We start from the raw sequence: 57,671 nt of genomic DNA on the forward strand, positions 1-57,671 counted from the left end.
CTGAAGACCCCCTTTTTAGGGGCTGGGATGTCCGTGGGATCGATCGGACCCGGAACCTGGCGGGCGAGGGTCCTGGCCACCTGCCGCCTCAAAACCCAGCTCGACACAGGAGAGGGAGGATATCCGACCTTCTACCTCCTCGATGCCAAATGGAATCCCCTCGACCTTTCCGATGAGCAGGTCATCCTCCTGGGAAGGGTGATGGAGGAGCGGAAACTGATCACGGTCGAGGAACTGATCCGGCGCTGCCTGAGGAAGGGGGCCATCTTCCCGGAATACGAGGAGATCGCAGAGATCTTGAAGCAATATCCTCCTTCCATGCCCGTCCAATATGTGCCGATCGTCACCCCTGCAGAGGAACCCTTCGTCTCGACCCAGCTCAAGACCGGGCTCTTCGGGGTCACCAAAGAGACCATCCGCCGGGCCAGGCGGGTCGTCATCACCTACAGTCAGGGCGCCAAACAGGGCGTAGGGGGCCATCTCCTCGGACGGAAGGTCTTCGGCCTGGTCTCGAGGCTCCGGGGCGTGCCCGAAGGGGTGAGCCTCATCTCCCCCTTCCCTTTCCACAATTGCTACTCGATCGAGGATGTCAAGGCCTTTATCGATGCAGTGAGGATGATCAACCCCAGGGCCAGCATCTGCATCAAGGTCTCCCCTTCTCCGGACATCGAGTTCATCTTCTCCGGCCTTGCGAGGATCGCCAAGGACAACCGGATGACGATCGAGATCTGGCTCGACGGCCCACGGGGCGGAACGGGCGCGGCCCCGGACATCATCAAGGGTCAGATGGGGATGCACATGGAGTATGCGATCCCCCTCTGTCACGAGAAATTGATGGACTCTGGCCTCAGGGAATATGTGGTCTTCATGGGAAGCGGTGGCATGCGCACCTGGGCGGATATCGTCAAAGGGATCGCCCTCGGCCTCGACGGGGTCGTCCTCGGGACGGCCGATCTGGTGGCGATCGGCTGTGTCCGAGACCGCAACTGCGAATCGGGCTGCCGAAGCGGCATCTCGACGGTCAATCCCAAGATGCAGCTGCTTCGCAACGTCGAGCTCAATACCCAGCAGATCATCAACTTCAGGGCCATCTTGCAGGCCCAGGTGATCCGGGCGATCGCTGCCCTGGGCATGAAAGACATCCGACAACTCCGGGGTCGTTACGATACGATCCGGTGGCCCCTCCTTGAGGAGAGGGTGGAGAGGCGGCGCCAGGCTCGGACGGCCCCTCTTCCCCCAGAGGTCCAGGTCGCCCCCCCGACCCAGGAACGTCCTCCCTTTAAACCCGTGGAGGCAGGCTCCTCTCCTCCCTCCGATTGCGGGGTCGCGGCCATTGTTTCGAACCGAATCATCCCGAGTCACGTGATGGACCTGATGCTCGATCGGATGGCCAACCGGGGGATGGATGGCGTGGGGATCTGGAAGGGAGGATGTTATCCCCATCATCTCGATCACTATGCCCTCCATGTCCTGGTCAAAGGCACCCCTCAAGACGAAATCGAAGTCCGTCTCCTCTCCCAAAACCCTGGTCTCAGCTTAGGAAAGATCCGGCAGAGGGCAAGGGAAGAGGTCCTCGCCAGACGCCAGCGGATCATCGAAGAGATCTGCCGGAGATATTTCGGGGACCTCGAGGGGGTGGATCCCGACGGCGACTTGGGGAAATGCCGTATCCCGTACCGGCTCGACCCTGAGGGCAAGGAGCAGGACTTCCGATCTTTCGGGGAGAGGGATCCGGGGGATCTCTACCGCTTCTTCGTTCGGGTCCGCCGCCAAGCCCTCTTTCGGTTCATCGAAGAGGAGCTCCTCCGGGATGAGATCTGGCCTCCCCTGAAGTTGCGGTACGCCCATCTGACCCTTGAAAATTACCATGAGAACGAGGCCTTCCTCCGAGAGGCTGAAGACGAATATATCTATCGTCTGGCCCGGAGGATCACGAGGGAGAACTACGTCGAAGCGCCCACCAAAAGGCGGCCATCCTCTCCTGCGGAAAGAACTCGGGTTGCTGGAAGAGCGATGGCCGCTATATCCCCTGGCAGCTTCCCGATGCCCCGGTCAACATCATCCACCGCAGGCTGGCCACGGGGTCCGTCGTCGATCAGCTGAACTCCCATCCCTTCTCAGAACTCCACACCGCCCTGACCCATAACGGCGAGACGACCAATTATCGAACGATGCTCAATCGCGTCACCCAATTCAATCTCACCCCCCTTGCCCAGACCGATACGGCGGTCGCCTCCCTGAAACTCCACCTGCTCAGCCAGTACTTTCAATATCCCTTCGATGCCCTCGTGGAATCCTTCTCCCCGACCACGGGCTGGACATTGACCCAGTTGCCTCCGGAGGCGAAAGAACGCTTCGAACGGATCCAAGAGGTCGAACTTGAAAGTGCCCCCGATGGCCCTTACCAGTACCTCTGCGGCCGGATCGATCCCTACCGGAGGGTGATCGAGCGCCTCGACATCATCGACCCCTCCCTCTTGCGGCCCAACGTGGCGATGCTCTACGATGACGGAGAGAATTTCGTGAGCATCATCTGTTCCGAAAAGCAGGGATGCGATGCGGGGATGGAGGAACTCCATCGGTTGGGCTTGACCAAAAGTCCCCTGGCCCCCCTGATTTTCACGGTCAACCCTGGGATGTTGAGCAGGGTCTTTTATGACGAGGCCGGCCGGATCACGGGGCACGAGGTCCTCGACAAATTCGGCCGCCGCATCGAGATCCCGAGAGGGACCTTTCCCTCGGTTCAAATCCAAACCCTTCGACCGCCGGAGACAACCACATTCGATGGCCCTTCCCATCCTCCCGCCTTTTCCCGAAAAGAGGACTATGGAATCTGGGTCCGGGATCAAATCAAAGGTTGGAGTTTTCAGGAGTTCGAGGCCGCTCTGGATCGAATCACACAAAAGCTTCCTCCCCTTTCGGCCTTCGAAGAGCTGACCGCTCTCTATGACCGATTGCCGGGGATGGAGATCGGTGAAAAAGACCGGGCAGCCCTCCTCCACAGGGCTCGAGAAAGGATCTATCAATTCCTCGACCGGTTGAACGGGGAGGAAGGGATGATCAAAGTCGGCCTTGAAACGGCGGGGAAATTAAAAAAACCCGGGAAGAGAGAGGAGGTCCTGGTAGTCGATGCCAGGGGATTCCTCCCGGAAGGCACCGACCCCCTCAGAGTCCTCGGCCCCTTCCTCGACCATGCCCACCGGATGGGATGGCGGAGGTTCGTCGTCTACCGGGCCGAGGGTCAGAGAGGGATCGGGATGGGTATCGGTTCAAAGGATACCTCCGATACGGTCATCGACATCTTCGGAAGCCCGGGCGAATATTGTGGGGCCTTCAATATGGGTGCCCTCCTCCGAATCCACGGCCACGCCCAGAACTTTACGGGGATGGTGATGCATTCGGGGACCCTCACCGTTCATGGCGATGCGGGAAAGGTGACCGGATATGCCGCCAAAGGCGGGACCTTCAACATCCTCGGAAATGTCGTCGATCGGGGCTGGGTCTGCGCGGTAAGCGACCCGAGGGGGCCCGGGCTGGAGGTCAACATTGTGGGCACCGGCCATGAACACCTCTGCCAGGCCCTCATGGGAGGGTCGGTCCTCATGCTCGGTCTGTGCCGGGGATACGATGGGCTCCTTCGAAGGCTCGAGACCCCCTACAGAGGGGCGAAAATCCTTGCCGGCGCCTCCGCGGGGGAGGTGATCTTCTACGACCCCGAAGGAAAGATCCAAGAGGCCCAGCACCGAGGCTGTCTCACCCGACCCCTCGATCCCCAGAAATGGTCCGAGATCGAGCGCCGCCTCTTAAAATTGGAGGAAATCTTTGCCCTCGGGATCAAGGGAAAGAACGGGCAACTCACCCTCCAGGTCGAGGGAAGATCGGAGCCGCTCGGACCCGAGGCCTTCAAGTGGATCCTCCCCAAAGGGGAATTGGAAGGATATCATTAAAAAATCCCGAGGGCCCCTTTCCCCTCATTTTTCTGTTGAAAATTGGTCGAAAGATTGGTAGGATGAGGAAAAATGATGGAGGAGGTGGGGCCAATGGCAGTGCGGATCATCATCGATCGGAAGGTGAAGAAGGGCAAGGAAGCGGAATTTGCCAAATTGCTTCGAGACCTGAGAACCAAGGCGGTCTCTTCGAAGGGCTACATCTCAGGCGAGACGCTTCGTTCGCTGGAGGACCATCAAAATTACATCGTGATCACCACTTGGCAGAGCATCGATGATTGGAAGGCCTGGGAGAAGGACCGGGAGCGGAAGAAGATCCAGGCCAAAATCGAAAAGCTTCTCTCCAAACCCTCCAAGACCAAGGTCTATGTCTATGCCTGAGATGAAAGGGTCTTGACATCTCTCGCCGGACGGGTTAATTAAGGAGAAAATTTTTGTAGGGTTATGGCCAAACGTGTAGAAGCGGATAAACCGACCCTCGACCCCTGAATAGGGATCGGGGGTCTTTTTTTATGGGATGAAGGATGAAATCGGTTCAGAAAGCCCTACTGGCCCTCGAGGATGGAACCGTCTTTGAAGGGAGGTCCTTCGGATTTCCCGGAGAGAAGGCGGGCGAACTCGTCTTCAACACGAGCATGACCGGCTATCAGGAGATCCTGACCGATCCCTCTTACGCCGGACAGATCGTCATCATGACCTATCCTCTCATCGGCAATTACGGAATCAATGAGAAGGATGTCGAATCGAAGGGCCCAAAGGTGGAGGGGTTCATCATCAAGGAGAACAGCGCCCTCTTCAGCAACTGGCGGGCCGAGCGCTCCCTGACCGATTATCTCATCAGCCATCGGATCATGGGCGTGGAAGGGATGGACACTCGGGCCCTCACCAAACATATTCGGGAGCGAGGGGCGATGAAGGCCATCCTCTCCACCGAGGATCTCGACGCCTCCCGCCTGATCGAGAAGGCGAAGGCCTCGCCCGGTCTGATCGGAAGGGATCTGGTCCGGGGGGTCACCTGCGAACGTCCCTATGTATGGACGGAATCGAACGACACCCAATTTTTGCGGCCTTCCGTGAAGGCCCGCTTTCGACCGAAGGTGGTGGTGATCGACTATGGCGTCAAGTTCAACATCCTCCGTTCCCTCAGGGACTGGGGATGTGAGGTGACGGTCGTTCCGGCCTCTTCGAGCGCGGAAACGGTTCTCTCTTACGGTCCCGACGGCATCCTCCTTTCCAATGGGCCCGGAGACCCGGAGGGAATCCCCTATGCCATCGAAACGGTCAAACAGCTGATCGGGAAGAAACCGATCTTCGGGATCTGCTTGGGTCACCAACTCCTCGGGTTGGCCTTAGGAGGAAGGACCTTCAAACTGAAGTTCGGCCACCGGGGGGCCAACCAGCCCGTGAAGAACCTCCACACCGGCAAGGTCCACATCACCTCCCAGAACCATGGATTTGCAGTGGATCCCGATTCCCTCAACCCGAAAGAGGTGGAACTGACCGAGATCAACCTCAATGACCGAACCCTGGAGGGCCTCCGACACAAGCGGTTTCCGATCTTCTCGGTTCAGTATCATCCTGAGGCCTCTCCAGGCCCCCAGGATACCCTGGACCTCTTCGGCGAGTTTGTGAAGATGATGGAAAAGGACAAGGGATAGCTGAAAATAGAGACCGACCTTTCGGAGAAGCACCGTAACGAGGTATGCCCAAACGAACCGACATTAAGAAGATCCTCATCATCGGCTCTGGCCCGATCGTCATCGGCCAGGCCTGCGAATTCGATTACTCCGGCACTCAGGCCTGCAAGGCCCTGAAAGAGGAAGGCTACGAGGTGGTGCTCGTCAATTCGAATCCCGCCACCATCATGACCGATCCCGAGATGGCCGACCGGATTTACATCGAGCCGATCACCCCGGAGGTCGTCGAGAAGATCATCGAACGGGAGCGACCCGATGCCCTGCTTCCGACTTTGGGAGGACAGACCGGCCTCAACGTCTCCGTCTCCCTCTATGAGGCAGGGGTGCTCGAAAAATACGGCGTCGAGATGATCGGAGCGAAGTATGAGGCCATCAAGAAGGGAGAGGACCGAAAACTCTTTAAAGAGGCGATGAAGAGGATCGGCCTCGATTTGCCTCGAAGCGGGCTGGCCTACTCCTTGGCAGAGGCCCTGGAGGTCGCCAAGGAGATCGGATTCCCCTTGATCATCCGGCCCAGCTTCACCCTGGGAGGCACCGGGGGCGGGGTGGCTTACAACATCCAGGAGTTCGAGGAGATGGCCGCCCGGGGCCTCGAATGGTCGATGATCAACGAGATCCTGATCGAGGAATCGGTCCTGGGATGGAAGGAGTTCGAGCTGGAGGTGATGAGGGACTTAAAGGACAACGTCGTCATCATCTGCACCATCGAGAACTTCGACCCGATGGGGATCCACACAGGCGATAGCATCACGGTTGCCCCGGCCCAGACGCTCTCGGACAAGGAGTACCAGAGGATGCGAAATGCGGCCATCCAGGTGATCCGGGAGATCGGCGTGGAGACAGGAGGCTCCAACATCCAATTTGCCGTCCATCCGAAGACGGGCCGGATGGTCGTCATCGAAATGAACCCCCGCGTCTCCCGTTCTTCGGCCCTGGCCTCGAAGGCGACCGGATTTCCCATCGCCAAGATCGCGGCCAAGCTGGCGATCGGGTATACCCTGGATGAAATTCCCAACGACATCACGAAGAAGACGCCCGCCTCCTTCGAGCCCACCATCGACTATTGCGTCGTCAAAATTCCCCGTTTCACCTTCGAAAAGTTCCCCGATGCCGATCCCACCCTGACGGTCTCGATGAAATCGGTGGGAGAGGTCATGGCCATCGGTCGGACCTTCAAAGAGGCCCTCCAGAAGGCGATCCGATCCCTCGAGATCGGCCGTTACGGCCTGGGGGCGGATGGGAGAGACAAGATCCTCTGGGACGGCTCCTCCAGGGAGTGGGACCGAGGCCAGATGCTCGATCAGGTGAGAAAGAAACTCCTCACCCCGAATGCGGAAAGGCTCTTCTACCTCCGCTATGCCTTCCTCCTCGGGATGAAGATGGAGGAAATCTACGAGCTGACTCACATCGATCCCTGGTTCCTCTCCAACATTCGCCAGCTCGTCGAGCTCGAAGGAGAGCTTCGCGCCTACGGGGCGGCCTTGAGAGATCTCACCCCCTCCCAGAGACTCCAGTCCCCTGCCTCCCTCCCCCTGCCCGATTCTCTTCTCAGACGGGCCAAGGAATGGGGATTCTCCGATGTCCAGCTCGGGTACCTCCTGGGCCTCGATCAAGAGACGATCCGTCAAATCCGAAAGGAGAGGCAGATCCTTCCTGTCTATAAACTGGTCGATACCTGTGGGGCAGAATTCGAGGCCTTCACCCCCTATTACTACTCCACCTATGAAAGGGAGAACGAGGCCACCCCATCCTCGGGAAGGAAGAAGATCATGATCCTGGGCGGGGGGCCAAACCGGATCGGCCAGGGCGTGGAGTTCGACTACTGCTGTGTCCACGCGGCCTATGCCTTGAAGGAGCTCGGATACGAGACGATCATGGTCAACTCCAACCCGGAGACCGTCTCGACCGATTACGACACGTCGGACAAGCTCTATTTTGAACCCCTCACCCTCGAGGACGTCCTCCACATCGTCGAGATGGAGAAACCCGACGGGATCATCGTGCAGTTTGGGGGTCAGACCCCCCTCAACCTTGCGGTCCCCCTCGAAAAGGCGGGGGCCAAGATCATCGGCACGACCCCTGACAATATCGACCGGGCCGAAGACCGAAAGCGGTTTCAGGAACTCCTCCGGAAACTCCGTCTCGTCCAGCCCCCCAACGGGACCGCCACCTCATTTGAGGAGGCGAAGCGGGTGGCCAAAGAGATCGGTTATCCGGTCATCGTCAGGCCCTCTTATGTCCTGGGTGGAAGGGCGATGGAGATCGTTTACGATGAGCTCTCCCTGGAGCAATTCGTCCAGAAAGCCGTGGAGGCCTCCTCCGAACATCCCCTCTTGATCGACAAGTTTCTCGAGGACGCCATCGAGATCGATGTCGATGCCATCTCGGATGGGGCCACCTGCCTCATCGCCGGGATCATGGAGCATATCGAGGCCGCCGGGATCCATTCCGGGGACAGCGCCTGCGTCACCCCCCCTTACTCCTTGAGCGATGAATTGATCGACCAGTTGAAACAGAACACCTATGCCCTGGCCCGGGAGCTGCAGGTCGTGGGCCTGATGAACATCCAGTATGCCATCAAAAACGACGTGGTCTATGTCCTCGAAGTCAATCCGAGGGCCTCGAGGACCATCCCCTTCATCAGCAAGGCCACGGGGGTCCCTTGGGCCAAGGTGGCCGCCAAGGTGATGGTCGGAAAGACCCTTCAGGAACTCGGCATCCTGAAAGAGGTCGATCTCCCCCACATCGCGGTCAAGGAATCGGTCTTCCCCTTCAAACGTTTCTACGGGGTGGACACGATCCTCGGCCCGGAGATGAAATCGACCGGTGAGGTGATGGGGATCGATACCGACTTCGGCGTGGCCTTTGCCAAATCCCAGATCTCTGCAGGCACGCTCATCCCCCTGAAGGGAAGGGTCTTCATCAGCGTCATGAACAAAGATAAACGGGCCATCGTCTTCATCGCCAAGAAGCTGGCCGATCTGGGGTTCGACATCGTGGCGACCCGGGGGACGGCCAAGGTCCTGACGAGCAACGGCATCCCGGTCCAGACCGTTTTCAAAGTAGGGGAGGGGAGGCCCGATGTCGTCGACCGGATGAAAAACGGGGAGATCCACCTCGTCATCAACACCCCGAGCGGAAAGAAACCCAAAGCGGATGAGGTGGCGATCCGGAGCCAAGCGGTGGCCCACAGCATCCCCATCATCACCACCCTCTCCGGCGCCGAAGCAGTGGTCAATGGGATCGAATCCCTTCTCAAAAAGGGCCTTTCGGTCCGTTCGATCCAGGAATATCATGCCGACCTCCGTCAAACCTCCTTTAAGTAACCTCCCCATGTTCGCCACTCTGCTCCTCTTGTCCCTCTTCTTCCCTTGGAGGGTCCTCGCTCAGGAGGTGATCCTTTTTGAGGCCGCAGGCATCCACATGGAATCCGCTGGGGGATGGGTGGCGATCGAGAAGGGATTCTTTGGGAGGGTGAAGGTCCTTCCGGGGGGCTCGGGCACCTCACCGGTTCAAAAGGTCGCTGACTCCGTGAGGGCCGGCCAAATCGCCTTCGGACTGGACCTCCCCGAAAATATCCTCCGGGCAAGGGAGAGGGAGGGGATCGATCTGGTGGCGGTGAGCGTCGACTTTCAGATAAGCCCGATGAGGATCATCAGCTGGCATCCGGTCAAATCGAAGAGGGACCTTAAAGGCGACATCGCCATCTGGCCCGGGTACGAGGCCAAGGCGAAATGTGCCGTGGGAAAGGGCTGGGAGAAGCAGTTGAGGATTCAGAATCAGGGCGGGGACCTAAAACCCTGGCTCCAGGGGACCTGGCCCATGGCCTCGGCCATGACCTATCATGAACTGATCACGGCCCAGCGCGAGGTGAAGAAGATGGGGAAAAAATTCTACACCATCGATTACCCGTCCCTGGGCATAGACTGGGCGGAGAACGTCCTCTTCACCACCGGGGAGATCGTCAGGACATATCCTGAGATCGTCCAGTCTCTCGTAACGGGAAGATACAGGGGATTTCAATGGGCCTTCGATCACCCCCGGGAGACCTTCGAGATCTTGAAAAGGCTCGACGAGAGGGTCGAATTTGTCCGCGAAATGGATGCACTGGCCCCTCTCAAGGCCCTCATGGTCACCGTCGATACCAAACGACAGGGGTTCGGATACCTCCATCCAAAGAAATGGGAGAATATCGCCAGAGATATGTTCCGGGCAGGGCTCATCGACCGGATGCCCGATGTGAAAAAAGCCTATACCGAACGCTTTCCGAGTGGCGTCATGCCGAGGTAACCCCCGGCCTTCAGGGTTGGATCCTCCTCTCACTCCTCTCCCCCTCTCCCATCGATAGAATGCGATAGGTCCCATTTCCAGCAGCCCCTTGCCATGACCGCCGGTATTGATTTGGAGGTTGGAATTTGGTTAATGGTTATTCCATCTTCCCTCAGCCCAGCGGGAGACCGCTTCGGAGGCCTTGGAGGATTTTATGGCAGAGCGAATCTTTCTTGAAGATATCGGGAAACCCTACGCCACCACTCCGGTGGGCCATGCCCGGGTATGGGAGGTCCGGGATCTCTTCAACGATCCCACCCTGCCCCGTTTGATCTATGTGGTGGAGAGCCGGATCGGCGAGACCTTTCTTTTGGGAAGGGGCCTCAGCGGCAGGCCCAAGTTCAACTTGATCCGATACATCGCTAACACGATGGTCGAACTCTTCATCGAAACGTTGAAGACAAAGGATTGTTACCAATACCTCATCCTAAGAGGGGCCTATCCCTTCGACCTCCAGCACGCCTTTGCCAATGTCCCGACCTACCATCACCTCCTCCTGCCCACCGGGTTCACGAAGCTCCAGAGGGTCCTCAACCGCGACCGGACGGACTGGGAGGTCCAGACCTTGGGCTTCATCGGAGAGTATGGAGGAGAGACCTGGCTGATCCCGGATACCGTCATCGCCTCCGGGTCCACGATCGCCGCCTTCCTTCGAAGCGGGTTCGACCACCATCGTCCCAGGGAGGTCTTTCTCTTTACCGCCTGCGGAAGCCTCCAGGGGTTACAACGGATCTATCAAGAGTGTCTGAAAAAAGGGGTCGACCTCGTCCCCATCTACTCCCAGTGCCTCTTCGAGGTCTCAAAGGAAGGGAACTTCCCCGATCTCCCCCTCACCGACCTTCCGGTGACCAATCCCGGGACCATCACCACGAAAAACTTTTATGAAAAGGCCTATCGACGCTATCAGGGGAGGCGGATGTGTTGTGTGGGGGATGTGGGAGAAAGTCTTGACCACCCCCTTCAGTACACCCTCCACACCTTATGGGAGATGCAGAGGCTGGGGATGGATCCCGCTAAGGAGGATTGGAGCCTCTGGTCGGTCAGGGTTCGCGAAGAGGGTTTCAGAGAGAAGGTTGAAGCCTTTAAGCCAGACCTGGTGGACTACTTCAAGGATCTGTGGACTTAGGGGTCAGTGTCTCTTCCTCCTCGGCCTCCGGAAGAACCAGACCCCGAAGGCGCAGAGGATCGCGATCCCTAAAAATCCTGTTAAGAGGTATGGCCAAGGAGGGAGCAAACGCTTCTCAACGTCCGAAGCCGCATAGAGGCCGATCTCTTTGAGGGTCCTTCCTTCTTTCTGGACTAATAGTTTCCCGAGGACCTGCCCCTTCTGGATAGGAGCCGAAACAAACTCCGGCAACTGAGGAAGGACCGCCGCGAGGCTCTCCTTTCCCTTGGGAACCGTCACCCAGGCACTCTCCGAGGCGAGCAGGCCAAGTTGATCCACCTTTCCCCTTTTCACCCTGATCGGCCCGAAGGGAGCGTCCTTCTTCACCACCTCTATCGTTGAAAAATTCCTAAATCCATACTCGAGCAATTTTTGGGCCTCCGGCGCCCGTTTCTTCACCTTATCGCACCCCATCACCACCGCGATCATCCTCTGGCCATCTCGCTTCGCCGTGGCTACGAGATGGTACCCCGATTCCCGGATGTATCCGGTCTTGAGGCCATCCACCCCGATGTTCTTGTAGAGGAGGAGATTCCGGTTGCCCTGGCGAATCCCGTTGTATTCGAACTCTGTCGTGGAATGGACGGCAAGGGCCTCGGGGTGATCTTCAATATACCGCTTGGCCAGGATGGCCATATCCATGGCCGTCACGTACTGCCCCTCCGCAGGCAGGCCATGGGAGTTTTTAAACTGCGAATCCTGCATGCCGATGGCCTTCGCCTTCTCGTTCATCTTCGCCACGAAGGCCTCTTCCGAGCCGGCCAGATGTTCGGCCAGGGCAATGCAGGCGTCGTTTCCGGAGGCGATGGCCGCTCCCTTGATCAGATCCTCGATCTTCACCCGCTCGCCCACCTTGATGTACATGGCGGAGCCATCGGTCTTGTAGGCCGCTCTCCAGGCCTTCTCACTGACCGTCACCACATCGTCCATCTTCAGCTGTCCGGCCTTGAGGGCATCGAAGACGAGGTAGAGGGTGAGGACCTTAACGAAGCTGGCAGGGGGGATCCTCTGGTGCGGATTCTGGGCGAAGAGGACCTCGCCGGTCAACCCGTCCATCAGGAGGGCCGATTGGGCATCGCATTGGAGCCCTTCCTGGCTTGTGGGAGCGGTGGGCTTTGGGGAGGGATCGGTCCGCTCCTGAATCGAACGGCCCTGGGTGGCCTTCCCTCGGCCTTTTGGGGAGGTCTTGGCCGAGACCTCGACCATGGGCAGCAGAACCAATCCCAAAATCAAAGGAAGGGCCACGATGAAATTTCTTTTATCTCTCAAGAGGGTCATCCGTTCCTCCAAAAAAATTTTTTCTGTTTTCATAACCGATTCACCCCTCTTTTTCAATTTGGCATTGAAAAGGGCCGCGTTCTCGATTAAGATGGGCAGGGAGAATGAGACAGGCTCCATCCCTTCTGCGGGAGTTCGAAAGAATCGCCACCCTCGGCGTCCCCGAGCGGGTTTCCCTTTCGCCCGAGCAGGCCGTTCCGATCGGTTATTTCTGTCCCTACGTACCCGAAGAACTCCTCCATGCCGCAGGGGCCCTTCCCTATCGGCTCCTCGGAGACACGATCAACCCGACCCATGCTTCAACCCATCTCCCCCCCAACTGCTGCCATCTCGTAAAGTCCTCCCTCGAAAGGCTGCTCACGGGTGAGCTCGACTTTCTGAAGGGGGTTATCTTTTCTCATACCTGCGATACGATGCAGGGGCTTTCCGACATCTGGGCCTTTCAGAAGCGCCTTCCCCTCCACTTCGACTTCCTGATGCCCTCCAACCTCGCCTCCGAACGGGCCCGTCCCTATCTGAGGGCAGAGATCGAGAGGCTGAAAGCCTTTCTCGAAAAGCATCTCCAGCCCATCCCAGAGGATCGTCTCGGGGAGTCCATCCACCTCTTCAACCAGATCCGGGAGAAGATCCGAACCCTCTACCGGCTCCGAAGGAGAGCGCCTCGATCTCTTACCGGGGTTGCTCTGGCCCACATCCTTCGGGCAGGTTTCGTGATGGATCGATCGCTCTATCTGGAACGGCTGACCGAACTGCTCCGGGACTTGAATGATATGGAGGAAGCGAGGTGGGATGCCGTTCCGATCTATCTTACGGGAAATATGGTCCACCCGCCGGGCCTTATCGCCACGATCGAGGAGGCGGGGGCCTTGGTCGTCCACGACCGTCTCTGCAGCGGTGCAAGGTTCCTTCATCTGGTGACCCGAGAAGATCTCGACCCCCTCAATGCCCTCGCCGAGAGATACTTCTCCTCCTTCCTCTGCCCGACCAAACATTCGGGTCCGGAGGCCCATGTTGAGACCTTGACCAAAGAAGTGGAGGAGACCGGGGCCAGAGGCGTGGTCTTTCTCCTGTATAAATACTGCGAGCCCCATTTTTTCGACTATCCCGATCTCAGAAAGGCCCTGGAGGCGAAAGGGATTCCTACTCTCCTTCTCGAGGTAGATGATCCGACCACCTCCCATGGACAGATGAAGACCCGGGTCCAGGCCTTCGTGGAGATGCTCTCCTCGCTTTGAAGGAGAGGGGCTTGGGCCAAGACCCGTCATCTTTTGGAAGGAAGGACGAGAAAGGAGGGAAAAGACCGTGACCGAACCTCTCGAGAAGCGGACCGAGGTCCAAGAGGTCCTTTCAGCGGCAGAAGAGCGTTTCGAAAGGGGGCGCAAGACGATCGGGTTGTTCCTGGGCCCCCTCGCCGGATTGGTGATCTACCTTCTCCCCATGCCGAATCTGACCCCCGCCGCCCATCTCCTCTCAGCGATTCTCACCTGGATCGTCATCTGGTGGATCTGCGAACCCGTCCCGATTCCGGTCAGCGCCCTCTTGGGCACCTCCCTCTGTGTGGTCACAGGGGTGGCCAATGCAAAAGTGGCCTTTGCTCCCTTTGCCGATCCCATCATCTTTCTCTTCCTGGGTAGCTTTTTATTGGCGGAGGCCATGGCCCATCATGGTCTGGATAAACGCTTCGCCTATGCGATCATGTCGTTCAAATTCGTGGGAAACAGCACGGCCCGCATCCTTTTGGCCTATGGGTTCATCTGCACCTTCCTCTCCATGTGGATCAGCAATACCGCGACCACGGCGATGATGTTCCCCATCGGCCTCGGCATCGTCTCCGCCATGGGAGGCATCCTCTCCGAACAGACGGGAAAGGAGATCGCGCCGACGAGGCTCCGGTTCGGAACCGCCATGATGCTGATGGCCGCCTACGCCGCCTCCACGGGAGGGATCGGCACGCCCGTAGGCTCGCCGCCCAACTTGATCGGGATCGCCATGATCGAAAACTACTGCAAAGTGAGGATCCCTTTCTTCCAGTGGATGCTGATCTGCGTCCCCCTCCTGATCCTCCTGTTCGGCCTCCTCTTCTTCCTTCTCTATTTCTTGCACAAGCCGGAGCTGGCGACCCTCCGAGGGGGTCAGGAATATGTCCAACGGGAGAGGAAAAGATTGGGCCCTTGGACCCGTGGAGAGAAGAACACCCTTCTCGCCTTCTGCCTCACGGTCGCCCTGTGGATCGCCCCTGGTATTTTGGCCCTCCTTTACGGAAGCGAGGCGACGATCTCGAAAGAATACGCCAAGTACTTGCCGGAAGGCGTGGCCGCCCTGATCGGGGCAGGCCTCCTCTTTTTGCTTCCGGTGAATTGGAGGGAGAGGCGATTCACCCTTACTTGGAAGGAGGCCGTGAAAATCGACTGGGGCACCTTACTTCTGTTCGGCGGTGGCATCACCCTGGGCAATCTCATGTTCAGCACCAAACTGGCCGAGGTGATCGGCAAGGGACTGCTCGAGCTCAGCGGCGCCACATCTCTCTGGGGCATCACCTTTGGCGCCATCCTCATCGCGATCCTGGTGAGCGAAACCTCCTCGAATACGGCCTCCGCCAACATGGTGGTGCCGGTCATGATCGCCCTGGCCATGGCCGCGAAGGTCAATCCCATCCCTCCGGCGATCGGGGCCACCTTGGGAGCCAGTTGGGGATTCATGTTGCCCGTCTCCACCCCGCCGAACGCGATCGTCTATGGTTCGGGCATGGTCCCCATCACGAAGATGATCCGGGCAGGGGTGTTTTACGACGTTTTGGGAAGCCTCGTCATCTGGATCGGTCTGAGGATCATCCTTCCGATCCTCGGTCTGGCCTAAACCATAGAGAAGGATGGAGAGGATTGGGAAACGGACGAAAGGGTGCCGGGAAAAAGATGGGAGATGTCCGGCGATGATCAAAAGGAGGGCTCGAAATGAAGCCATTTTTGTCCTCGATGATGGTCGTATGTGTCCTTTCTCTCATTTCGTTTCCGGTCAGCGGAGCCCAGGTCCGATCCGGCACGCCGAAGGAGGTGATCCTCCTCGATCAGGACGAGATCTCCGACCTCAAACGTGAGGTGAAGGTCAAACCGGGTTGGCCTAAGGAATTGACGATAGGTTCGGCTCCGGTGGGTGGGACCTACTATATGTGGGGCGGTGGATTCGCAAAATTACTGGAGGAGAAGGTAGGCGTCCCGGGTTATATGGTCATCACGGGCGGACCCCTCCCCAACACCCGGTTGGTGGACGGGAAAAGATTGGATCTCGGAATGGTCACGTCGAGTCCGCTGTGGGAAGGATGGCACGGAGAGGGCTGGGCCAAGGGGAAAAAATATCGGAACATAAGGATCATCTTTCCCATGTATGCCTCTTATTTCCAAATCTACGTCAAGAAGACCTCGGGCATCAAAAGCCTCTACGACCTCAACGGAAAGAATATCGGGGTGGGCCCCTCCGGTGGCACGGCCGCCACCTACTGGCCTAAACTCCTTGAAATGGCAGGCATAAAAACAGCCAGAATGGTGAGAGGGGACTCAGCGAGGCTCAACCAACAATTCAAGGAAGGGGCCCTCGATGCCAATGCCCAGGCCGTCGGACTTCCCTGGATGCTCGTCCAAGAGATGGAAACGACCCAAGAGATCCACCTCCTTTCGATCCCCAGGGCGGAAGCAGAGAAGTTCATTCAAAAATACCCCCATTTCGCCTTAGGGACCATTCCCAAAGGATATTATAAGTGCAATGCCGAGAATGAGGTGGAGACGATCACGGTCTGGAACTTTATGATCGTCCACAAAGACGCGCCGGAGGACCTGGTCTATGAGGTGGTGAAACGGACTTTCGAAAATGTGGACCTGTTGATCTCGGCCCACCCTGCGGCCAAGGAGACGAGGCCGGAGCATATCGTCCACAGCCCCGTTCCCCTCCACCCAGGGGCGGCCAGATATTACAAGGAGAAGAATATTCCGATCCCGCAACGGATCCTGGTGTATTGAGATGGCCCCTTTTGCCACCTCTTCGAATCTTTTTTGGGGAAGGCGCGGAGGCCGGGAACAGGATATTGGATAGGCCTTAGACTTGCGAAGAATGACCCTTAAGATGGGCCAAAATAGATTCCAGGACAACCCCTACCGAAAGCTCCGCTCCACGGGCGCTTATCGTCGTCTGATGATGGCTTACTATTTTATGGTGAAGCACCCTGCCTGGTTCGGCAAGAAGGTGGCCTGGATCACGAGCGGCGCCCCTGTCGAGCCCCTCTATGCCATGGGCATCCTGCCCTTTTATCCGGAAAACTATGGGGCCATGTGCGGCGCCTCGAGAATGTCTCCTTCACTCTGCGAGGCGGCCGAGCAGCAAGGATACTCCCCTGACCTCTGTTCCTATGCCCTCACCGATATCGGCTCCTCCCTGACGGGAAGGGGGCCNCTTGGGCGCCTTCCCAGGCCTGACTTTCTCATCTGTGCGAACAACATCTGCGGTACCGTGATCAAGTGGTACGAGATCCAGGCCCGTGCCCTCAAGGTCCCGCTCTTCCTTCTCGATACCCCTTTCATCCATGACGACCTCTCCCCCCACACCCTTCGGTATGTCGAGAAGCAGATGGAGGACTACGTCGCCTTTCTCGAAAATCGGATGAACCGGCCCTTCCCGGAAAGGCGGTTTCAGAGGGTCGTCTCCCGTTCTTTCGAAACGATCACCCTCTGGAGGGAGATCCTCGACCTTTCGCGGTTTCACCCTGCGCCCTTTGCCGCCTTCGATGCCTTCATCCACATGGCCCCGATCGTGACGCTTCGAGGAACCCGCTGGGCCCTTCGATATTACAAAAAGCTGAAGAGGGAACTGGAGGAGAGAGTTGAGACCAAGACAGGCGCCTTTGCCCGGGAGGAGATCCGCTTGGTCTGGGACAACATCCCCATCTGGTACGATATCCGGAATCTATCGAAAATTCTTTCATCCAACGGAGCCGTGCTCGTGGCAGATACCTATACCTCCGCCTGGGCGATGGAAGAGCCCAACCTGACCTATTCTCTCGAGGCCATGGCCCGGGCCTATGCGACCATCCACCTCAATCGAAGCCTCTCGTATAAAATTGAGAAGATGGCAAAACTGGTGGAAAAGTACGAAGCTCACGGGTTCATCATGCACTCCAACCGGAGCTGTAAGCCTTACTCTCTTGGACAATACGATATGAGGCGGGAGGTGACAAGGCTTACCGGAAGGCCGGGCTTGATCCTCGAGGCAGACCACACGGACTCCCGGGCCTACGCTTCCCAGGAGGTGGAGGAGCAGATCCTCATCTTCCTCGATATTCTCAAGGGAAAACGAGAGGCTCAAACAACAAACCGCATCACCTCTTCGACAGGCCTCCTCTCTTTCTGAGGGGATTCGTCCGGGTAGCCGACCGCGATCAGGCAGACGAGACCCATCTCGGAAGGAACCTGCAAGATCCGTTCGATCTCCTCCTTGGCCATGAGGGGGGAGGCCAGCCAGACCGCCCCCAACCCCATCTGGTGGAAGGCCAGAAGCATGAGGGTGGCCGCGGATGCGGCGCTCTGGATGGCCGTCGGCGCCGTCCTTCGAAAACCCATGATCCGCCGGGCCACCGGGTCATGGGCCTCCCTCTCAATCAAAACCTTATCCATGACGCTTCGGTACTCCCGGACGAAGAGGCCCACCACCGCAGGTGCGTCCCTGAAAAAGGAGGCATTTGCACGGTACCGTCTCACCTCCTCGTCCCACGATCGGGCCTCGGGCCAGGAGGCCACCGTATCGACAGCCGATTGCACCGCATCGGCCATGGCCCGGATGACCGCCCTATTCTTGACGATCACGAAATACCACCCCTGGTAATTGCCCCCGTTGGGAGCCCAGGTGGCCAGTTCCACGGCCTTTCTCAGAAGTTCATCCGGTACTTCTTCGGCTCTCCATCTCCTTACCGAACGCCTGGCCTTGAGGAGTCTTTCCAGGGATTCGAGGTTCATCGGAGCCTCCCTTTCTTCTTACGGGTTTTAGGGTCGGGCAGGGGGAAGGTCCTCGTATCCCGGTACGGTCAAACCGGGAAGGACCATCATCGTCGAGGTTCCGTGAGCGATCAGCTTCCCCTCCTCGTTTCTCACGAAGGCCTCGCCCAAGGCAAGGGTCTTCCCTATCTTGAGGCACAGGCCCTCTGCGAGGAGCCTTCCCTTCTGGGCCGGGGCCAGGTAGTTGACCTTGATCTCCACCGTGGTCAATCCATGGCCCTTCTCCACCTGGGGGAAGGTCGCCCAGAAGGTGGCCGCATCGACGAGGGAGGCGATGGCCCCTCCGTGGACGTTGCCAAAGGGTTGGAGATGTTTCTCGGCCAGCTCTACCTCCAGAAAGGACCTCCCCCACCTCAACTCCTTGACGGCCATCGAGAGGAGGGAAAAATAGGGAGACCGATTGACCACTTTTGCAACGGCCTCCTTATAGGCGGGATTCAATTGGTCATCGTTCATCGAAGACCTCCTGATCCAAAACGGCCTCCCACGCCATGACAGGCTCTCCCATCTCCTTTCTCCCCCTTTTAGGCCAATCCCATGGTTTAAAATCGCTGGGAGTAACGATGGGCCAGCGCAAAATATTTCTCCGCCCGATTTCGCACCCCTTCTCTCTCCCCCTCTGGGAGATGGGGATCGTCGAGACGAAAGCTTTCGACCTTGCCCCGGACATAGGCGCGGTAACATTTATAAAAGTCGAGAAGAGCGGCCAATCCCGTGTCTCCGGATCGCATCGTATAGGAACGGATCAGGTGGCCGCTCAGGTCCTCCCTCCCATGGTAGTCCAGGTCCATCGCCAGAAAGGCGAGGTCAGCGGCCACATCGGTATAGCGGAACCTCTCGTTAAATTCGATGCAGTCGATGATGGCGATCTCCGGCCCCCAGAAGATATGCTCGAGCCGAAGGTCTCCGTGGCAGTCTCGGATCCGTCCCTCGCGGATCCTCTGGTAAAAAAGTCCTTCTCGGGTCTGAAAAAATTGGTCGGTCTTCTCCTTGATCTCCGAATAGACCTCTTGGGTGATCGTGTGGCCGATATATCGCTCCGTCTGCTCGAAGTTTTCGTCCGTATCTTGTTTGACACGCTCCGGTCTGGCAAAGCTCTGGATCCGATCGTCGGTCGCCGCCTCCGAATAGAATCTCGCCAAGATCTCCGCCACGGCCTCCATCATGGGAGGGTGAAGCTCCCCTCGCTTCAGCCACCGATCCAACAAAAAATCCTCCGGGACCTGCCTCATCTTCACCGCAAACTCCACCGGATGGCCCTCTCCCTCCAAAGAGATCCGACCGTCTTTTTCGGTGATGGGCACGACCCCCAGGTAGAGGCTCGGGGCAAGCCGCCGATTCAGGACCACCTCTTGTCCGCAGTAATGCCTCCTCTTTTCAAGGGTGGTGAAATCGAGAAAACCGAAGTTGACCGGCTTCTTCACCTTGTAGGCAAACTCTCCTGTGAGAAAGACGAGGGAGATATGGGTTTCGACGAACCGGATCTCCCCTGGGGGTTCCGGGTAGGCAGCAGGATCCTGGAGGGCCTTTTTCAAAAGCGCGAGATCCATCTCATCTTTGATCGATCTTGGTGATGATCCAGTCCGGGGCCTCGTTCGATTCGGTATTGACCGTGAGATGGAGGAGCAAGAGGCCTCCGAGCCTCCTCTTCAGGGCCTCGAGGTCGATGGGCTCGAAGATGGCCTTGTTGTTGAGGTAGGCCTCCCGGGTCAGGGCATTGGACTCGTAATTCTCCTTGGTCCTTTTGAGGATCCTCTCGATCGACTTCTCCTCGGAGCAGACGCATTCCACGATCACAAAGGGCCGGCCAGCCTCCCGGGCGATCCCGGCTGCCTCCACCCTCAGATCCTGTTTGACAAAGGTGGCATCCAAGATGAGGCCCTCTCCTGAGGTCTTCAAAAATTCCCTTGCCCTTCGAAACATCTCCTCGTAAACCCTCATCCGTCGGCCGGGATCGGAGGCGATCCTGTTGTCGAAGATGTCCTCCCCCTTCAGGACCTCGAGCCGGATCATATCCGACCGGAGGATCTGAAATCCCTTCCTCCTCGAGATCTCTTCGGTCACCGGGCTCTTCCAGCTTCCCGGAAGCCCGACCGAGATGAGCACCGAATTGTTCGGCACCTCGGAATCGATCACCTCAACGAACGGCCTTTCCATCGCATGAACCTCCTTATGTCAGGGTGAAGACCCCCATCGATCCTCCCTGGGTAAGGGATCTGAATAGCGATGCCTCCCCTCCGATCAACCCCTCAAGACCTCTAACACTCTCTCGTGCAACACCCCGTTGCTCACCAGGACCCCGCGATTCCTCTCGAGACGGATCCCGAGGGAGAAGTCGAGGGGATTGCCGTGGAAGTCGGTCACCCTCCCTCCCGCCTCCTCGGCGATGATCGCCCCTGCCGCGTGGTCCCAGATCTTCTCCCTGTAGTCTGGTTCTGATGGCGAGGGGGCCCTGAGGTATAGGGTAGCCTCCCCCCTTGCCACCAGCCCGTATTTGGCCTGGCTGTCCATCTTAATCGGAGGTCGGGACATCCCTAACTGTTGGGCGATCCTCAAATGGGTCAGGTGGTCGGCATGATCTGGTTCAACGCTCTCAACCCATGTGCCATCCTCCGGGTTCGTCATTCGTGAGACCGAGATGGGCCTCCGTCTCCCGTTCCCCATATCGATCTGAAAGGCCCCGCCTCCTCGAAGGCCGAGAAAGAAGCACCCCCTCTCTTCACCTCCTCCTCCGATCTCCGTGGGGAGGTTGGGGCAGGCCATCAGGCCCAGTTGAACCTGCCCATTGACGATTAAGGCCAGGGCAATGGCGTACTGGGCCCCCCTCAAAAAGCCTTTCGTTCCGTCGATGGGATCGAGCGTCCAGAATCGCCCTGTAACCGAATGGGTTCCGAGATCGATCCAGGAGCAGACCTCTTCCGCCGAGGCCTTCGGGAAGAATGCCCTCACATGGTGCACCACCTGGCCGAGCGTCTGATGGTGATCGGGCCTTCTCAGCTCGGTCGAATCCTCTTCGGCCACGAATCCATCTTCGGGAAAGGCTGTCCGGATCGTCCGACAGATGATCGCCTGAGAGCCAAAGTCGGCGACGGTGACAGGCGTACGATCCTGTTTCTGTATCGCCCTCCCTCCGGCAAGATCCTTCCACACGTTCTGGCATAGCTTCGAGGCCATCCGCAGGGCTTGGAGGCCAACCGAGATCTCAGAGGAATCCTCGATCATCTCTTAGAATCTCCAAAGTGCATCTTCCGAACCCTAAAACCGACCTTTGTTCAGAGAGGAGACCTTTGAATCTTGCGGCCTCGATGATTGGACCTTGGGAATGAAAAAAGAGGAGGGGCTTTCACCTCTCCTCTTTTTTATTCGTTGGTGCCGAAGGGGGGATTTGAACCCCCACGGGGTTGGCCCACCACCCCCTCAAGATGGCGTGTCTACCAATTCCACCACTTCGGCATTGATTCCGAACCTATCCTTCACCCTATTTCTTCGGCTCAGGCGTTGGCGCCTGAGGTGGGAGTTGGCCCTTCTGTGGCTCCACCGGAGCCGTCTGGACCGGCCTCTCCTTGATGACCGTTGGGCTTCGCCTGGTCGAGGAGTAGGTCAGCAGAAGGGAGGTGATCATGAAGATCACCGCGGCCACGGTCGTCAGTTTGCTCAAAAAACCCATCGAGCCCGCGCTTCCGAAGAGGGTCTGGCTGGCGCCGCCGAAGGCCGCTCCGATCTCCGCTCCCTTTCCTGCTTGGAGCAGGACGATCAGGATGAGGGCGAAACAGACCAAAACATGCAAAATCACGATAATCGCCATAACCTAATGTCTTTTTGGGATCTCTAAGGGATCCCAAAAACGAAGCGCACAGCCTGACCTCGAGCTCGAAGGCTTCGGATTTTCGGTCTATTATATATCACATTTCTTTGAATCTGACAATCCTCGAAAAACTCTCTGCCTTCAGGCTCGCCCCGCCGACCAGGGCCCCGTCGATGTCGGCTTGGGCCATCAGGCCTTTAATATTCTCTGGGGTCACGCTCCCCCCATACTGGATCCTCACCGCCTCGGAAAGCCTTTTCGAGTAGAGTTTTTCCAACCTCTGGCGGATGAAACCGTGAACCTCCTCGGCCTGCTCGGGTGTGGCGGTCTTTCCCGTTCCGATGGCCCAGACCGGTTCATAGGCGATGACGATCTCTTCGACCACCTTCTCCTCTAACCCCTTTAATCCCCCCTCCAACTGTCTTCCCACGATCTGGAAGGTTGTCCCCTTTTCTCTCTCCTCGAGGGTCTCTCCGAGACAGAAGATCGGCTTCAATCCATTTTGGAAGGCCGCTTTGATCCTCCGGTTGACGGTCTCGTCCGTCTCACCGAAGTACTGCCTCCTCTCCGAATGGCCGAGGATCACATACTGGCAACCGACCTCTTTCAACATCACCGGTGAGATCTCTCCAGTAAAGGCCCCTTTTTCTTCCCAGAAGAGATTCTGGCCGGCCAGGTGGATCGCAGAACCTTTCAATTCCTGGGCCACGGGGAAGAGGGCGGTGTAGGGGGGGGCGATGGCCACCTCGACCCCCTCCACGCCTTTTAGGGCGACCTTCAACTCCCGGACCAGTTCGAGGGCCTCCCCGACCGTCTTGTTCATCTTCCAGTTGCCCGCGATGAAGGGAAGTCGTCCCATCGTCTCTCCCCGGTTTTAACGTCTCAAGGCCTCGAGGCCTGGAAGTTTCTTCCCCTCGATAAATTCGAGGGAGGCCCCTCCTCCCGTTGAAATGTGCCCGATCCGATCGCTAACGCCTGCCTGGTTGACCGCGGCCACCGAATCCCCTCCGCCCACGATGCTGAAGGCCCCGGAATCGGCCACAGCCTTTGCAATAGCAAACGTTCCGTTCCGAAAGGGCTCCAACTCGAAGACGCCCATCGGTCCGTTCCAGAAGATCGTCTTGGCCTGCCGGATCTCTTCCGTAAATCTCCGAACCGTCTCCGGCCCGATATCGAGGCAGAGCCAGTCCTGAGGGATCCGGTCGTTGGTCACGATCTCCCATCGGGTTTGGGCCTCCATCCTTTCGGCGGCCACATGATCGGAAGGGAGAAGGAACCTGATCTTCCCCTCGGCTTTCTGAAGGAGGTCGAGGGAAAGAGCGATCTGATCCGCTTCGACGAGAGACCTTCCGACCTCCACACCCTTCGCCTTGAGAAAGGTGTAGGCCATGCCTCCTCCGATGAGAAGGGCATCGACCCGATTTAAGAGGTTCTGGATGACCCCGATCTTATCGGAGACCTTGGCCCCGCCTAAAAGGGCGACATAAGGCCTCTGGGGATTCACCAGCGCCCTCTCGAGGCCTTCGATCTCTTTCATCATCAGAAACCCAGCAGCCACGGTCTCGACATGTCGGGTCATCCCTTCGGTCGAGGCATGGGCTCGGTGGGCCGTGCCGAAGGCATCGTTGATATAAACATCGCAGAGCGAAGCCAGCTCTTTCGAGAAGGCCTCGTCGTTCTTCTCCTCTTCGGAATGGAACCGGAGGTTTTCGAGGAGGAGGACTTCTCCTTCTCCCATCTTGCGGACCTCCTCCCGTACCCCTTCTCCAACGCAATCAGGGGCAAGCCTCACGGTCTTCCCCAGCAGCTTCGATAGCCTCTCGGCCACAGGGGCCAGGCTGTATTTCGGATCAGGCTTCCCCTTGGGCCTCCCGAGATGGGAGGCCAAGATCACCTTTCCTCCCCTTTCGGAGACCCATCGGATCGTGGGGAGGGAGGATACGATCCGGGTGTCATCGGCGACCTCCCGCCGCTCATCGAGGGGGACATTGAAATCGACCCGGATGAAGACCCTCTTCCCCTTGACCTCGATCTGATCGACCCTTCGGATGGCCATGGTGCCTCCCTCATCTCTTGCCGAACAGGAAGAGGAAAAGTTCGACCATCCTGTTCGAAAAACCCCACTCGTTATCGTACCAGGAGATGATCTTGGCCAGCTTTCCGCCGATCACCTTGGTGGACGTCCCGTCCACGATGGAGGAATGGGGATTGCCGTTAAAATCGATGGAGACGAGGGGCTCCTCGCAGTAGCTCAAGATGCCCTTCAACTTCCCTTCGGCGTAGGACTTGAACACCTGGTTCAACCCTTCTGTGGTCGTCTCCTTTTTCAGGCCCACGACCAGATCGACGACCGAGACATTGGGCGTTGGCACCCGGATCGCCATCCCGTCCATCTTTCCTTTCAATTCCGGGATGACGAGGGAGAGGGCCACGGCTGCCCCTGTCGTCGTGGGGATCATCGACATCCCGGCGGCCCGGGCCCTCCGGAGGTCCTTGTGGGGAAAGTCGAGGATCACCTGGTCGTTCGTGTAGGCATGGATGGTGGTCATCAAGCCGTATTCGACCCCGAATTCATCGACCAGGATCTTGGCGATGGGGGCCAGGCAGTTCGTCGTGCACGACCCCATGGAGAGGATGTGGTGTTTTGCGGGGTCGTAATCTTTCTCGTTCACGCCGAGGACGATCGAGACATCGGGGTCTTTGGCCGGGGCCGAGATGACGACCTTCTTCGCGCCCGCCTCCAAGTGTTTGGTCCCGCCCGCCCGGTCCGTGAACTTTCCCGTGCTTTCGAGGACCACATCGACCCCGAGGTCCTTCCAGGGAAGCTGAGCCGGGTCTTTGAGGGCGAAGACCTTCACCTCCTTACCGTCGATCACCATCGCGTCCTTCTTCGCTTCGACCAGAGCACCGAATCGACCATGGACGGAGTCGTACTTGAGAAGATGGGCAAGCGTCTTCGCATCGGTGAGATCGTTGACCGCCACAAACTCCAGCTGGGGATTATGGAGGCCCGCCCGGAGCACGTTCCGACCGATGCGGCCAAACCCGTTGATTCCAACCCTGATCGCCATATCGCGCCCTCCTTTTTTGAATGACTACCCATTTATACCCTTTTTAACCCTTTTCCGTCAATACGACCCGCAAAGCCCCTTCCTGGAGAAGGGGGTGGAAAGGATTGGAAAATTCTGCCGGCGGTCAAGGAGCGTATCTTCACAAGAGGCGAGAAACCTGCTAAGATTCTTCCGGAGAAAGAGAAATGGAGAGACCGAGAGATATTAAGAAGGAAGGGAATCTGCTCGAACTTGTCCGAGGCCTCCTGAACTGCCAGGCGATGTTTCAGGAGATCTTCAAAAAGTACAAACAGGGCCGACTTCGGTTCAAGGATATTCAGGGCTGGGTGGATGACCGGGGTGGGAGTCCCCTTTACACCCTGAAAGAACAGTCCCATGCCCTATTTCGGAACAGAGAGAAGGACCTCTGGAGGAAGAAGGAGTGGCTCCTCGACCTGGTCATCGGCTCCATCTTCCACGAGGCGATGAAATTGAGGGAAAATGTCTACCAACTCGAATTCTATCGCCCCAAATATAGGAACTATCAACGCCATATCGGGAAATCGGCCTACGAGAAGGGTTATTTCCAGGAATTTGAACGGATCATCTCGAAAGCAGGCCATGCCGTGCTTCTCGGCATGGCCGAAATCCGATCGCTCTTCTCAGACGCCATGGACCAGTTGATCGATCTCTTCAAAGTCAAGCGTCACAACCCCTACCTCGTCCGTTTTTTGGTGGAAAACCAACCCCTCCTTCATAAGGTTTACGGCCCCCGAAAGGGAAGGAAGCTCTTTGACCTCGTCTTCGAGGGAGGGCCGGCAGAGGCGTACGAAAGGGCTGGCCGAAGCTACCAATTGGGCGAACATCATGACCTCGCCTCGAACTATTTTGCAAGGGCCTTGAAGCTCAAATCCCACGACCACGAACTCCTCTTTCACTTCTATTTTAGCAAAGGGATGGATGCCTATTTCAGGAATCTCTATCCCAAGACGATCTCGATCTGGAAAAAGCTGATGGCCGATCCCTTCCGGCCCTACCTGAAAAAACCCTTTCTCAGGCAGATGGAGGAGGTGTGCCGGAGGATGGCCTCGGAATGGCAAGAGGACGGAAAGCCCAAACTGGCTCAGGAGGCGCTCTCCCTTGCCGAACAGATCAAAAAGATGTTAGGATGAAAGAAAAGGAGAGATCTGGCGATGCCCATCTACGAATACCGATGCGAAAAATGCGAACATGAGTTTGAAAAGTTAGTCTTCAATTCCTCCACCGAGATCGTCTGCCCCAAGTGCCAGAGCAAGAAGGTGAGCCGGATGATGTCCGCCTTCGCCTTTTCGAGCGGAGGGAAATTCAAGAGCACGGCAAGCTCCTCCTGCTCAGGCTGTTCCGCCTCAAGCTGCTCCACCTGCGGCTCCTGATCCTTTAATTCTTCCTCTCCGCTTGAATCAATTCTTTGCTCCTTCGCCAAAGGAACGGCGTCAAGGACTCCTTGAACCCATCGTCGATGAGGGGGTCCTTTAGGCTGGGAGATCCAGGCAAGGCCCTTACCCCTTCTTCCCTGAGGGATGGACCTCCAGATCTCTTGAGGCGGACCGAAGGTGGGAAAAGGGAGGCCTTTCTTTTCGAGGTGGATGGAAGACGAAGGTAAAGGGTTTCGAACGTTTCAGAGGTTGGTGAGGTGGCGTCGGGCCTCAAGCTCCTCCCTCAGCTCCTCGTCCTCCTGAAGCCCCTTCAGGACCCGATCGATCACCCGGATCATCTCCTCCTTGGCCTCGGGCAATTTCCCGTGGAGGGGGACGAGGTTGGAGATGTGGTCGCTCAGGAACTGGGAGGTGACCTGAAGCTCCTTCAAGAGAAGCCTCGTCTCCTTCAGGATGGTCTCGGGAGAGGCGGAACGGAAGCGGCCTTCCATCATGTCCTCGAAAAGTTGGGAGTTGGGTTGGGGGATCAAGGTCCGAACCCGGATGAAGTGAGGGTCGATCTGATTCAGAACCTCTGCCGTCCCCCTGGCGTGTTGCTCCCATCGCTCCTCTCCGCCGATCCCCAAAAGCACATACAGGGAATATTCGAACCCGGCCTCTTTCGCCTTTCTCCCCGCCTCGACCATCTCTTCAGGCGTGGCTCCCTTGTCGATCTCCGCCAGAAGCTCCCGATCTCCTGTCTCGAGACCGACGTGGAGGCGATTCAATCCTGCCTCGAAGATCTTTTTCAACTCCTCCATGGGTTTCTTGGCGATCGTCTTGGCCCGGGCATAGCTGGTCACCCTCTCGATGTGCGGAAACGAATCGTATAAGGCCTTTAAAATGTGAACGAGCTCGTCGGCCTTGAGAACGAGGCTATTCGAATCGCCGATGAAGACCGTCCGGACCTGGTCGCTGTACAGCTCCCTCGCCATGGAGATGTCCTCGAGGACCTCCTCGATGGGCCTCTTTTCGAATTTCATCCCTTTATACATGGAGCAGAAGGTGCAGCGGTTCCAAGGGCATCCCCGGGTCACCCTGAGCAAGAGGCTATTGGCCTCGCTCGGGGGACGGAAAGGAGGAAAATCATACTGCCGTCTCCTTAAACCGAATCTCCCGATCGTCATGCTCTCCCCCATCCTGTGAATTTCTAAAAGAGGACGCTCACCCCGATCCCTCTCTTTTCGAAACCCTCCTTTAAAGCCACCCCCACTAATTTAAAATAATCATCCGTCAAGTAGGTGTCCAGCCCGTTCCTCTCGTAAAGCCTTTTCACCTTTTGCATATAATTCATCCGGTCGATCCACACCTCCTCCACCCTCCCCACGAGCATCTTAACCACCGCCTCCGGTTTCAAGGGAAGGATCGGGCCGATGAAGGCATAGGTCTTCACCCCATTCTGCCTCAAGACCTCCAAGGCCCTCAACCGTTCGGAGATGGGAGGGGATCGAGGTTCGAAGATCTTCCTCATCTGGTCGTCATCCGTGGTGATGGAAAGCCCCACCTCGATATGTTCGAACCCTTTAAAAAGATCGACATCCCTCAGACAGAGAGGCGATCGGGTCAAGACATGAACGGGAAACCCCCTTTCCAGGAGCGCTTCTAAACATCCGCGGGTCACCCCATATCTCCTTTCAAGGGGTTGGTAGGGGTCCGTGACCGTGCCGAGGGCCACGACTCCTCTCCTCGCCCTCTTCAGCTGTTCCTTCAACCGAAAGACCGCATTCACCTTCACATCGACGAACTCCCCCCAAGGTTCCCGATGGCCGGTGAATCGCTTCATAAAGCTGGCATAACAATACCGGCACCCATGACCGCAACCCACGTAAGGGTTCAGGCAGTAATCGAAACCCGAGATGGCCGTCCGGGTGAGAACGGTCTTTACCAGGACCTCTTTAATCTTCACCCAATCATTATGGATCGTAGGGGGTCAGGATTCAAGGTGGGGCCGGGGGGGTCATTGGGGAAGCAGAGGGGACACCCCCTTCTGAGTATAGAGCCTATTGAAAAACCCGAAGATATCGACCTCCCCTCTTTTCGACTTTTGCCAGAGGTCATAGAGGTGGTGAGCCGTGAGGAAGCTGACATTATATCGAACCAACAGCTCGACGAGATCTTTCGTGATGTGGCCCTTCCCCCCTCGCTTCGCCATAGGGAGGTGAACATGGGTGCTCGCAATGATCAGGGATTTTTCGTCCTCCCTCTTCTCCCGTTCGAACTGGAGGATTCGACTCATCTTCGGGTGGGACGAATTGGCCTCGCCTTTGAACATCATCACCTGGACCCCGAAGGACTTCTGGGTGTTGGGGATCTTTAGAATCCTATCGACGGATTGGTATTGAATGCCGGGGGAGATGGAAAACCCAAGGTCTTTGAAAATCGCATGGACCGCATCCAGCAGGAGGAGTTCATTTTTGGGCCAGAGGAGGGTTTCGATGGTGAAGAAATTCTGTTCCTTCAGGGCCGGGCCATCCTTCTGGGAGAGCCTCTCGATTTCCGATTTCAAAAAGGCCTTGCGGGCCTTTTCGCTATCGGTCCTCACCTTCTCGATGCGCCCCACGACGAACATCCCGATGAGGCAGAAGAGGGGCACGAGCAGCCTCACCTCCTCCTCGAAGGTGAGGGCGGCGTAGATGGCGAATAAGGCGAGTAGGAGTTGAAGGAGGGCCAGCATCGTTTCCACGCTCAACCGCTCGAGACCCTCTCTTTTGAGATATGGATCCCGTATTCGAACCCATCGACCAGGGCGAGAAAGGAGGCCTTGCAGATATTCTCGGAGAAGGCCTTGACCTTCCAGGCATCCTTTCCGTTGCTGAAGAGGATCTCCACCTCCACGCCGGCTGCCGTGCCCGCGCCGGGATCGAAGATCCTCGATGAGAAGTCGATCAACTTCACCTGGTCTACCTCCGGGAAGATCGACTTCAGAGATTTTTTGAGCACTTTGGCGAGGGCATCCACCGGCCCCACGCCGGTATCGGCCTCGTGCATCTCCATTCCGTTTGCCCGGAGCATGATGGTCGCCTCCGGGCAGACCCCATCGTCGATGAGCCTGTAATTCCCGATGATCTCGAAGTGGGGTCGATAATCTGACATCGACCTCAGGAGATTCAAATACTTGGTGGCGTCTTTGATCCTCTCTTCGACCAAGGTGACCCCCTCCTTCGGAATTGCCTTACATTTCACTCACATTTTAAGGAAAATGTCAAGAAGTTATTTCATCGGGCCCTCGGGGATGGAAAAATTGGAAGACGGCCTCCGCGGCCTTCGTCGTCATTTTAGGCACCCTCTTTAGCTCTTCGAGGGGGGCCTCCTTCAGCCTCTCGAGGCTCCCAAAATATCTCAACAGTTCCCTCTGCCGGGTCCTGCCAATGCCCGAAATCCCTTCGAGGCTCGATCGAAGGGCCTCTTTCTTCCTCACCCGTTTATGATGGCCGAGGGCGAACCGGTGCGCCTCGTCCCGGATCTGGTCGAGGAACCGAAGAAGGGGGGAGTGTTTGCCGAGGAGGATCGGCTCCCGGAACCTGGGATGGAAGACCTTCTCGCCCGAACCCCTCCCATCGCTCCCCTCCCTCTCCTTGGCCAGGCTGAGAAGGTCGATCCCATCGATTCCCAGTTCTTTAAAGACCTGCCTGGCCACGTTCAGTTGCCCCCGCCCCCCATCCAGCAGGACCAGATCGGGCAGGTCATGCTCTTCGAGGGCCCGTCTGTATCTCCGGAAGAGAACCTCATACATCATTCCATAATCGTCCACTCCTGCCACCGTCTTGATCCTGAAATGGCGGTATCGGCTCCGGTTGGGCTCTCCTTCTTCGAAGGTGACCATGGCCCCGACGGCCTGGGAACCCTGGAGGTTTGAAAGGTCGAAGGCCTCTATCCTACGGGGGACCCTTTCAAGATGGAGACGTGCCTTGAGGGTCGAAAGCAAGGTCTCTTTCTCCATCCTCTGAGCCATCTCTCTTCGGAGAAACTTCATGGCATTCTCAGAGGCCATCTCGACGAGCCTTCTCTTCTCACCCCTCTGGGGGATGAGGATGGATACGGGATGACCCTTTAACTCTGCCAATCTGCTTTCCAAGAGCCCCTTGTCCGGGATCTCCTTGGAGAGGAGGATCTCCTTCGGAATGAACCGATCTTCCCGGTAATACTGCCCGATAAACGAGGAGAGGACCTCCTCTTCCGGAAGGCCCGTGGCGGAAAGGGTGAATCCCTTTCCGCCCAAGAGGGTGCCCGATCGGATGAAGAGGAGATAAAGGCCGAGCCGATCCTCCTGTCGGAAGAGGCCGATCACGTCCCGGTCGATAAAATCGTGGGAGACGACGACCTGTTTCTCGATCACCTTCTCGAGATGGGCGATCTGATCGCGAATCTTAGCCGCCTTCTCGAAATTAAGCTTTTCCGCCTCTTCCTCCATCTCGCTTCTCAACCTGGCCAAAAGCTCTCTGTCCCTTCCCTCTAAAAACATCCTCACCCGGTGAACCAATTCGCCATACGTCTTCCGATCGACCCTCTGGGAACAGGGTCCCAGGCAATGCTCCATCTCGTATTGGATACAGGGCCGGGTCCGATGGGAGAACTTGGAGTCCCGACAAATCCGGATGGGGAAGAGCCGACGGATCAATTTCAGGGTCTCCTTGAGGGAGGTGGCGGATGGAAAGGGGCCGAAGTACAGGGCCCCATCCCTTTTCACCCGTCTCACGATGCGAAGGGTGGGATAGTCCTCCTCCAAGGAGAGCCGAAGGCAGGGGTAACGTTTGTCGTCCCTCAACTTGATGTTGTATCGGGGATGGTGGGTTTTGATGAGGGTGTCTTCGAGGAGGAGGGCTTCTTTCTCCGTCTCGGTGACGATCGTCTCGACGTCCGCAACCTTCTCCAGGAGGAGGAGCGTTTTGGGGTCCTTCTCTTCGATCCTCTTAAAGTAAGAGGCCACCCGGTGCCTCAGGTTCCCAGCCTTTCCCACATAGAGGATCGTCCCCTTCTTGTCCTTGAAAAGATAGACCCCCGGGTTGTCGGGCAATCCCTCGACCTGGGGTAAAAAGGGGGCCTTCTTTTCCGGTTCTACCCCCATTTCAACGCCATCTCCTGAAGCCGTTTGATCCTATCCCGGAGCTTGGCCGCATCCTCGAACGCTAACCGCCGGGCCGCTTCCTTCATCTGTTGGGTCAGGGCCTCGATCGCCTTCGGAATCTCTTTGATGGAAAGGTATTCTTCTTCTGGATCCGAGGTCGCTGGAACGGTAAAATAGTCCGCTTCATAGATCGAAGCGAGGACATCTTTGACCGATTTCTTCACGCTTTCCGGGGTGATCCCATGGGTGCGGTTGTACTCTTCCTGGATCCTTCTTCTCCGGTTCGTCTCCAGGATGGCCTGGTCCATGGCGGCGGTGACCTTGTCGGCATAGAGGATGACCTTGCCGTGGATATTTCTCGCCGCCCGGCCAAAGGTCTGGATCAGGGCCTTCTCGGATCGGAGGAACCCTTCCTTATCGGCATCGAGGATGGCCACCAAGGAGACCTCTGGAAGGTCGAGGCCTTCCCGTAAGAGATTGATGCCGATGAGGACATCGAACCTGCCCAGCCGGAGATCCCGGATGATCTCGACCCGCTCCAGGGTATCGATGTCGGAGTGGAGGTACTTCACCCGGATGCCCAAATCGGCATAATATTCAGTCAGGTCCTCGGCCATTCGCTTGGTCAGGGTCGTCACCAACACCCTCTCCTTCTGCTTCACCCTTTGCCGGATCTCCTCCAAAAGATCCTCGACCTGATGTCTCGCGGGCTTCACCTCGAGTTGAGGATCGGTCAAGCCAGTGGGCCGGATGATCTGTTCGACTATCCTTCCTTCACTTCTCCTGAGCTCGTAATCCCCTGGAGTGGCCGAGACATAAATGACCTGGTGAAGACGGGCTTCAAACTCTTCAAACGTGAGGGGCCGGTTATCGAGGGCCGAGGGGAGTCGAAATCCATACTCCACCAGGGTCTCCTTCCTTGACCGATCTCCTCTGTACATCCCCACGAGCTGGGGGACGGTCACGTGGCTCTCATCGATAAACAGGAGGAAATCCCTCGGGAAATAGTCGAGCAACACCGGAGGGGGTTCACCCGGCGCCCTGCCGGTGAGGTGGCGGGAATAGTTCTCGATCCCCTGGCAATAGCCCAGTTCTTGAAGCATCTCGAGGTCGAAGTTCGTCCTCTGCTCCAGCCTCTGGGCCTCTACGTGCTTGTTCTGCGATCTGAACCAGGCCACCCGCTCCTTCAGCTCCTGACGGATGTTCTGAATGGCAATCTGAAGCTGTTCGGGGGGGGCCACATAGTGGCTTCCCGGATAGATGGGGACCTTCTCCAGGGGCTGCAACACCTTCCCCCTCAACGGATCGATCTCCGAGATCCTCTCCACTTCGTCCCCGAAGAGCTCGATCCGGATCGCCCGGCTCTCTTCATGGGCGGGGAAGACGTCGACCACATCGCCCCGGACCCTGAAGGTCCCCCGATGGAAGTCGAGATCGTTGCGTTCATACTGGATCTCCACCAACTTCGAGAGGATCTCCTCTCGGGAGATCCTCATCCCCTTCTCCAGATAGAGGAGCATCCCGTGATAGGCCTCCGGAGACCCCAGGCCGTAGATGCAGGAGACGCTGGCCACGATGATCACATCGTTCCGCTCCAGGAGGGAGCGGGTGGCCGAATGCCTCAGTTTGTCGATCTCTTCGTTGACCTGGGTATCCTTTTCGATGTAGGTATCCGTCGAGGGGATGTAGGCCTCGGGTTGATAGTAGTCGTAGTAGCTGACGAAGAACTCCACCGCGTTCTCGGGGAAGAGCTCCTTGAATTCGCCGTAGAGCTGGGCCGCCAGGGTCTTGTTGTGAGAGATGACCAGGGTGGGCTTCTGAACCCTCTCGATCACGTTGGCCATCGTAAAGGTCTTCCCGGAGCCGGTCACCCCGAGCAGGACCTGATGGCGGACCCCCTCGAGAACCGCCCGGCTCAGTGCCTCGATCGCCCGGGGTTGATCCCCCCGGGGTTTAAATTCCGAGACGAGTTTAAACCGGCCCATCGAGGTTATTTTAAAACAAAACCAAGGGAGGGAGAAAGCGGAAGGCAGGCTCTCAGGAGTTGGCGTTCTCGGGTTTCAGCTTCTTCTGGAGGCCGGAGGAGTATACCACGATGGCCGATTCTCCATCGACGGGACACTTATTTTCGCAGATCCCGCAGCCCGTGCACCTCTCCTCCTTCACGATCGGCCGCTTCTTCTCGTCGCCCACGATGGCGTGATAGGAGCACTGCTCGTTGCAGACCAGGCAGATCTTATCCGTATCCCAGGCGATGCATCGGGTCTTGTCGATGTGGGCCACGCCGACCTGGGTGAGCCTCTTCTCCTCGATCGTCAGGGGTCGGATGGCCTCGGTGGGGCAGACCCTTCCGCAGAAGTTGCAGAACTCTTCGCAGTACCCTATCCGGGGGACCAGCCTCGGGGTGTAAAGCCCGGCAAGGCCTGCCTCCAAGAAGGTCGATTGGAGGGCATTGTTGGGACAGACCTTCAAACACTCGCCACACCCCGTGCAGACAGCGACGAAGGCCTCCTCCGGGAGGGCCCCTGGAGGTCGGATCAGGCGGTTATTCCTTATCCCGCTCTCCGTCTGGAGGGGATTGGTCTTGATCATCAGGGCGGTGGTCAGGCCAAAGGCGAAGGATCCCAGGACGTAGCGCCTTGAGAGATCGACCCCTTCCACGCTCTTCCATTTTGGGAGGCGAATATGGAAGGAGACCGCTTTGGGAGGGCAGTCGAGACAGTTAAGACAGGTGATACAATCCGGGTGGCGATAGGTTCTGGGCGCCTTCGCCGGGATGACCCCTACGGGACATTCCCGGACGCATTTCTGACACTGGGTACAACCCTCCGTCACGGTCCGTTTGAGGATCCGGAGCCTTGAGGTGATCGAGAAAAGGGTCCCCAAGGGACAGAGATAACGGCACCAGAATCGCTTTCGGATCATGCCGAGGCCGAGGAGGGTGACGAAGAAGAGGAAGATGAAGAGGTTGACCTTGAAGATGGGCAGGGGAATCGTCGAGGCGAGGAGGGAATTCCTCGGCAGAAGTTGCTGAATCTGAGGGAGGAGTTGATTGTAGAGGTAGACGGCCGGAGGGTAAAAGGAGATGATCAGGGTCCGGGTGATGAGGCTGATGGGGTCGACGAGGTACATCACCTGAAAGGCCATCCATCCGGCAACGATGGAGAAGATGAACACGCCGTATCGCAACCTGCGGAGCATCCCGTCCTCGAAGGGTTGGGTCCGTTTCCTCTCCCTGAAGAGGACCCGATCGAAGAAGTCGATCACCGCGCCCATGGGGCAGAACCACCCGCAGAAGAAGTTTCCGACGACCGCCATGAGGAGAAGGACCCCGAAAGCCGGAATCATCCTTTCGATGACCCCCTTGTGGCTCAGGGTTGAGATGAGGGCGATGAAGGGGTCGAGGCGAAGGTAGAGGTCGACCGGGATCCCAATCTCCAGGGGAAAGGCCGTCTTGAGGACAAGATAGAGGAGAAAGAGGAAGGAGAGGGCTTGAACCGACCTCCTCGCCAGGGCGATCCAACGGTTCATGTGGCGCTGACCCTTTTCACCCGGACTTTCGAGAGATCGATCTCGCCCAGTCCCGCTTCGTAGCCCAACTTGATGAACTTGATCTCCCCGGGTGTAAAGGGTTTTCCGGTTTTGGGATTTTTAAAATAGGCCGCGGCGTAGGCATCGGCCGCCACCATGTCGGTGGCTGCGACCACCTCGTTAGGATCCTCCGTCTTCCCTGGCCCCTTGGGTCCGTTGGTGGTCAAAATCCGGATGGCATCGACGATGGTCAGGTCGGGCTTCCGAACGGTGCTGATATCGGCAATGCACTGGTGAAGATCGATCTTGTGCATGATCTCCATGTCCCAGGCGATCCCCATCAAGTTCTTCATGCCGAGGGTGACTTCCGTGGCAAAGTGATGTTTGGGAATGGGGAAGTTGATAAAGACGTCGGCTTCAAGGACGTCGATCAAGACCTCGGCCGTCTTCAACTTCTTCGCCTTGGGGATATCCACATTTTTATAGACATTCCGGCCATGGCCTGAGAGGACGTCCGCCCCAGCCCTCTGCCCGGCCTCCTTCAACCCTGAGCGGGTAAAGGCAAACTGGTAATTATCGCAGGTATGGTCCCAGACCGCGACCCGTTTGGCTCCCGCCTCGTAGCACATCTTCACCAGCGCATAAAGGAGGTCGGGATTGTTTGTGCAGGCCTGCTCCGGCGTCCTGGCCCAGGCGATGTTGGCCTTGATCACCACCCTCTGCCCCTTCTTCACGAACCGCCCCATCCCTCCCAAGGGGGCCATGGCCGCCCGTAGGAGCTGGGCCGGCGTCCCGTTCTTCGCGATCACGAGGTCAGCATCGGCCGAGGCATGGGCGAGGCTCCCGTAAAAAGGGAGAGACCCCATGACCATGGGGGTGGCGGCGATCGCAGTCGCTCCCTTTAGAAACTCTCTCCTGGTCAACTTTCTTCCTGAAGAATCGGCCATCCTAATCTCCTTTTTTCAAAGCCCGAGGGAAGTGGAGTCCTCTGCCCAATAGGGGGAATGGGTTTCGTCCCCAGGTCATTTCTTTCAATCCTCGGCCCCTTAGGCCCGGTTCGAAGACCGAGGACGTTGGACCAAGCCCCACCTCAAAAGCGATGGTCCTTGATGTCAGGGTTTGAGGCTGAGAAACGAGGCCCCCCGGTCCGTCCCGAACCAGATGCCCTCTTTATCCTCAGCACTATAAAAAACCGTATTGCTTAGAAGACCATCGCCTGCGGTGATGGCGTCCCATTGCCGGGTTGGAAGGTCATGGACGCTCACGCCGTTGTCCCGACAGATGATGACCTTCTCTCGGACCCCGGTGATGAAATGGACCGCGCCTTGTCTCAAGGGGTCGGTTGGATCGATTCGCCTCCAACGATCCGAAGAGGGGTCATATTCATAAAGGCCACCACCCGCCCCTCCGGCCCAGATCCTCGAACCCACCTTGGCCAAGGCCTTAATCTCGACATCAACCAAGCCCTCTTTCTCTGTATAACTTTTCCAGAACTTCTTCGCCTTCTGAAGCCTGCTGACCCCTCCGTTGGTGGCGATCCAAAGGAAGTCTTGGTCGACCAAGATCGAGTTGACAAAATTTCCTGAAAGGCCGTCCCGGGTGGAATAGAACTGCTTCCACTCTTCGGTCGACTTCTCCAGAAGGGAGAGGCCTTTTTCCGAACCCACCCAGAGGAGATTTCCATCCACCCCCATCGCATTGATCTTCTTTGCCCTTCCGTTATTGGTGTTAAAGGTCTTCCAGGGTGGGTTCTTCTTCGGGTGGTAGTAGGAGATCCCGCCTCCCCCAAAACCGTAAAAGTACGTGCCGAACCAGATCCGGTCTGTATCGATCGCGATGACCGAGACATGATTATAGGCAAGATGATTCTTCCACCGGATGCTCTCCCCATCATCGACCTTCACCACCGGCTCCCCTTTGGTGGTGTAATGTTTAAAACTCTTCTTCGATTTTTCATAGAGCGTGGCCCCCCCTTCATAAGTTCCGAACCAGACCTCGTCCCCTTGGACCCCGATCGAGAGGACCATATTGCTTGAAAGGCCCTCCCTCTGCGTCAAGTGTTGAAAAACGAGGGGTCTCTTAAGAACCCCTGCATGGGAAGGGAGGCTACCGAATCCAAGGAGCCCGAGAAAAGTCAAAAACAGAAGAAAGGCCTGGAGCATAGGAAAACCTCGAACCATTAAAGGCTTAACCCTAATGGATCTATTATGTAGGAATCCCTTCCGATTTTTCAACCTCAGATCAGCCTCCCTCTCGGAAGGCCGGTTCCTGAAAGTTTGACCTTGACAATAAATCAAAGGATGATTACCTATTGGGCAGTTTTATGGCTGATTTTGCCCCCTCGATCCCCTTGGAGGAAATGAGAAGCTTAATTATTGAAAATTTTTAATGTTTTTGAGGAGGTGGTGCTCGGCCCGTCGACCGTTCCTTCAAAATTTCTGACCCGTTTAATTCTCAATAAGAAAGGAGAACCGAAAGATGAAGATTAGGCCATTACAGGACAGAGTCATCGTCAAAAGGCTTGAGGAAGAGGAGAAGACCAAGGGCGGGATCATCATCCCCGACACCGCCAAGGAGAAGCCCCAGGAAGGGAAGGTGATCGCCGTCGGCAAGGGCAAGGTCACTGAAGACGGTAAGGTAATCCCCCTGGATGTGAAAGTCGGAGACCGGATCCTTTTTGGAAAATACGCAGGGACTGAAGTGAAGATCGAGGGCGAAGAACATCTCATCATGAGAGAGGACGATATCCTGGGCATCATCGAAGAGAAGTAGCCCCAATCCAATCTGAAAGAAACGGAGGACATGACATGGGAAAAGAATTGAAATACAGTCAGGAAGCCCGCAACGCCATCCTGCGGGGCGTCAATATTCTGGCCGATGCGGTCAAGGTGACCCTGGGTCCGAAGGGCCGAAACGTGATCCTGGAGAAATCCTTCGGATCGCCGGTCGTCACCAAAGACGGCGTGACCGTGGCCAAGGAGATTGAACTGGAGGACAAATTCGAAAACATGGGAGCCCAGATGGTGAAGGAGGTGGCCAGCAAAACCTCGGACACCGCTGGCGACGGAACGACCACGGCGACCGTTTTGGCCCAAGCCATCTACCGGGAGGGTTCGAAGGTCGTCGCGGCCGGGGCCAATCCGATGGATGTGAAGAGAGGGATCGACCTGGCCGTCGAAGAGGTTGTGAAGGAGCTAAAAAAATTGAGCAAACCGACGAAGGACCAGAAAGAGATCTCCCAGGTCGGAAAGATCTCCGCGAACAATGACGAGACCATCGGCGAAATCATCGCGGAGGCGATGAACAAAGTCGGAAAAGAAGGGGTCATCACGGTCGAGGAGGCCAAGGGGATGGAGACGACCCTCGAGGTGGTCGAGGGGATGCAGTTCGACCGCGGCTATCTCTCCCCCTACTTCGTCACCGACCCGGAGAAGATGGAAGCGGTCCTGGAAGATGCCTATATCCTCCTCAACGAGAAGAAGATCTCGAGCATGAAGGACCTCCTGCCCATCCTGGAACAGATCGCCAAGATGGGCAAACCCCTCCTGATCATCGCCGAGGATGTGGAGGGAGAGGCGTTGGCGACGCTGGTCGTCAACAAATTGAGGGGAACGCTGAAGTGCTGTGCCGTGAAGGCCCCCGGGTTCGGTGATCGCCGAAAGGCCATGTTAGAGGACATCGCCATCCTCACGGGCGGGAGGGTGATCTCCGAAGACCTCGGAATCAAGCTCGAGAACGTCAAACTGACCGATCTGGGTCGGGCCAAGCGCATCGTCGTCGACAAGGACAACACGACGATCGTGGACGGCGCAGGCGATAAAGACGACATCGAGGCCCGGGTCAAACAGATCCGAGTTCAGATCGAGGAAACCACCTCGGATTACGATCGGGAGAAGCTCCAGGAGCGGCTGGCCAAGATCATCGGCGGTGTGGCGGTGATCAACGTGGGGGCCGCCACCGAGACGGAGATGAAGGAGAAGAAAGCCCGCGTAGAGGACGCCCTCAATGCCACTCGGGCGGCGGTCGAAGAGGGGATCGTCCCTGGTGGAGGGGTGGCCTATCTTCGCTGCATCCCCGCCCTGGAGAAACTGAAGGTCGAGGGAGACAAGAAGATCGGCGTCGACATTATCAAAAAGGCCCTGGAAGAACCCATCCGTCAGATCGCCAATAACGCAGGGCAGGAAGGGTCTGTGGTCACCGAGAAGGTGAAGAACGAAAAAGGCGCCTTCGGCTTCGATGCGGCCACGGAGGAGTATACGGACATGATCAAGGCGGGGATCATCGATCCGACCAAGGTCGTCCGACTGGCCCTCCAGAATGCGGCCTCCGTCGCCTCGTTGATGATCACCACCGAAGCGGTCGTCGCCGAGAAACCCGAAAAGAAACCCCAGTATCCTTCGATGCCTCCTGGAGGCGGCATGGGCGGCATGGGAGACATGTATTAAACGCTTAGCCGCCATGGGAAGAACCGAGGACGGCCTGGAACGACTCCAGGCCGTCTCTTTTTGTAAGGGTTATTTGCATTTGTCGGGAAAGAGAGGTAAGATGTTTCTGGCATGGAAGGGGCCCACCTGCCGATCGATTTCCGGCATCTCGAGACCTTCTGTCGGGTCGCCACCCTGAAGAGCTTCTCGAAGGCGGCCGAGGCACTCTACCTCACCCAGCCCACGGTGAGCGGCCACATCCTCACCCTTGAAAAATCTCTCTCCCTCCGATTGCTCGACCGGAACCGGAGAGGGGTTCAATTGACAAAGGCCGGGGAGATCCTTTACCGGTTTGCCACGAAACTCCTCACCACGAAAAAGGAACTGCTCAATGCCCTGAGCGAATTTTCGGAGGGGCTCCGGGGGGAGCTCAACCTCGGGGCAAGCACCATCCCCGGAGAATATCTCCTGCCGGGGATCTTAAGGGAATTTAAAGAAATCTACCCCTCCTTAACCGTTTCGGTCAAGATCGCCGATACCCGGGAGATCGTCAAAAACCTCCTCGATGGGGGGGTCGAATTCGGTCTGGTAGGAGCGAAGGCAAAACACCCTTCCCTCCAATTTGAAACCTTCGCCGAGGATGAAATCATCGTCATCGGCCCCCCACACTCTCCCTGGTCTCGCCAAAAAAATATCAAGATGGACGCCTTGATGAGAGAACCCTGGATCCTCCGGGAAGAAGGGTCAGGAACACGGATGGCGGTGGAAAGCGCGCTCAAGAGGAAGGGAAGGAGCTTGAAACAGTTCCATGAGGTAATGCAGATGGGGAGCACCTCGGCCATTAAGGAGGGGGTCAAAGCGGGTCTTGGGTTGGCCTTCATCTCGAAGAGGGCAGTGGAAGAGGAATTGGCCAGGGGAAACCTTTCCAAGATCGATATGGACGGTATCGACCCCGTTCTTCGGCCCATCTATATCGTCTCAATTCGTGGAAGGACCCTCTCTCCCTTGGCAACGGCCTTTCTACGCTTTCTCAAGAAAAACCGAAAGGATTTTGCATCGAAATGAGCTGGCTCGTTTCGTTGGGCATCTCCCTGCTCTGCCACTCCCTTGTGGCGGTGCTCCTCAGCCTGAATCCGTGGCCTTCCTCCCTCCAGCCCCCTCCTACAGCCTACACGGTGATGCTCATGCCTGTGACCCTGGCTGAGCCTCTCCCCCTGGCTCCTACCTCGACCCCGCTCCCCGACGAGCTCAGAACCCCTTCCCACGAGAGGACCAGACCTGTCTCCAAACCGAGCAAAGGAGAGATCGTCGAAAAGGTGAAGAAGAGGGAGGAGAACAGGGAAGTCCTTGAGCGACTCGAGAAGGCCATGGAGGAGATCCGAAAACAAGCGGCCCTCGATGCCATCCAAAAAAGGGTGGAAAAGAGGGAGGCAGCCCCTCCGCCCGTGCCCATCCCTTCTCCCCAGCCATCCGCGACCTCTCCCATAGCGCCTTCTCCCTCTCTCTCGGGGGTTCCAAGGCAATCGAAATTGAACGAATACTACGGCTGGATATGGGCGAGGATCAAGTCCTCCTGGACCATCCCCGAACCGCTCCTCCGGGAAGGGATTGACTTAGAAACGATTATTGTCATAATAATAGACAGAGAGGGCAGGGTTCGAAGGGCATGGTTTGAGAAGAGGTCGGGCAATTCCCTCTATGATCAAATGGCGATGAGAGCGATTATCAAAGCGGACCCCCTCCCTCCCATACCGAAAGAACTGGATCTCGAAACCCTGGAGGTCGGCATCCGCTTTATCCCTGATTAGATGACCAAGATGATCCGAACCCTTGCCCTCTCGTTGTGCCTCCTCCTGGCGATGAACGCCTCGGCCTGGGCGAGGGTCTACCTCGACATCAACGCCCCGGCCTTTGTCCAGATCCCGATCGTCCTCCCCCAATGGAAATCCCTGGACCGAACCCCCTCTCCCATCACGGCCAAAATCTATGAGGTTCTGGTCGAGAACCTCAAACTCTCCGGATTCTTCAGGGTGATCGACCACCCCCTCCTCCCTGTTCATCTCAAGGACAGGGAGGGGATCCCCAGCATGCTCTCCCTCAACGAGTGGGCGGTCACAAGGGGCGAAATCCTCCTCGGAGGCGAGGTCCTCTTCGAGGGAGAAGGCCTCCACCTCCAAATGAAATTCCATTTGATCGACCTGGTCGAGCGAAAACACCTCGCAGGAAAACATCTTAGCGGACCCCTGCAGCATCTGAGAAATATGGTCCATCGAGTCGTGGATGAAACGATCTTCCATCTGACCGGGGAGAGAGGGGTCCACCAGACGAAGATCGCCTATGTGATGCGGCATGGGGAGAGCCGGGAGATCTATGTGGCCGATTTTGATGGGGCCAATGTGAGACCGGTGACTCAAAACCAGTCGATCAACCTCTCCCCGGCCTGGTCTCCCGATGGCCAGAAGATCGCCTTCACCTCCTATCTTAAACGAAACCCGGACCTCTATCTGTTTGATCTCCAACGAAAACAGATGCAGATCCTCTCTTCGTTTCCAGGGCTCAACGCCTCTCCCTCCTGGTCACCCGATGGCAAACGAATCGCCCTCATGCTGGGAAAGGAGGGAAAGTCTGACATTTACCTCATCGATGCCAACGGGACGAATCCGAAGAGGCTCACCAGTGGCCACGGGAATGAATCCACTCCGAGGTGGTCTCCCGATGGCCGGGAGATCGTCTTCTCGTCGGATCGTTCGGGCTCCCCCCAGATCTACATCATGTCAGCAGACGGGTCGAACGTCCGGCGCCTCACCTTCGAAGGGAATTACAATGTGAGCCCATCCTGGTCGCCCAAAGGAGAGCAGATCGCCTATTGCGGAAGGGTCGGTGGACATTTCCACATCTTCACGATCGGCGTGGACGGGTCCGGACTAAAAAAATTGACCCCAGATGGAACGAACAACGAAAGCCCTTGCTGGTCGCCGGACGGACGATACATCGCCTTCGCCTCCAACCGCCTTGGAGGGTCAAAGATCTTCATCATGAATGCCAATGGGTCGAATCAGAGGCCCCTGACGCCTTCCAAGGGCGGGGAATCAAGCCCGGCCTGGTCCAGCCGGCCGGAATAGAAAGGGGCCCTCGTAGGAAATTGATTCAGAAGGAGGTCGACTATGAAGCCCAAACCCTACGCAATCCCCACGCTCTTCGTCCTCTTCCTTGGATTACTCCTCTTCGGCTGTCCCAAAAAAACGGTGATGAAGGATGAGCCCTCGGTGGCTCAGCGCGAGGCCGCCAAGGTGGAAGCCGAACGTGCCGCCAAGGAGAGAGAGGCGAAGGAGGCCAAAGAGAGGGAACTGAAAGAGAAAGAGCGGAGAGAGATGGAGGCGGCCAAGGCCAAGGAGAGGGAGGAGCAGGCCCGCAGGGAATTCGAAAAGAGCCTGGTCCCCAGGAAGACTCCCGGCATCGAAGGGGTGGTCTTCGAAAGCAGCATGCTCAAAATGATTCACTTCGACTTTGACAAATACGATATCCGGCCCCAGGATGCGGAGATCCTGAAGCAGAACGCCGAGGTCTTAAAAAGGTTCCCTTCGGTAAAAATCCAGATCGAGGGCCATTGCGATGAGAGGGGCACGGAAGAATACAATCTCGCCCTCGGGGAGAGGCGAGCCAACAGCACAAAGAAGTACCTCATCTCTCTTGGCATCGCGGCAGACCGCATGACGACGATCAGTTATGGCGAGGAAAGGCCCCTCGACCCAGGACACAATGAAGAGGCCTGGTCCAAAAATCGCAGAGCCCAGTTCGTCATCATCGCCAAATAGGAACAGGACGCTGAGGAGGGAGCGATGGGCAGGCTGGAGGGAAAGATAGGGATCGGGATCCTTGGACTCTACGTCCTTCTGTCCGGGTGTGCCACCCCAGGGGATATTCGGATGCTGGACCGAGAGATCCAGAGGCTCGATGGGCAACTGGTGCAACTCCAGAAGGAGAATGAGGCGGTCAAAAGAGAGATGAAGCGGGAACTCGAGGCTCTCCGGGCCGACCTGTCGACCCTCAAGAGAGAGACCGAAACGAATCAAATGGCCCAACAGGCCGAACACCAGAAGACCCGGGCCGACCTCCTGTTGCGCCTCGAAACCCTCCAAACGGAACTTCGGACCCTCTCCACAGGCGTGGACGAGTACAAACAGTATCTCAGGACGCCGTCGAAGGAGATCGCCCGGATGAGGGAGGATACCGAAGTCCGCCTGAGGATCTTGGAAGAGAAGGGGAAGGCCTTCGAGGAGCGGACCCGGTCCCTCGAGGAGAGGAATCGGGCTTTGGAGGAGAGAAATCGAATTTACGAGGAGCGGTTGAAAGGGGTGGAGAGGGCGACCGAGGACCGGCTCAAGGGGGTGGAGGCGAAGTTGACCGAACTGGAAAGCGCAATCCCCTCCAGAGAGTCTATGGCCGAACCCAGGGCCATTTCCACCACCCCTGCCGCATTATATAAAGAGGCCTACGAAACCTTTCAGAAAGGAGACCTCGAAGGGGCCAGGAGGAAGTTCGAGGCCTTTCTCAAGACCTATCCCAACACGGATCTTTCGGACAACGCCCAGTTCTGGATCGGTGAGACCTACTACCTTAAGAAGGATTATGAGAAGGCGATTCTCGAATATGAGAAGGTGATCGCCCGGTATCCGGAAGGCGACAAGGTCCCCTCCGCCCTGCTTAAACAGGGGCTCGCCTTTCTCGAATTGGGCGACAAGGGCAATGCCCGAAGCCTCCTCCGAAGGGTGATCGAGCGATACCCCCAGACCGAACAGGCGGAAACCGCCAGAAAGAGAATCGATCTGATCAAGTGAGGGAAAACCGGATCACTTCCGGAAGAGGGTGAAGAGGAGCGTCAACAGGAGACTGATGAGGATGGAGGTCGTTAAGGGGAAGTAGAAGGTGAATCGCTCCTTCTTGATCAGGATGTCTCCCGGAAGTCTCCCGATCCAGGGGATCTTATCCCCCACCATGAGGAGTAGGCCCGTGAGGGCGATCAAGACGCCGACCAGAAGAAGGATCTTCCCCAAGGCATCGGATCCGAACATTCAACTCACCTCCTTTCGGTCTTTTTGGCCTCCTGGGGATTCTTTCAGGGGAACCCTCCCCATAAACCGTTCCTTCTCGCTGTAGATGCACCCGCAATAGGACTGGCGATACAATCCGAGGGCCCGCGACATTTCAAGCCCCCTCTTCCATCCCCGCCGATAATCCTCATAATGGAAGGGGATCCCAACCCCCCTGCCGACCCTCTCCCCGATCTCCCTGATCTGCTGGTGATCTTGATGAATGCTCTGAAGCAGGGTCGTAGAAAAACGGTCGTATCCCCCCTTAAGCGCCTCTCGGGCTGTGGCCTCGAGGCGGAAGGTATAGCAGAAATGGCATCGCTCCTTGAAACGGTGGGCCACCCCCTTTAAAAACTCTTCAAGGAGATATTCGTCCCGATAGATCACCTCGATCCGGCCGCGTTCCGAATATGCTTTGAGGGCCTCCAGACGTCTCCGGTATTCCTGATAGGGGTGGATGTTGGGATTGAAGAAGTAACCGGTGACCTCATCCCCCCTATCCCGGATCGCCTCGATCGGGAAGATGGCGCAGTTGGCACAGCAGATATGGAGAAGAATTCTCATCCCCTCTCCGGTTCCTTTCGAAGTCCACCCTCCCAGTCCGACTTCCGACCTCCTCTCCCTTCGGCCTGGGTTCAGGCCTCCGGAACCTCCCTTCTTCTCGGGATCCCGAGCTCCTTTTCGACCTGGAGGATCCGTTCGGTCGTCTTGATCACCGTATCGGGGTTGAGGGAGATGCTATCGATCCCGCATCGGACCAAAAATTCGGCGAACTCCGGATAGTCGCTCGGGGCCTGCCCACAGATGCCGATCTTTTTCCCATGCTTCTTCGCCTTTTCGATCATGAGCTGCACCATCCTTTTGACCGCCGGGTCCCTCTCGTCGAAGAGCCTGGCCACCTTTTCCGAATCCCGGTCCAGACCCAGGACGAGCTGGGTGAGGTCGTTCGATCCGATGGAGAAGCCGTCGAAGATCTCGCTGAATTCGTCGGCGAGGATCACGTTGCTCGGCACCTCGGCCATCATATAGATCTCCAGTTGGTTTCGCCCCTGGATGAGCCCGTATTTCCGCATTTCGGCGACCACCAGCCTCCCCTCGTCCACGGTCCTGCAGAAGGGGATCATCAGCTTTACATTGGTCAGCCCCATCTCGTCTCGGACCTTCTTCATGGCCAGACATTCGAGGCCGAACCCCTCCTGATAATCCTCGTCGTAATACCGAGACGCCCCTCGAAAGCCGATCATGGGGTTGTCCTCCACGGGCTCGAACTGGCTGCCTCCGATGAGATTGGCATATTCGTTCGTCTTGAAATCGCTCATCCGAACGATCACGTCCTTGGGATAGAAAGCCGCGGCGATCTTGGCCACGCCCTGAGCCAGCTTATCGATGAAGAAGGCCTTTTTGTCCTCGTATCCCACGGTCAACTGCTCGATCTCCCGTTTGAGATGCTCATCGGTGAGGGAGTCGAAGCGGACCAAGGCCATCGGATGAATCCGGATGAAGTTGTTGATGATAAATTCGAGCCTGGCCAGTCCGACCCCGTCATTCGGGATGAAGGAGAGATGGAAGGCATTGTCCGGATCGCCCACGTTCATCATGATCCGGGTCTGGGGCCTCTCCATCTGCTCCATGTCGAAGCGTTTTATTTCATAGTCGAGAATCCCTTCGAAGACCAGGCCCGTCTCTCCTTCGGAGCAGCAGACCGTGGCGGTCCGGTATTCTTTGAGGACTTCGCTTCCGTTCCCCGTCCCCACCACACAGGGAATGCCAAGCTCCCGGCTGATGATGGCCGCATGGCAGGTTCGGCCCCCCCGGTCGGTGACGATCCCCGCGGCGATCTTCATGATCGGCTCCCAATCCGGGTCGGTCATCTGGGTGACCAGGATCTCGCCTTTTTTAAACTGATCGATCTCCTTCACGTTCGTCAGCACATGGATGGGACCCGCCCCGATCTTCTCTCCCACACTGCGGCCCTGCACGAGGACCCGCCCCCTCTCCTTCAGGATATAGGTCTCCAGGACATTCCGATTTCGCTGAGATTTGACCGTCTCCGGCCGCGCCTGGAGGATGAAGAGCTCTTCCGTGAGGCCGTCCTTCGCCCATTCGATGTCCATCGGGGTGTATTGGCCTGCCTTCTTCGAATAGTGCTCCTCGATGAGGACCCCCCACCGGGCGAGTTGAATGATCTCGTCGTCTTCGAGGATGAATCTCGCCCTTTCCAGAAGGGAGACCGGGACGTTCTTCGTGGAGCCTTCCCCCTCCATCGCGTAGACCATCTTGATCTCCTTCGTCCCCAACGTCTTCTGGATGATGGGCTTGTAGGGCTTGGTCAGGCAAGGTTTGAAGACATAGAATTCGTCAGGGTTGATCACGCCCTGGACGATGTTCTCTCCCAGTCCATAGGAGCCGGTGATGTAGACCACGTGGGGAAACCCCGATTCGGTGTCCATGGTGAACATCACTCCTGAACAGGCCTTGTCCGAACGGACCATCTTCTGGACCCCGATCGAGAGGCCCACCTGGAAGTGATCGAACCCCCGATGGGCCCGGTAGGAGATGGCCCGGTTGGTGAAAAGGGAGGCAAAACATCGTTTGCAGGCCTGAATCAGGGCGTATTCTCCCCGGATATTCAGGTAGGTCTCCTGCTGTCCGGCAAAACTGGCCGTGGGCAGGTCTTCGGCCGTGGCGCTGCTCCGGACCGCCACATCCGTGTCCTCCCCATATTCCTTGCACAACTTCCGGTAGGCCTTGACGATCTCCTCCACGATCCTTCGTGGGAATTCGAGGCTGTAGATGAGCCTGCGGACCTTGCTTCCCCTCTCGGCGAGGTTCTCCATGTCCTCCACATTGAGGTCGGAGAGGATATCCTGGATGTTTTCCCTCACCCCGGGCTTCTTCATCACATACTGCCATTCTTGAACCGTCCCCTCGGTCAGAAAGTCGTGATAGGCATGGACCGTCACGGCAAACCCATTGGGGATATTGACCCCGAGTTTGCTCAACTCCCGCCTCATCTCGCCCAGGGAGGCGTTCTTACCGCCCACCAGGGGAAGGTCCTCCATTCCGATCTCGTCGAACCAGACGACATAGGGTCGGTCTCCCATGGTCAACTCCTTCCGGTCTGATGTGATTCTCTATTGATCTTATTCTCTGCTGACCAGGTGTGGCCTTCTTCATTGGCCAGCCGAGGCAGGATATGGTTCAATCTATCTAACCCCCCCTCCCTTTGTCAAGATGTTTGGAGGACGCCCTTGGGTCGGCATGGAGGCCCCCTTCCGATCCTCCGGGGGAGGTCGGAAGGGAGAGAAGGTAGATCGTGACACCCAAGGCGATGGCCAGTAAAAGGACCTTGACCAGAAGCGGATGGGGGAGGACCAGGAGGGAGACGAGGACCGTCGTCCAGAGCATGCCGATGGATAACCCCTTGGCCCTCCTCGGGATTCCCCTCCCTTCTCGGTAATCACGGATATACTTCCCAAACCACCGATGGTTCAGAAGCCAATGGTAAGTCCGGTCTGAACTCCTCGCATAACAGGCGGCTGCCAGGAGAAAGAAAGGGGTGGTGGGCAGAACAGGGATAAAAATCCCGACGATTCCGAGGCCGACGAAGAACGTACCCAACCCCACCAAGAATGGCCTGACCCACGGAAGGCGTCGGGGCCGGTCTTGTCCGATTGGTTCCATGTCGGTCACCCTTTTTAAAAAAGGCTAATCAATTTTTTGGCAAAAGGCAACAGGAAGGGTCGGGCGGATTGAAAATATCTCGAAGAGGTCATAGAATGAGGATCGATGCATCTGCCCATCGCCCTCCTCGAGCGGAAGAAGATCCAGCGAATCATCTTTTCGGTTCGGTCCTCAGAGCCCCAGAAGATCTCCCTTCTCATGGAAAAGGCCTATGAGAGAGGAGGCTGGTGTTTCCATCTCCCCACCCCCCTCCATCTCCGATCCTTCGTCGCCCTGAGGGAATCCACCGGCGACGATTTTTTGATGGGCTTCGGTCAGATCGGGGCCGAATCGGGCGTCTCGCTGACGGGGAAACCTCTCACCCACTTTGCCTCGCGGATGGTTGCCACCATCGCCAAAAGCCTGGCCCCCCCTTCTTTGGTCAGAAAGTTTCCCCTCGAAAAGAACGGCGCCGAGGTCTTAACCCCGAAGGAGGTCGACCGGATGAGGTTCGATCCCTCCCTTTTCGACCAAGCCCTCCACCCCTTTCTCAGGCAAGAGATCCCGTTTCTCCTGATCGGAGGCCCATACGGAGATTGGCTTTTGGGCTTGGGAAGGATCGATCTTTTGAGATCGATGGTCTCGGCGATTCGAGAAAAAGGGAAGACCCCGATTTACCAGGGAGAATGGGCCCCCTTTGCCCTCCCAAAGGCCAAACCCCTCGACGTGGCCGCCTTTGCGATCCCGATTCACAAGGACGAGGGGAGGCTCCCTTTCGAGGAGACCTGCAAATTGATCAAAAAGTTCGAAAGGCCTGTCCTCGGCCTCCGTCCCTTTTCCAGCCCTCCGATAGGAAGAAGGGCAGAGGGCCCCTTCAGCCTTCTCCTCAAGGAGTTGAAAGTCTATTCGCTGATGGTGGAGGTCGCTTCGGAGCGAGATCTCGATCTTCTCTTCCGTTGGGCAGAAAAGGTCCCCTCCCTCATCCCGTTCCGAAGGACATGATGGCACCGGCCACCAGAGGGATGGTGAGATTGTCATCGAAGGGAAGGGGAAGCATCTCGACCAGGGTCGATCCGAGGGCGGCCAGGCTCCCCGAGAGCCGGTCGAGTCCGGGATAGAGCCAGACGATCAGGAGGGAGGAGAGCAAAAAAGCAATGCTTCCTTCCAGGGTCTTCCCCCAAAGGAAGACCCGGCCGAATCCTTTTCCCACGAAGGCGGCGGCCGTATCCGAAAGGATGAGGATCAACAGACTGGCGATGGCAACCGGTTTGGAAAAGAGGAGGATCGTCAGGAGGGAGGCAAAGAGGAAATAGGTCGAACCCATGAGCGTGAATTCCTCCTTCTCCCGCAGCACCCTCCGCACAAAGTATCTTCGAAACAGGCCGGCCAGACCCGGATGGATCAGGCGTAGGAGATCGACGAGGAGATAGAGGAGAAAGAACGGGACGAGAACGGAGAGAACCAACTTTTCGGAGGTGAAGGCATAACCCACGGGGATGACCAGTGTCCCCAGATGGACCATCTTTCGCTTAAACTCCAGGGCGGGTACCATTTCGTATCATCCTCCCGCTCGTCGCTTCCCCTCCCCAATCGCCCTCCTCAACCTCCCCAGCTCCTCGGAGGTCAGCAACCGATACTGACCGGGGGAGAGATCTCCGAGTTGGATCGGGCCGAAGGCCACCCGCTTAAGCTTCAGGACGGGGTGTCCGATCGCCAAAAACATCCTTTTGATGAGGTGATTCCTTCCTTCCGTGACCACCGATTCGATCCAGCAGTGCTTCTCGGTCTTTCGAAGGACCCGGACGGAGAGGGCCTTTGCCGGGCCATCCTCGAGGTGGAGGCCACGCCGAAGACGGATCAAGTCCCTCTCCTTGGGTATGCCCTCCACCTTGGCCCAATAAGTCCTCGGGATCGAAAAACGAGGGTGCGAAAGGCGGTAAAAGAGTTCTCCGTCGTTGGTCATCAAGAGAACCCCCTCGGCATCGAAATCGAGCCGGCCCAGGGGATAGACCCTCCACCTCACCCCCTTCATCAGATCCATGACCGTGGGTCTCCCCACGGGGTCTCTCACCGTGGAGAGGTAACCCTTCGGTTTGTAGAGGAGAAAGGTCACTTTGGGCTCCGGGGCAGGTAACCGCTTTCCATCGACCTTGATATGGTCCTTGAGGGGATCGACCTTGAATCCCAATTGTTCGACGACCTTTCCGTTGACGGTGACCCTCCCTTCGAGGATCATCTGTTCGGCTTCCCGTCTCGAAGCCACTCCCGCGCGGGCGATCACCTTCTGGATCCTCTCCAATCCCATAGGACCTCTTAATCCTGTGCTGGAAAAGGGGGACCTCCCCCCTCCTCCAATGGGGCCTCAGGCTCAGGGGGCGGTTCGATCTCCTTCAGGGTGGGCAGGTCCGAAAGGCTGTTGAGGCCGAAGAGTTCGAGAAAGGTCTTGGTGGTGCCGTAGAGAAGGGGCCGGCCGGGGATATCCTTCCTCCCGACAATCCGGATTAATCCTTTCTCCAACAAGGAGCGGATCACCCAGCCCGAGTCCACCCCCCGGATCTTCTCGATCGTGGGTCGGATGATGGGTTGTCGATAGGCAATAATGGCCAGGGTCTCCAGGGCGGACTGGCTCAGTTTTACGGGCTTCGCCTTCTTCATCCGGCTGACATACTGGGCCCACTGGGGCTTGGTCCTCAATTGATAGCCCCCTGCCACCTCGACCAACTCCAGGCCCCGATCCTCTGCCTCGCACCCCTTCTTGATCTCCATCAGGCCTTGGAGGATCGCCTCCTCGTTCCACTCCGGAAGAAGTTTGGAGAGGGTATCGAGGGCGATGGGGGAATCGGAAACGAAGAGGAAGGCTTCGAGAATCGGTCGGATATCGGTTCCGTTCATCTCCGGATCTCACCTCGGTTCATGAAGCTCGACCCTCTCGCCCGTGGTGATGGAAGAGATGGCGTGTTTATAAATCAACTCGTCCCCTTTCCCCCGGAGGATGAGGCAGAAGTTGTCGAATCCGTAGATGATTCCCTCCAGCTTCCTCCCTGTGGTCAGCTCGATGACCACCTGCGTTCGGTCCCGACGTATTTTGTTGAGAAACTGATCCTGGACATTGATCTGGTTTTTCGTCGTCACGGTCGTTCCCCCTCCCTCAAAAAAGCTTTCACCTCTTCGAAAATTCGCTTCCCCTCGGCAGAAGCATCCCGCCAGACCATCTCGGGATCGTGTCCGAACCAGGTCCACTGCCTCCTGGCATAGTGGCGGGTCTCCCGTTTCATCTGGTCGACGGCCTCCTCCCACGTCAGCTCTTTTAAAAGGAACTGGACCATCTGTTTATAACCCAGACCCTTCATGGGCTTCAATTCAGGCCCGTAGCCCCTCTTCAATAGCCCCTCGACCTCCTCGAGCAGTCCCAGTGCGATCATCCGGTCCACGCGCTGCTCGATCCGTCGGTAGAGTTCCTTCCGTTCCATCCATAGGCCGATCTTCAAGGTCTTATAGGGTCGGTCACCGAAACGGTGTTGCTTCCAATACCATGAGATCGGGATGCCGGTCGTCTCATAAACCTCCAGGGCCCTCACGGTTCGGATAAGGTCGTTGGGATGGATTTGAGAGGCCGCCTCCGGGTCCACGACTTGTAATCTTTGATAGAGGGTGGCCCTCCCCTTCTCCATCGCCTCCTGCCTCAACCTCTCCCTGAGAAGGGGATCGGTCTTGGGACTGGCAAAGAGCCCCTGTGTGAGGGCCCGCAAGTAGAGACCTGTTCCACCGACGACAAAGATCGGGGTCCCCTTCCTGTGGAGATCGTCGATGACCTTCCTTCCGAGCCTCCGATAGAGCTCCGCATGAAAGGGCTGATCCGGAGTCACCAGATCGAGCAGGTGGTGGGGGATCCCCCGCCTCTCCTCCAGCGTCGGTTTGGCCGTGCCAATATCCATATACCGGTAGACCTGCATGGAATCGGCATTGAGGATCTCTCCGCCGAAGGTCTCAGCCAGCTCGATCGCCAGCTTTGACTTTCCGACTCCCGTGGGCCCGGCGAGGATGACTACCCGAGGTCTCGTTTCGACCTGATCGTCGGCCATACGGAGTCGATTGTAATGAATTCTACGGGCCACTGCAACCGGCCGGGGTCCTTGAAATGGGGCCTCGATTTCATTACATTGGTGGGGGTATCTTGAACCACAATTTTTCTTGACCATGAGGGACGTCCGCGATCCATGGTCGGGAGGAGGCGACCATGTCATCCCAGCCGGTGACCCCTTCGAAAAACCACCCCGAACTCAGAAGCCTCTACCAGGTCTCCCAGCTCTCTCCCACCCTGCCGCCGAAGGACTATTTCCATCGGACGATGTCCATCCTCACCCAATTCTTTCCGGTGGGATATGCAGCCCTCATCCTCAGGGACGAGAAGAGAGGCGATCTTGAGGTGGAGGCCCTTTACGGAACGGCCATGGCGGATCATCCCCTTCAAGGGTCTGGGGGGAGGGGGATCGTTGGCGAGGTCATCGAGTCCCGGTCCCCCAGGGTCATTCAGGGGGACCTTCATGGGAGAGAGTGGGAAAATGCCGCCCCTGTTCGGGCCAGGCCTCCTTTGCTCTGTATCCCCCTTCTCGAAGGACATGGGGCGTTGGGCGCCTTCCTGATCAACCCCCTCATGGGCAACCGGGAGGACTTCGAAGAGGATCTTCAGTTCCTCACCGTCCTTTCAGCCCTCCTCTCTTCAGCGATCAAATACCACCGGTCGAAGAGCCAGGACGACCCTCCGGAATCAAAAAGATCGGCACCCTCCGCCCCCCTTCTCGAAGAGATCCTCAAGGAGAGGCTGACCGAATTTTTGAAAAAGGTCGATCCCTACGTGGAATCGAAGAGCCGGAGTGGACTGCTTCGGGATGTGGTCTCCTTGGTCGAAAAAATCATGATCAAATTGGCCATGGAACGGGTCAACCATGTGCAGACCTCCGCGGCCCTGCTCCTCGGGATCAATCGCAACACCCTGCGGGCGAAGCTGAAAGAGTTCAAGATCAAACCCCGCAAGACCGGAGGACCTCCTTAAAGAAGCCTCCGGTCTTCCCTTGAAATCGGTCGGACAAAAGGTCAAAATTTTTTCGATGGACGATCCCCAAAAGAATCGCGAGGAACTCGAGGGTCTTTCCAGGCGGTGGGGGGGATCGATCTTCGGCGTGGCGCCTTCGGCCCGTTTGACCCGGCAGAAGGCCCTGCTCCCGCCGGAGGTCTTTGACCGCTTACCCTTCGCCATCTCCATCGGTTATCATCTTTCGGATGCCGTTCTCGAAGGGATCGAAGAGGGCCCCACGCCCCACTATTTTCACCATTATCAGAGGGTCAACATCCTCCTCGATACGATCGCCCTCCAGATCAGCAGCGCCATCCAGGAGAAAGAGTTCCAGGCCATGCCCATAGCCGCTTCGCAGATCATCGACTGGAAAGGTCAGAGGGGCCACCTCTCTCACAAAGAGGTCGCTTGGGCCGCTGGTCTGGGCTGGATCGGAAGAAATAACCTTCTCGTCCACGAGAGGTTCGGTTCGAGAATCCGTCTCGTCACCATCCTGACAGACCTCCCCCTCCGATCCGATCCGCCTCTGGCCCGGGACTGCGGGCCCTGCCGTGCCTGCCTCAGGGTCTGCCCGGCCGGGGCGATCCGGGAGCGGCCCGAGGACTTCGACCACCTCGGGTGTTATGAACAGTTAAAACTCTTTTCCAAGACCCTCCACCTCAGCCAGCACATCTGCGGCCTCTGCGTGAAAGCCTGCCGAGGGAAGAGGCCCTCCCGATCCCAGGGGTTCGCCCCCTTACCGTAATGGAAATGGACGGAAGACCTATCCCCAACCAATTCGACATCATCGTGGTGGGAGGGGGTCATGCGGGAATCGAGGCCTCCCTGGCCTGCGCAAGGATTGGCCATCCCACCTTGCTGATCACCCAGAGGCTCGAGCAGATCGGTTATATGTCCTGCAATCCCGCCGTAGGGGGGCTTGCCAAAGGCCATTTGGTCAAGGAGATCGACGCCCTCGGCGGTGAGATGGCCCTGGCCACCGATGAGACGGGAATCCAGTTCAAGAGACTCAACACCGCAAAAGGCCCTGCCGTCCGCTCCTCCAGGGCCCAGGTGGATCGCCAATCCTACCGGCTGAGGATGAGGAAGGTGGTCGAGCAACAGAGGCATCTCTTTTTAAAAGAGGCCTCGGTCGAGGAGATCCTGACGGAGGGCCCAAGGGTGGTGGGGGTTCGAACCGATCGTAACGAGACCTTTTACGCCAAGGCCGTCATCCTCGCACCGGGGACGTTCTTGAACGGCCTCGTCCATATCGGCCTCGACCATTTCCCCGCCGGCCGGATGGGCGATCCGCCCTCCATCGGCCTTTCCCTCTCCCTTCGGAGGTTGGGATTTCGAATGGGAAGGCTCAAGACCGGGACCACGCCGAGGTTGGACGGAAAGACCATTGACTTTACCAGGCTGACCCCCCAGTACGGGGATGAGCCGCCCCTTCCCTTCTCCTTCTCAACGGAGAAGATCGAAAGGCCGCAGGTCCCCTGCTACATCACCTATACCAATCCCACCACTCACGAGATCATCCGTTCGGGCTTGGACCGGTCTCCCCTCTACTGCGGGATCATCAAGGGGATCGGACCGCGATACTGCCCTTCCATCGAAGACAAGGTCGTTCGGTTCTCGGAGAAACCGAGGCACCAGATCTTCCTCGAACCGGACGGAAGGGCGACAGACGAGATCTACCCCAACGGGATTTCGACCAGCCTCCCTCTCGACATCCAGCTCCGGATGCTCCGGTCGATTCAGGGACTGGAGGAGGTCGAAATCCTCCGGCCGGGCTATGCCATCGAGTATGACTTTGTCGACCCAACCGAGTTGAAACCCACCCTCGAAACGAAGAAGATCGAGGGGCTCTTCCATGCCGGACAGATCAACGGAACCTCCGGTTATGAGGAGGCGGCGGCCCAGGGCCTGCTTGCGGGCATCAACGCCTCCCTCGCCCTCCGGGGCGAGAGACCCCTCGTGTTGAAACGTTCCGAGGCCTACATCGGCGTCCTGATTGACGACCTGGTCACCAAAGGGACCTCCGAACCCTACCGGATGTTCACCTCCCGGGCAGAATACCGCCTCCATCTCCGGGAGGACAATGCCGACTTAAGGCTTCGGGAGATCGGCTACCGTGTCGGCCTGGTCAAGGAGGAAGCTTACCGGGCCTTCTTGGAGAAGAGAGGGGCCATCGAAAAGACCCTGGTGAGGCTCGGCCACATCAAGGTGAGACCCACGAGGGAGACGAACGAAACCTTTCACCAGAGGGGTTGGCCACCTTTGAGAAAGGAGACCCCCCTCCTCGAATTGTTGAAGAGACCAGAGGTCCGCTTCGACCACCTTTGTGCCTTCGATCCAGACCTCGAGGATCTTCCGAAGCCCGTCAAGGAGCAGGTGGAGATCCAGATCAAATATGATGGCTACATGAAGAGGGAGATGGAGATGATCGAACGGTTCAAGAGGTTGGAAGAGGTGATCTTTCCTGAGGGGTTCGACTTCGGATCCATCCTCGGCCTCTCCTCAGAGGTGAGGGAGAAACTGCTGCGGATCAGGCCGATCTCCTTGGGTCAGGCCTCGAGGATCTCCGGGGTCACCCCCGCGGCCCTCTCCATCCTGATGATCCATCTGAAAAAACAGGGCCATCTGTAGCGGGACCCGATGAAGGGCCTCTTCCCTTTAATACTTCACCTCCTTTAAAAAGAGGCCGTGGGCTGGGGCCGTGGGCCCGGCCATCCTCCGGTCTTTTGAATCGATCACCCTCTGGAATCCTTCCGCATCGATCTTGCCCTTCCCGACCTCGATGAGCGTCCCCACGATGGCCCGCACCATCTGCTTCAAAAAACCATTGGCCTCGATCTGAAACCGCATCAGGCCCTCCCCTCCCTCCCTCCACTCTGCTCGAAAGACCTCACGGATGGCGCTCTTCGCCGGAGACCCTGTGGAACGAAAGGCGGAGAAGTCATGTCTCCCCACGAGCCTCTGGGTCGCCCTTTTCACCTCCTCCCAGTCCAGGGGATAGGGAATATGCCAGGCATAGAAGCGATCGAAAACGGGCCTGAGGGGGCGATTCAAGATCCGGTACTCATAGATTTTGCTCTTGACCCCCCTGCGCGCATGGAAGGCCTCATCCACCTCCTCCACCTTCAGGACGAGAATATCTTCGGGAAGGAGGCTATTCAAGGCCCGATGGAGGGAGGAGAGATCAAGACCCTTTCGGGTCGTGAAATGGGCGACCTGACCGCAGGCATGGGCTCCGGCATCGGTCCTTCCCGATCCCACGAGGCGAACCGGTTCCCCCAGAATTCTGGCCAGTCGTTCTTCAATCACCCCTTGGATGGTCTCGCCCTGGGCCTGGACCTGCCAGCCCCGGTAATTCGTCCCGTCGTATTCGATCAAGAGCTTGATCTTCCGAATCATCGCCGAAGTGGGTGCCCCTCTCCGGCGGGCCACCGAGGAGATCTTCCATCGAGCCATCTCGTGGCCCATCCGGGCCGGATCTTGATCGCTCCTTGCGGACAGACCTCTTGACAGCAGAAACAATGGATGCAACGGCCCTCATCGATCGAAAGCCCCTTGACCCCGTCCCTGAGGGCCCCTGGAGGGCAGACTTCCACACACTGAAGACATCGGACACAGGAGGTCGAATCGAGCACCGGCCTGGCCTGGAGCGCATTCTTGAGGCCTTTCTTCAGAAAGGAGGGCAGCGACCAATCCGTCCGGCCCACGCTCGGCAATTTGAAACGGTCGATCTTCGATCTCCCGATCCCCTCGCCCACGACCCGGATCTCCCCTGCCTCGATCCCCTGTTCGAGGCCGACACGATTGGTCAGGAGGGCCCTTCTTGGAAGTCCGAGGAGATCGCAGACCACCTGATCGAGGCTGAGGGAGGAGGGACTTGCCAGGAGGAGTCCGAGGGAGATCGGATCGCCGCTGTTCGGTCCGCTGCCCTCCATCCCGAGGATCCCATCGAGGATGGTCAATCGAGGTTGGACGATCTGGTAGAGATCGATGAGGACCTGGGCGAACCGGTAAGGATCCTCCCCGGCCTTGAGATGCCACATGGCCTTTCTCGTGCCCGGGAT

The 57,671-nt window shown here is 57.5% G+C and carries 54 protein-coding genes and 1 tRNA gene (2 of these 55 cut by a window edge); 24 read left to right on the plus strand and 31 right to left on the minus strand.

Annotation, left to right across the window (positions count from 1 at the left end):
- The 7 genes from N3G78_02885 to N3G78_02915 all read left to right on the plus strand — a co-directional run.
- On the plus strand, nt 1–2,103 hold the end of the coding sequence (locus tag N3G78_02885) for a glutamate synthase-related protein (GenBank protein ID MCX8116864.1). 3,672 nt of this gene lie to the left of the window's left edge; the window shows 2,103 of its 5,775 coding nt (coding positions 3,673–5,775); its start codon lies beyond the left edge, outside the window; it ends in the stop codon at nt 2,101–2,103.
- Nucleotides 2,104–2,171: 68 nt separating this feature from the next.
- Nucleotides 2,172–3,947, plus strand: coding sequence for a hypothetical protein (locus N3G78_02890; GenBank protein ID MCX8116865.1), 1,776 nt, complete (start codon nt 2,172–2,174; stop codon nt 3,945–3,947).
- A gap of 93 nt (nt 3,948–4,040) precedes the next feature.
- A complete protein-coding gene (locus N3G78_02895) occupies nt 4,041–4,328 on the plus strand; it encodes an antibiotic biosynthesis monooxygenase (protein MCX8116866.1) in 288 nt (95 codons plus the stop codon).
- 143 nt (nt 4,329–4,471) lie between these two features.
- Nucleotides 4,472–5,605 (plus strand): glutamine-hydrolyzing carbamoyl-phosphate synthase small subunit, encoded by a 1,134-nt coding sequence (gene carA / locus N3G78_02900; protein MCX8116867.1) that lies wholly within the window; start codon nt 4,472–4,474, stop codon nt 5,603–5,605.
- 44 nt (nt 5,606–5,649) lie between these two features.
- Nucleotides 5,650–8,970, plus strand: coding sequence for a carbamoyl-phosphate synthase large subunit (carB, locus tag N3G78_02905; protein ID MCX8116868.1), 3,321 nt, complete (start codon nt 5,650–5,652; stop codon nt 8,968–8,970).
- Nucleotides 8,939–9,934, plus strand: coding sequence for an ABC transporter substrate-binding protein (locus N3G78_02910; GenBank protein ID MCX8116869.1), 996 nt, complete (start codon nt 8,939–8,941; stop codon nt 9,932–9,934). Before carB ends, N3G78_02910 begins: the two co-directional genes overlap by 32 nt.
- Before the next feature lie 193 nt (nt 9,935–10,127).
- Nucleotides 10,128–11,099, plus strand: coding sequence for a hypothetical protein (locus N3G78_02915; protein MCX8116870.1), 972 nt, complete (start codon nt 10,128–10,130; stop codon nt 11,097–11,099).
- A 3-nt stretch (nt 11,100–11,102) separates the two neighbouring features.
- Here N3G78_02915 and N3G78_02920 read toward each other — a convergent pair whose 3' ends face one another.
- Nucleotides 11,103–12,416 carry a D-alanyl-D-alanine carboxypeptidase gene (locus tag N3G78_02920; GenBank protein MCX8116871.1) on the minus strand — a complete coding sequence of 438 codons (1,314 nt, stop codon included), beginning with the start codon at nt 12,414–12,416 and terminating at the stop codon, nt 11,103–11,105.
- 104 nt (nt 12,417–12,520) lie between these two features.
- On the opposite strand from N3G78_02920, the gene N3G78_02925 reads away from it, so the two are divergent.
- From N3G78_02925 to N3G78_02940, 4 genes are all read left to right on the plus strand, one after another.
- A complete protein-coding gene (locus N3G78_02925) occupies nt 12,521–13,651 on the plus strand; it encodes a 2-hydroxyacyl-CoA dehydratase family protein (GenBank protein MCX8116872.1) in 1,131 nt (376 codons plus the stop codon).
- 67 nt (nt 13,652–13,718) lie between these two features.
- A complete protein-coding gene (locus N3G78_02930) occupies nt 13,719–15,272 on the plus strand; it encodes a DASS family sodium-coupled anion symporter (protein MCX8116873.1) in 1,554 nt (517 codons plus the stop codon).
- Nucleotides 15,273–15,367: 95 nt separating this feature from the next.
- Nucleotides 15,368–16,426, plus strand: a complete 1,059-nt coding sequence (locus N3G78_02935; GenBank protein ID MCX8116874.1) for a TAXI family TRAP transporter solute-binding subunit — start codon at nt 15,368–15,370, stop codon at nt 16,424–16,426.
- A gap of 103 nt (nt 16,427–16,529) precedes the next feature.
- Entirely contained in the window at nt 16,530–17,810 is a 1,281-nt protein-coding gene (locus N3G78_02940; GenBank protein ID MCX8116875.1) for a 2-hydroxyacyl-CoA dehydratase family protein, read from the plus strand.
- On the opposite strand, the gene N3G78_02945 is transcribed toward N3G78_02940, so the two are convergent.
- From N3G78_02945 to gap, 10 genes are all read right to left on the minus strand, one after another.
- The gene (locus tag N3G78_02945; protein MCX8116876.1) at nt 17,762–18,412 is read right to left on the minus strand and encodes a nitroreductase family protein; all 651 of its coding nucleotides are present in this window, start codon (nt 18,410–18,412) and stop codon (nt 17,762–17,764) included. The two genes, N3G78_02940 and N3G78_02945, sit on opposite strands and share 49 nt — an antisense overlap.
- Nucleotides 18,413–18,439: 27 nt before the next feature.
- Nucleotides 18,440–18,907 carry a PaaI family thioesterase gene (locus tag N3G78_02950; GenBank protein ID MCX8116877.1) on the minus strand — a complete coding sequence of 156 codons (468 nt, stop codon included), beginning with the start codon at nt 18,905–18,907 and terminating at the stop codon, nt 18,440–18,442.
- A gap of 86 nt (nt 18,908–18,993) precedes the next feature.
- Nucleotides 18,994–20,001, minus strand: a complete 1,008-nt coding sequence (locus tag N3G78_02955) for a phosphotransferase (GenBank protein ID MCX8116878.1) — start codon at nt 19,999–20,001, stop codon at nt 18,994–18,996.
- Nucleotide 20,002: 1 nt separating this feature from the next.
- Complete coding sequence (locus N3G78_02960; protein ID MCX8116879.1) at nt 20,003–20,608, minus strand: ATP-binding protein; 606 nt, start codon at nt 20,606–20,608, stop codon at nt 20,003–20,005.
- An 84-nt stretch (nt 20,609–20,692) separates the two neighbouring features.
- Nucleotides 20,693–21,673 carry a 3'(2'),5'-bisphosphate nucleotidase gene (locus N3G78_02965; GenBank protein ID MCX8116880.1) on the minus strand — a complete coding sequence of 327 codons (981 nt, stop codon included), beginning with the start codon at nt 21,671–21,673 and terminating at the stop codon, nt 20,693–20,695.
- A 145-nt stretch (nt 21,674–21,818) separates the two neighbouring features.
- Nucleotides 21,819–21,904: transfer RNA gene (locus tag N3G78_02970), tRNA-Leu, on the minus strand.
- A 25-nt stretch (nt 21,905–21,929) separates the two neighbouring features.
- The gene (secG, locus tag N3G78_02975; protein MCX8116881.1) at nt 21,930–22,256 is read right to left on the minus strand and encodes a preprotein translocase subunit SecG; all 327 of its coding nucleotides are present in this window, start codon (nt 22,254–22,256) and stop codon (nt 21,930–21,932) included.
- A gap of 97 nt (nt 22,257–22,353) precedes the next feature.
- Entirely contained in the window at nt 22,354–23,115 is a 762-nt protein-coding gene (gene tpiA / locus N3G78_02980) for a triose-phosphate isomerase (protein MCX8116882.1), read from the minus strand.
- Nucleotides 23,116–23,130: 15 nt separating this feature from the next.
- Nucleotides 23,131–24,312 carry a phosphoglycerate kinase gene (locus tag N3G78_02985; GenBank protein MCX8116883.1) on the minus strand — a complete coding sequence of 394 codons (1,182 nt, stop codon included), beginning with the start codon at nt 24,310–24,312 and terminating at the stop codon, nt 23,131–23,133.
- Between the two features lie 10 nt (nt 24,313–24,322).
- The gene (gene gap / locus N3G78_02990; protein ID MCX8116884.1) at nt 24,323–25,327 is read right to left on the minus strand and encodes a type I glyceraldehyde-3-phosphate dehydrogenase; all 1,005 of its coding nucleotides are present in this window, start codon (nt 25,325–25,327) and stop codon (nt 24,323–24,325) included.
- Between the two features lie 185 nt (nt 25,328–25,512).
- Between gap and N3G78_02995 the strand changes: the two genes are divergently transcribed.
- Nucleotides 25,513–26,478 carry a hypothetical protein gene (locus N3G78_02995; GenBank protein MCX8116885.1) on the plus strand — a complete coding sequence of 322 codons (966 nt, stop codon included), beginning with the start codon at nt 25,513–25,515 and terminating at the stop codon, nt 26,476–26,478.
- 21 nt (nt 26,479–26,499) lie between these two features.
- Nucleotides 26,500–26,718, plus strand: a complete 219-nt coding sequence (locus N3G78_03000) for a zinc ribbon domain-containing protein (protein ID MCX8116886.1) — start codon at nt 26,500–26,502, stop codon at nt 26,716–26,718.
- A gap of 245 nt (nt 26,719–26,963) precedes the next feature.
- On the opposite strand, the gene N3G78_03005 is transcribed toward N3G78_03000, so the two are convergent.
- The 9 genes from N3G78_03005 to N3G78_03045 form a co-directional block, all read right to left on the minus strand.
- Nucleotides 26,964–27,887, minus strand: a complete 924-nt coding sequence (locus N3G78_03005; protein ID MCX8116887.1) for a radical SAM protein — start codon at nt 27,885–27,887, stop codon at nt 26,964–26,966.
- Nucleotides 27,888–27,910: 23 nt separating this feature from the next.
- Nucleotides 27,911–28,666 carry a radical SAM protein gene (locus N3G78_03010; protein ID MCX8116888.1) on the minus strand — a complete coding sequence of 252 codons (756 nt, stop codon included), beginning with the start codon at nt 28,664–28,666 and terminating at the stop codon, nt 27,911–27,913.
- A 51-nt stretch (nt 28,667–28,717) separates the two neighbouring features.
- Nucleotides 28,718–29,443, minus strand: coding sequence for a hypothetical protein (locus N3G78_03015; GenBank protein MCX8116889.1), 726 nt, complete (start codon nt 29,441–29,443; stop codon nt 28,718–28,720).
- Nucleotides 29,444–29,445: 2 nt separating this feature from the next.
- Entirely contained in the window at nt 29,446–29,907 is a 462-nt protein-coding gene (locus N3G78_03020; protein ID MCX8116890.1) for a hypothetical protein, read from the minus strand.
- 55 nt (nt 29,908–29,962) lie between these two features.
- On the minus strand, nt 29,963–31,825 hold the full coding sequence (gene uvrC / locus N3G78_03025) for an excinuclease ABC subunit UvrC (protein MCX8116891.1): 1,863 nt from the start codon (nt 31,823–31,825) through the stop codon (nt 29,963–29,965).
- Nucleotides 31,816–33,810, minus strand: a complete 1,995-nt coding sequence (gene uvrB / locus N3G78_03030; GenBank protein ID MCX8116892.1) for an excinuclease ABC subunit UvrB — start codon at nt 33,808–33,810, stop codon at nt 31,816–31,818. The genes uvrC and uvrB overlap by 10 nt, the downstream gene beginning before the upstream one ends.
- A 52-nt stretch (nt 33,811–33,862) precedes the next feature.
- Nucleotides 33,863–35,356: a 4Fe-4S binding protein gene (locus N3G78_03035; protein MCX8116893.1), complete on the minus strand. Its 1,494-nt coding sequence runs from the start codon at nt 35,354–35,356 to the stop codon at nt 33,863–33,865.
- Nucleotides 35,353–36,303, minus strand: coding sequence for a DUF362 domain-containing protein (locus tag N3G78_03040; GenBank protein ID MCX8116894.1), 951 nt, complete (start codon nt 36,301–36,303; stop codon nt 35,353–35,355). Before N3G78_03040 ends, N3G78_03035 begins: the two co-directional genes overlap by 4 nt.
- A 165-nt stretch (nt 36,304–36,468) precedes the next feature.
- Nucleotides 36,469–37,383 carry a hypothetical protein gene (locus N3G78_03045; GenBank protein ID MCX8116895.1) on the minus strand — a complete coding sequence of 305 codons (915 nt, stop codon included), beginning with the start codon at nt 37,381–37,383 and terminating at the stop codon, nt 36,469–36,471.
- Between the two features lie 451 nt (nt 37,384–37,834).
- Here N3G78_03045 and groES point away from each other — a divergent pair, with 451 nt between their 5' ends.
- The 7 genes from groES (at nt 37,835) to ybgF (ending at nt 44,618) form a co-directional block, all read left to right on the plus strand.
- Nucleotides 37,835–38,128, plus strand: a complete 294-nt coding sequence (gene groES, locus N3G78_03050; GenBank protein ID MCX8116896.1) for a co-chaperone GroES — start codon at nt 37,835–37,837, stop codon at nt 38,126–38,128.
- Nucleotides 38,129–38,163: 35 nt separating this feature from the next.
- Nucleotides 38,164–39,801, plus strand: a complete 1,638-nt coding sequence (gene groL, locus N3G78_03055) for a chaperonin GroEL (GenBank protein ID MCX8116897.1) — start codon at nt 38,164–38,166, stop codon at nt 39,799–39,801.
- Nucleotides 39,802–39,912: 111 nt separating this feature from the next.
- Complete coding sequence (locus N3G78_03060; protein MCX8116898.1) at nt 39,913–40,845, plus strand: selenium metabolism-associated LysR family transcriptional regulator; 933 nt, start codon at nt 39,913–39,915, stop codon at nt 40,843–40,845.
- Nucleotides 40,842–41,588 (plus strand): TonB family protein, encoded by a 747-nt coding sequence (locus tag N3G78_03065; protein ID MCX8116899.1) that lies wholly within the window; start codon nt 40,842–40,844, stop codon nt 41,586–41,588. Before N3G78_03060 ends, N3G78_03065 begins: the two co-directional genes overlap by 4 nt.
- Entirely contained in the window at nt 41,589–42,902 is a 1,314-nt protein-coding gene (tolB, locus tag N3G78_03070) for a Tol-Pal system beta propeller repeat protein TolB (GenBank protein ID MCX8116900.1), read from the plus strand.
- Between the two features lie 42 nt (nt 42,903–42,944).
- Nucleotides 42,945–43,595 (plus strand): peptidoglycan-associated lipoprotein Pal, encoded by a 651-nt coding sequence (gene pal / locus N3G78_03075; protein MCX8116901.1) that lies wholly within the window; start codon nt 42,945–42,947, stop codon nt 43,593–43,595.
- Nucleotides 43,596–43,619: 24 nt separating this feature from the next.
- Nucleotides 43,620–44,618, plus strand: a complete 999-nt coding sequence (gene ybgF / locus N3G78_03080; GenBank protein ID MCX8116902.1) for a tol-pal system protein YbgF — start codon at nt 43,620–43,622, stop codon at nt 44,616–44,618.
- 12 nt (nt 44,619–44,630) lie between these two features.
- Here the strand turns inward: ybgF and N3G78_03085 are convergent, their stop codons facing one another.
- The 4 genes from N3G78_03085 to N3G78_03100 form a co-directional block, all read right to left on the minus strand.
- Entirely contained in the window at nt 44,631–44,852 is a 222-nt protein-coding gene (locus tag N3G78_03085) for a DUF2905 domain-containing protein (GenBank protein ID MCX8116903.1), read from the minus strand.
- Complete coding sequence (locus tag N3G78_03090) at nt 44,853–45,434, minus strand: epoxyqueuosine reductase QueH (protein MCX8116904.1); 582 nt, start codon at nt 45,432–45,434, stop codon at nt 44,853–44,855.
- A 71-nt stretch (nt 45,435–45,505) separates the two neighbouring features.
- Entirely contained in the window at nt 45,506–47,974 is a 2,469-nt protein-coding gene (gene ppsA / locus N3G78_03095) for a phosphoenolpyruvate synthase (protein ID MCX8116905.1), read from the minus strand.
- A gap of 106 nt (nt 47,975–48,080) precedes the next feature.
- Nucleotides 48,081–48,554, minus strand: coding sequence for a YbaN family protein (locus N3G78_03100; protein MCX8116906.1), 474 nt, complete (start codon nt 48,552–48,554; stop codon nt 48,081–48,083).
- Nucleotides 48,555–48,659: 105 nt separating this feature from the next.
- On the opposite strand from N3G78_03100, the gene N3G78_03105 reads away from it, so the two are divergent.
- Nucleotides 48,660–49,535, plus strand: coding sequence for a hypothetical protein (locus N3G78_03105; GenBank protein MCX8116907.1), 876 nt, complete (start codon nt 48,660–48,662; stop codon nt 49,533–49,535).
- Here N3G78_03105 and N3G78_03110 read toward each other — a convergent pair.
- Genes N3G78_03110 through miaA form a run of 5 tightly spaced genes read right to left on the minus strand, consistent with a single transcriptional unit; the run spans nt 49,513 to nt 52,615 of the window.
- Nucleotides 49,513–50,085, minus strand: coding sequence for a phosphatidate cytidylyltransferase (locus N3G78_03110; protein MCX8116908.1), 573 nt, complete (start codon nt 50,083–50,085; stop codon nt 49,513–49,515). The genes N3G78_03105 and N3G78_03110 overlap by 23 nt on opposite strands.
- 6 nt (nt 50,086–50,091) lie before the next feature.
- Nucleotides 50,092–50,838 (minus strand): rRNA pseudouridine synthase, encoded by a 747-nt coding sequence (locus tag N3G78_03115; GenBank protein MCX8116909.1) that lies wholly within the window; start codon nt 50,836–50,838, stop codon nt 50,092–50,094.
- A gap of 8 nt (nt 50,839–50,846) precedes the next feature.
- Nucleotides 50,847–51,425 carry an SMC-Scp complex subunit ScpB gene (gene scpB, locus N3G78_03120; protein MCX8116910.1) on the minus strand — a complete coding sequence of 193 codons (579 nt, stop codon included), beginning with the start codon at nt 51,423–51,425 and terminating at the stop codon, nt 50,847–50,849.
- Between the two features lie 9 nt (nt 51,426–51,434).
- Nucleotides 51,435–51,665 (minus strand): RNA chaperone Hfq, encoded by a 231-nt coding sequence (hfq, locus tag N3G78_03125; GenBank protein ID MCX8116911.1) that lies wholly within the window; start codon nt 51,663–51,665, stop codon nt 51,435–51,437.
- Nucleotides 51,662–52,615 (minus strand): tRNA (adenosine(37)-N6)-dimethylallyltransferase MiaA, encoded by a 954-nt coding sequence (miaA, locus tag N3G78_03130; GenBank protein MCX8116912.1) that lies wholly within the window; start codon nt 52,613–52,615, stop codon nt 51,662–51,664. Before miaA ends, hfq begins: the two co-directional genes overlap by 4 nt.
- A gap of 155 nt (nt 52,616–52,770) precedes the next feature.
- Here miaA and N3G78_03135 point away from each other — a divergent pair, with 155 nt between their 5' ends.
- From N3G78_03135 to mnmG, 3 genes are read left to right on the plus strand one after another with little or no spacing between them, the layout of a single operon-like run.
- The gene (locus tag N3G78_03135) at nt 52,771–53,586 is read left to right on the plus strand and encodes a GAF domain-containing protein (protein ID MCX8116913.1); all 816 of its coding nucleotides are present in this window, start codon (nt 52,771–52,773) and stop codon (nt 53,584–53,586) included.
- A gap of 55 nt (nt 53,587–53,641) precedes the next feature.
- The gene (locus N3G78_03140; GenBank protein MCX8116914.1) at nt 53,642–54,352 is read left to right on the plus strand and encodes a hypothetical protein; all 711 of its coding nucleotides are present in this window, start codon (nt 53,642–53,644) and stop codon (nt 54,350–54,352) included.
- A gap of 5 nt (nt 54,353–54,357) precedes the next feature.
- Nucleotides 54,358–56,238 (plus strand): tRNA uridine-5-carboxymethylaminomethyl(34) synthesis enzyme MnmG, encoded by a 1,881-nt coding sequence (gene mnmG, locus N3G78_03145; protein ID MCX8116915.1) that lies wholly within the window; start codon nt 54,358–54,360, stop codon nt 56,236–56,238.
- A 27-nt stretch (nt 56,239–56,265) separates the two neighbouring features.
- Here mnmG and truA read toward each other — a convergent pair whose 3' ends face one another.
- Together truA and N3G78_03155 are read right to left on the minus strand one after the other, a co-directional pair.
- Nucleotides 56,266–57,006 carry a tRNA pseudouridine(38-40) synthase TruA gene (truA, locus tag N3G78_03150; protein MCX8116916.1) on the minus strand — a complete coding sequence of 247 codons (741 nt, stop codon included), beginning with the start codon at nt 57,004–57,006 and terminating at the stop codon, nt 56,266–56,268.
- Nucleotides 57,003–57,671: the 3' portion of a DUF362 domain-containing protein gene (locus tag N3G78_03155; GenBank protein ID MCX8116917.1), read on the minus strand. 495 nt of this gene lie beyond the right edge of the window; 669 of the gene's 1,164 nt are visible here — the last part of the coding sequence; its start codon lies off the right edge, out of view — the gene reads right to left on this strand; it ends in the stop codon at nt 57,003–57,005. Before N3G78_03155 ends, truA begins: the two co-directional genes overlap by 4 nt.

Source organism: Thermodesulfobacteriota bacterium (assembly GCA_026415035.1).
In the GTDB taxonomy this organism is placed as follows: Bacteria; Desulfobacterota; BSN033; order BSN033; family UBA1163; genus RBG-16-49-23.

Coding starts and splice junctions, on each gene's coding strand:
- N3G78_03040 (MCX8116894.1), bottom strand. CDS start 36,303: ATGGCCGATTCTTCAGGAAGAAAGTTGACCAGGAGAGAGTTTCTAAAG.
- N3G78_03105 (MCX8116907.1), top strand. CDS start 48,660: ATGCATCTGCCCATCGCCCTCCTCGAGCGGAAGAAGATCCAGCGAATC.
- N3G78_02955 (MCX8116878.1), bottom strand. CDS start 20,001: ATGGATCTCGCGCTTTTGAAAAAGGCCCTCCAGGATCCTGCTGCCTAC.
- N3G78_02995 (MCX8116885.1), top strand. CDS start 25,513: ATGGAGAGACCGAGAGATATTAAGAAGGAAGGGAATCTGCTCGAACTT.
- N3G78_03115 (MCX8116909.1), bottom strand. CDS start 50,838: ATGGGATTGGAGAGGATCCAGAAGGTGATCGCCCGCGCGGGAGTGGCT.
- groES (MCX8116896.1), top strand. CDS start 37,835: ATGAAGATTAGGCCATTACAGGACAGAGTCATCGTCAAAAGGCTTGAG.
- carA (MCX8116867.1), top strand. CDS start 4,472: ATGAAATCGGTTCAGAAAGCCCTACTGGCCCTCGAGGATGGAACCGTC.
- miaA (MCX8116912.1), bottom strand. CDS start 52,615: ATGGCCGACGATCAGGTCGAAACGAGACCTCGGGTAGTCATCCTCGCC.
- N3G78_03140 (MCX8116914.1), top strand. CDS start 53,642: ATGGACGATCCCCAAAAGAATCGCGAGGAACTCGAGGGTCTTTCCAGG.
- groL (MCX8116897.1), top strand. CDS start 38,164: ATGGGAAAAGAATTGAAATACAGTCAGGAAGCCCGCAACGCCATCCTG.
- N3G78_03085 (MCX8116903.1), bottom strand. CDS start 44,852: ATGTTCGGATCCGATGCCTTGGGGAAGATCCTTCTTCTGGTCGGCGTC.
- truA (MCX8116916.1), bottom strand. CDS start 57,006: ATGATTCGGAAGATCAAGCTCTTGATCGAATACGACGGGACGAATTAC.
- N3G78_02950 (MCX8116877.1), bottom strand. CDS start 18,907: ATGAACGATGACCAATTGAATCCCGCCTATAAGGAGGCCGTTGCAAAA.
- ppsA (MCX8116905.1), bottom strand. CDS start 47,974: ATGGGAGACCGACCCTATGTCGTCTGGTTCGACGAGATCGGAATGGAG.
- N3G78_02910 (MCX8116869.1), top strand. CDS start 8,939: ATGCCGACCTCCGTCAAACCTCCTTTAAGTAACCTCCCCATGTTCGCC.
- N3G78_02935 (MCX8116874.1), top strand. CDS start 15,368: ATGAAGCCATTTTTGTCCTCGATGATGGTCGTATGTGTCCTTTCTCTC.
- N3G78_03000 (MCX8116886.1), top strand. CDS start 26,500: ATGCCCATCTACGAATACCGATGCGAAAAATGCGAACATGAGTTTGAA.
- N3G78_03110 (MCX8116908.1), bottom strand. CDS start 50,085: ATGGTACCCGCCCTGGAGTTTAAGCGAAAGATGGTCCATCTGGGGACA.
- tolB (MCX8116900.1), top strand. CDS start 41,589: ATGACCAAGATGATCCGAACCCTTGCCCTCTCGTTGTGCCTCCTCCTG.
- ybgF (MCX8116902.1), top strand. CDS start 43,620: ATGGGCAGGCTGGAGGGAAAGATAGGGATCGGGATCCTTGGACTCTAC.
- N3G78_02960 (MCX8116879.1), bottom strand. CDS start 20,608: ATGGAAAGGCCGTTCGTTGAGGTGATCGATTCCGAGGTGCCGAACAAT.
- N3G78_03035 (MCX8116893.1), bottom strand. CDS start 35,356: ATGAACCGTTGGATCGCCCTGGCGAGGAGGTCGGTTCAAGCCCTCTCC.
- N3G78_02895 (MCX8116866.1), top strand. CDS start 4,041: ATGGCAGTGCGGATCATCATCGATCGGAAGGTGAAGAAGGGCAAGGAA.
- N3G78_02925 (MCX8116872.1), top strand. CDS start 12,521: ATGAGACAGGCTCCATCCCTTCTGCGGGAGTTCGAAAGAATCGCCACC.
- pal (MCX8116901.1), top strand. CDS start 42,945: ATGAAGCCCAAACCCTACGCAATCCCCACGCTCTTCGTCCTCTTCCTT.
- N3G78_02945 (MCX8116876.1), bottom strand. CDS start 18,412: ATGAACCTCGAATCCCTGGAAAGACTCCTCAAGGCCAGGCGTTCGGTA.
- scpB (MCX8116910.1), bottom strand. CDS start 51,425: ATGAACGGAACCGATATCCGACCGATTCTCGAAGCCTTCCTCTTCGTT.
- N3G78_03065 (MCX8116899.1), top strand. CDS start 40,842: ATGAGCTGGCTCGTTTCGTTGGGCATCTCCCTGCTCTGCCACTCCCTT.
- mnmG (MCX8116915.1), top strand. CDS start 54,358: ATGGACGGAAGACCTATCCCCAACCAATTCGACATCATCGTGGTGGGA.
- N3G78_02915 (MCX8116870.1), top strand. CDS start 10,128: ATGGCAGAGCGAATCTTTCTTGAAGATATCGGGAAACCCTACGCCACC.
- N3G78_03005 (MCX8116887.1), bottom strand. CDS start 27,887: ATGACGATCGGGAGATTCGGTTTAAGGAGACGGCAGTATGATTTTCCT.
- N3G78_03045 (MCX8116895.1), bottom strand. CDS start 37,383: ATGGTCCTCTCGATCGGGGTCCAAGGGGACGAGGTCTGGTTCGGAACT.
- gap (MCX8116884.1), bottom strand. CDS start 25,327: ATGGCGATCAGGGTTGGAATCAACGGGTTTGGCCGCATCGGTCGGAAC.
- carB (MCX8116868.1), top strand. CDS start 5,650: ATGCCCAAACGAACCGACATTAAGAAGATCCTCATCATCGGCTCTGGC.
- N3G78_02985 (MCX8116883.1), bottom strand. CDS start 24,312: ATGGCCATCCGAAGGGTCGATCAGATCGAGGTCAAGGGGAAGAGGGTC.
- N3G78_02920 (MCX8116871.1), bottom strand. CDS start 12,416: ATGACCCTCTTGAGAGATAAAAGAAATTTCATCGTGGCCCTTCCTTTG.
- uvrB (MCX8116892.1), bottom strand. CDS start 33,810: ATGGGCCGGTTTAAACTCGTCTCGGAATTTAAACCCCGGGGGGATCAA.
- secG (MCX8116881.1), bottom strand. CDS start 22,256: ATGGCGATTATCGTGATTTTGCATGTTTTGGTCTGTTTCGCCCTCATC.
- N3G78_02965 (MCX8116880.1), bottom strand. CDS start 21,673: ATGATCGAGGATTCCTCTGAGATCTCGGTTGGCCTCCAAGCCCTGCGG.
- tpiA (MCX8116882.1), bottom strand. CDS start 23,115: ATGGGACGACTTCCCTTCATCGCGGGCAACTGGAAGATGAACAAGACG.
- uvrC (MCX8116891.1), bottom strand. CDS start 31,825: ATGGGGGTAGAACCGGAAAAGAAGGCCCCCTTTTTACCCCAGGTCGAG.
- N3G78_03090 (MCX8116904.1), bottom strand. CDS start 45,434: ATGAGAATTCTTCTCCATATCTGCTGTGCCAACTGCGCCATCTTCCCG.
- N3G78_03060 (MCX8116898.1), top strand. CDS start 39,913: ATGGAAGGGGCCCACCTGCCGATCGATTTCCGGCATCTCGAGACCTTC.
- N3G78_03135 (MCX8116913.1), top strand. CDS start 52,771: ATGTCATCCCAGCCGGTGACCCCTTCGAAAAACCACCCCGAACTCAGA.
- N3G78_02890 (MCX8116865.1), top strand. CDS start 2,172: ATGCTCAATCGCGTCACCCAATTCAATCTCACCCCCCTTGCCCAGACC.
- N3G78_03100 (MCX8116906.1), bottom strand. CDS start 48,554: ATGGAACCAATCGGACAAGACCGGCCCCGACGCCTTCCGTGGGTCAGG.